53 protein-coding genes and 1 pseudogene (1 of these 54 running past the window's edge) are annotated in these 57,671 nt (G+C 55.4%); 35 read left to right on the top strand and 19 right to left on the bottom strand.

Annotated elements, in window-relative coordinates; translation table 11 throughout:
- Positions 1–62: the 3' portion of a gamma-glutamyltransferase gene (ggt, locus tag AB8B76_RS06515; protein WP_405271207.1), read on the top strand. The gene continues 1,636 nt to the left of window position 1, outside the view; 62 of the gene's 1,698 nt are visible here — the last part of the coding sequence; its start codon lies off the left edge, out of view; it ends in the stop codon at positions 60–62.
- Positions 63–570: 508 nt separating this feature from the next.
- Here ggt and rpmE read toward each other — a convergent pair.
- Positions 571–786, bottom strand: coding sequence for a 50S ribosomal protein L31 (gene rpmE, locus AB8B76_RS06510; RefSeq protein ID WP_405271206.1), 216 nt, complete (start codon positions 784–786; stop codon positions 571–573).
- Positions 787–1,051: 265 nt separating this feature from the next.
- On the opposite strand from rpmE, the gene AB8B76_RS06505 reads away from it, so the two are divergent.
- The 16 genes from AB8B76_RS06505 to AB8B76_RS06430 all read left to right on the top strand — a co-directional run bounded on the left by AB8B76_RS06505 (position 1,052) and on the right by AB8B76_RS06430 (position 17,118).
- A complete protein-coding gene (locus tag AB8B76_RS06505; protein ID WP_405271205.1) occupies positions 1,052–3,223 on the top strand; it encodes a primosomal protein N' in 2,172 nt (723 codons plus the stop codon).
- Positions 3,224–3,332: 109 nt separating this feature from the next.
- Entirely contained in the window at positions 3,333–5,015 is a 1,683-nt protein-coding gene (gene argS, locus AB8B76_RS06500; RefSeq protein ID WP_405271204.1) for an arginine--tRNA ligase, read from the top strand.
- Between the two features lie 6 nt (positions 5,016–5,021).
- The gene (locus AB8B76_RS06495; protein ID WP_405271203.1) at positions 5,022–5,558 is read left to right on the top strand and encodes an SPOR domain-containing protein; all 537 of its coding nucleotides are present in this window, start codon (positions 5,022–5,024) and stop codon (positions 5,556–5,558) included.
- Between the two features lie 105 nt (positions 5,559–5,663).
- Positions 5,664–6,203 (top strand): ATP-dependent protease subunit HslV, encoded by a 540-nt coding sequence (gene hslV / locus AB8B76_RS06490; RefSeq protein ID WP_405271202.1) that lies wholly within the window; start codon positions 5,664–5,666, stop codon positions 6,201–6,203.
- A gap of 25 nt (positions 6,204–6,228) precedes the next feature.
- The gene (gene hslU / locus AB8B76_RS06485; RefSeq protein WP_405271201.1) at positions 6,229–7,557 is read left to right on the top strand and encodes an ATP-dependent protease ATPase subunit HslU; all 1,329 of its coding nucleotides are present in this window, start codon (positions 6,229–6,231) and stop codon (positions 7,555–7,557) included.
- Between the two features lie 16 nt (positions 7,558–7,573).
- Positions 7,574–7,966 carry a gamma-butyrobetaine hydroxylase-like domain-containing protein gene (locus AB8B76_RS06480; RefSeq protein WP_405271200.1) on the top strand — a complete coding sequence of 131 codons (393 nt, stop codon included), beginning with the start codon at positions 7,574–7,576 and terminating at the stop codon, positions 7,964–7,966.
- 130 nt (positions 7,967–8,096) lie between these two features.
- The gene (ubiE, locus tag AB8B76_RS06475) at positions 8,097–8,846 is read left to right on the top strand and encodes a bifunctional demethylmenaquinone methyltransferase/2-methoxy-6-polyprenyl-1,4-benzoquinol methylase UbiE (RefSeq protein ID WP_405271199.1); all 750 of its coding nucleotides are present in this window, start codon (positions 8,097–8,099) and stop codon (positions 8,844–8,846) included.
- Between the two features lie 2 nt (positions 8,847–8,848).
- On the top strand, positions 8,849–9,496 hold the full coding sequence (locus tag AB8B76_RS06470) for an SCP2 domain-containing protein (protein ID WP_405271198.1): 648 nt from the start codon (positions 8,849–8,851) through the stop codon (positions 9,494–9,496).
- Entirely contained in the window at positions 9,496–11,130 is a 1,635-nt protein-coding gene (ubiB, locus tag AB8B76_RS06465; protein ID WP_405271197.1) for a ubiquinone biosynthesis regulatory protein kinase UbiB, read from the top strand. The genes AB8B76_RS06470 and ubiB overlap by 1 nt, the downstream gene beginning before the upstream one ends.
- A gap of 61 nt (positions 11,131–11,191) precedes the next feature.
- On the top strand, positions 11,192–11,617 hold the full coding sequence (gene hisI / locus AB8B76_RS06460) for a phosphoribosyl-AMP cyclohydrolase (RefSeq protein ID WP_405271196.1): 426 nt from the start codon (positions 11,192–11,194) through the stop codon (positions 11,615–11,617).
- Positions 11,601–11,942 carry a phosphoribosyl-ATP diphosphatase gene (locus AB8B76_RS06455; protein ID WP_405271195.1) on the top strand — a complete coding sequence of 114 codons (342 nt, stop codon included), beginning with the start codon at positions 11,601–11,603 and terminating at the stop codon, positions 11,940–11,942. Before hisI ends, AB8B76_RS06455 begins: the two co-directional genes overlap by 17 nt.
- A gap of 95 nt (positions 11,943–12,037) precedes the next feature.
- Complete coding sequence (gene tatA / locus AB8B76_RS06450; protein WP_405271194.1) at positions 12,038–12,262, top strand: twin-arginine translocase TatA/TatE family subunit; 225 nt, start codon at positions 12,038–12,040, stop codon at positions 12,260–12,262.
- 45 nt (positions 12,263–12,307) lie between these two features.
- Positions 12,308–12,685 (top strand): Sec-independent protein translocase protein TatB, encoded by a 378-nt coding sequence (tatB, locus tag AB8B76_RS06445; protein ID WP_405271193.1) that lies wholly within the window; start codon positions 12,308–12,310, stop codon positions 12,683–12,685.
- Entirely contained in the window at positions 12,678–13,418 is a 741-nt protein-coding gene (gene tatC / locus AB8B76_RS06440) for a twin-arginine translocase subunit TatC (protein ID WP_405271192.1), read from the top strand. Before tatB ends, tatC begins: the two co-directional genes overlap by 8 nt.
- 74 nt (positions 13,419–13,492) lie before the next feature.
- Entirely contained in the window at positions 13,493–15,355 is a 1,863-nt protein-coding gene (locus tag AB8B76_RS06435) for a mechanosensitive ion channel family protein (protein WP_405271191.1), read from the top strand.
- A 29-nt stretch (positions 15,356–15,384) separates the two neighbouring features.
- The gene (locus AB8B76_RS06430; RefSeq protein WP_405271190.1) at positions 15,385–17,118 is read left to right on the top strand and encodes an ABC transporter transmembrane domain-containing protein; all 1,734 of its coding nucleotides are present in this window, start codon (positions 15,385–15,387) and stop codon (positions 17,116–17,118) included.
- A 14-nt stretch (positions 17,119–17,132) separates the two neighbouring features.
- Here AB8B76_RS06430 and AB8B76_RS06425 read toward each other — a convergent pair whose 3' ends face one another.
- Complete coding sequence (locus AB8B76_RS06425; RefSeq protein ID WP_405271189.1) at positions 17,133–19,130, bottom strand: BCCT family transporter; 1,998 nt, start codon at positions 19,128–19,130, stop codon at positions 17,133–17,135.
- A 224-nt stretch (positions 19,131–19,354) separates the two neighbouring features.
- Between AB8B76_RS06425 and AB8B76_RS06420 the strand changes: the two genes are divergently transcribed.
- The 3 genes from AB8B76_RS06420 to AB8B76_RS06410 are packed head-to-tail and all read left to right on the top strand — an operon-like array spanning position 19,355 to position 24,474.
- Entirely contained in the window at positions 19,355–21,961 is a 2,607-nt protein-coding gene (locus AB8B76_RS06420) for a TonB-dependent receptor (protein ID WP_405271188.1), read from the top strand.
- A gap of 46 nt (positions 21,962–22,007) precedes the next feature.
- Positions 22,008–23,963, top strand: coding sequence for a sulfotransferase (locus tag AB8B76_RS06415; protein WP_405271187.1), 1,956 nt, complete (start codon positions 22,008–22,010; stop codon positions 23,961–23,963).
- A gap of 37 nt (positions 23,964–24,000) precedes the next feature.
- A complete protein-coding gene (locus AB8B76_RS06410; RefSeq protein WP_405271186.1) occupies positions 24,001–24,474 on the top strand; it encodes a MarR family winged helix-turn-helix transcriptional regulator in 474 nt (157 codons plus the stop codon).
- 23 nt (positions 24,475–24,497) lie between these two features.
- On the opposite strand, the gene AB8B76_RS06405 is transcribed toward AB8B76_RS06410, so the two are convergent.
- The 6 genes from AB8B76_RS06405 to AB8B76_RS06380 all read right to left on the bottom strand — a co-directional run bounded on the left by AB8B76_RS06405 (position 24,498) and on the right by AB8B76_RS06380 (position 29,919).
- Entirely contained in the window at positions 24,498–25,418 is a 921-nt protein-coding gene (locus AB8B76_RS06405) for a hemerythrin domain-containing protein (RefSeq protein ID WP_405271185.1), read from the bottom strand.
- Between the two features lie 197 nt (positions 25,419–25,615).
- A complete protein-coding gene (locus AB8B76_RS06400) occupies positions 25,616–26,989 on the bottom strand; it encodes an NAD(P)(+) transhydrogenase (Re/Si-specific) subunit beta (RefSeq protein WP_405271221.1) in 1,374 nt (457 codons plus the stop codon).
- Positions 26,986–27,267 (bottom strand): NAD(P) transhydrogenase subunit alpha, encoded by a 282-nt coding sequence (locus AB8B76_RS06395; RefSeq protein ID WP_008293208.1) that lies wholly within the window; start codon positions 27,265–27,267, stop codon positions 26,986–26,988. The genes AB8B76_RS06400 and AB8B76_RS06395 overlap by 4 nt, the downstream gene beginning before the upstream one ends.
- A gap of 2 nt (positions 27,268–27,269) precedes the next feature.
- Positions 27,270–28,412, bottom strand: a complete 1,143-nt coding sequence (locus AB8B76_RS06390; protein WP_405271184.1) for a Re/Si-specific NAD(P)(+) transhydrogenase subunit alpha — start codon at positions 28,410–28,412, stop codon at positions 27,270–27,272.
- A 190-nt stretch (positions 28,413–28,602) separates the two neighbouring features.
- Entirely contained in the window at positions 28,603–29,292 is a 690-nt protein-coding gene (locus AB8B76_RS06385) for a ChrR family anti-sigma-E factor (RefSeq protein ID WP_405271183.1), read from the bottom strand.
- Positions 29,293–29,919 (bottom strand): sigma-70 family RNA polymerase sigma factor, encoded by a 627-nt coding sequence (locus AB8B76_RS06380; protein ID WP_405271182.1) that lies wholly within the window; start codon positions 29,917–29,919, stop codon positions 29,293–29,295.
- Between the two features lie 224 nt (positions 29,920–30,143).
- Between AB8B76_RS06380 and AB8B76_RS06375 the strand changes: the two genes are divergently transcribed.
- The 3 genes from AB8B76_RS06375 to AB8B76_RS06365 are packed head-to-tail and all read left to right on the top strand — an operon-like array spanning position 30,144 to position 33,420.
- Positions 30,144–31,403, top strand: coding sequence for an NAD(P)/FAD-dependent oxidoreductase (locus AB8B76_RS06375; RefSeq protein WP_405271181.1), 1,260 nt, complete (start codon positions 30,144–30,146; stop codon positions 31,401–31,403).
- Complete coding sequence (locus AB8B76_RS06370; RefSeq protein WP_405271180.1) at positions 31,400–32,161, top strand: DUF1365 domain-containing protein; 762 nt, start codon at positions 31,400–31,402, stop codon at positions 32,159–32,161. Before AB8B76_RS06375 ends, AB8B76_RS06370 begins: the two co-directional genes overlap by 4 nt.
- Positions 32,161–33,420, top strand: coding sequence for a class I SAM-dependent methyltransferase (locus AB8B76_RS06365; RefSeq protein ID WP_405271179.1), 1,260 nt, complete (start codon positions 32,161–32,163; stop codon positions 33,418–33,420). The genes AB8B76_RS06370 and AB8B76_RS06365 overlap by 1 nt, the downstream gene beginning before the upstream one ends.
- Positions 33,421–33,441: 21 nt before the next feature.
- Here AB8B76_RS06365 and AB8B76_RS06360 read toward each other — a convergent pair whose 3' ends face one another.
- Positions 33,442–34,329: a DMT family transporter gene (locus tag AB8B76_RS06360; protein ID WP_405271178.1), complete on the bottom strand. Its 888-nt coding sequence runs from the start codon at positions 34,327–34,329 to the stop codon at positions 33,442–33,444.
- Positions 34,330–34,471: 142 nt separating this feature from the next.
- Between AB8B76_RS06360 and nhaC the strand changes: the two genes are divergently transcribed.
- Positions 34,472–35,947 (top strand): Na+/H+ antiporter NhaC, encoded by a 1,476-nt coding sequence (gene nhaC, locus AB8B76_RS06355; protein WP_405271177.1) that lies wholly within the window; start codon positions 34,472–34,474, stop codon positions 35,945–35,947.
- A gap of 10 nt (positions 35,948–35,957) precedes the next feature.
- Positions 35,958–36,407 (top strand): acyl-CoA thioesterase, encoded by a 450-nt coding sequence (locus AB8B76_RS06350; RefSeq protein WP_405271176.1) that lies wholly within the window; start codon positions 35,958–35,960, stop codon positions 36,405–36,407.
- A 24-nt stretch (positions 36,408–36,431) separates the two neighbouring features.
- On the opposite strand, the gene epmA is transcribed toward AB8B76_RS06350, so the two are convergent.
- Together epmA and efp are read right to left on the bottom strand one after the other, a co-directional pair.
- The gene (gene epmA / locus AB8B76_RS06345; RefSeq protein ID WP_405271175.1) at positions 36,432–37,388 is read right to left on the bottom strand and encodes an EF-P lysine aminoacylase EpmA; all 957 of its coding nucleotides are present in this window, start codon (positions 37,386–37,388) and stop codon (positions 36,432–36,434) included.
- A 1-nt stretch (position 37,389) separates the two neighbouring features.
- On the bottom strand, positions 37,390–37,962 hold the full coding sequence (efp, locus tag AB8B76_RS06340) for an elongation factor P (RefSeq protein WP_405271174.1): 573 nt from the start codon (positions 37,960–37,962) through the stop codon (positions 37,390–37,392).
- A 137-nt stretch (positions 37,963–38,099) separates the two neighbouring features.
- Here efp and AB8B76_RS06335 point away from each other — a divergent pair, with 137 nt between their 5' ends.
- A complete protein-coding gene (locus AB8B76_RS06335) occupies positions 38,100–39,935 on the top strand; it encodes a GTPase (protein WP_405271173.1) in 1,836 nt (611 codons plus the stop codon).
- 31 nt (positions 39,936–39,966) lie between these two features.
- Here the strand turns inward: AB8B76_RS06335 and serB are convergent, their stop codons facing one another.
- Positions 39,967–41,193 (bottom strand): phosphoserine phosphatase SerB, encoded by a 1,227-nt coding sequence (serB, locus tag AB8B76_RS06330; protein ID WP_405271172.1) that lies wholly within the window; start codon positions 41,191–41,193, stop codon positions 39,967–39,969.
- Between the two features lie 73 nt (positions 41,194–41,266).
- On the opposite strand from serB, the gene AB8B76_RS06325 reads away from it, so the two are divergent.
- Positions 41,267–42,508: a hypothetical protein gene (locus AB8B76_RS06325; RefSeq protein ID WP_405271171.1), complete on the top strand. Its 1,242-nt coding sequence runs from the start codon at positions 41,267–41,269 to the stop codon at positions 42,506–42,508.
- A 29-nt stretch (positions 42,509–42,537) separates the two neighbouring features.
- Here AB8B76_RS06325 and parC read toward each other — a convergent pair whose 3' ends face one another.
- Positions 42,538–44,787 (bottom strand): DNA topoisomerase IV subunit A, encoded by a 2,250-nt coding sequence (parC, locus tag AB8B76_RS06320; RefSeq protein WP_405271170.1) that lies wholly within the window; start codon positions 44,785–44,787, stop codon positions 42,538–42,540.
- Positions 44,788–44,946: 159 nt separating this feature from the next.
- Positions 44,947–45,786, bottom strand: coding sequence for a Crp/Fnr family transcriptional regulator (locus AB8B76_RS06315; protein ID WP_405271169.1), 840 nt, complete (start codon positions 45,784–45,786; stop codon positions 44,947–44,949).
- A gap of 150 nt (positions 45,787–45,936) precedes the next feature.
- Here AB8B76_RS06315 and AB8B76_RS06310 point away from each other — a divergent pair, with 150 nt between their 5' ends.
- Positions 45,937–46,416 (top strand): GNAT family N-acetyltransferase, encoded by a 480-nt coding sequence (locus AB8B76_RS06310; RefSeq protein ID WP_405271168.1) that lies wholly within the window; start codon positions 45,937–45,939, stop codon positions 46,414–46,416.
- Positions 46,417–46,444: 28 nt separating this feature from the next.
- Here the strand turns inward: AB8B76_RS06310 and dtd are convergent, their stop codons facing one another.
- On the bottom strand, positions 46,445–46,885 hold the full coding sequence (gene dtd, locus AB8B76_RS06305; protein WP_405271167.1) for a D-aminoacyl-tRNA deacylase: 441 nt from the start codon (positions 46,883–46,885) through the stop codon (positions 46,445–46,447).
- Between the two features lie 6 nt (positions 46,886–46,891).
- A complete protein-coding gene (gene typA / locus AB8B76_RS06300; RefSeq protein WP_405271166.1) occupies positions 46,892–48,703 on the bottom strand; it encodes a translational GTPase TypA in 1,812 nt (603 codons plus the stop codon).
- Positions 48,704–49,079: 376 nt separating this feature from the next.
- Between typA and glnA the strand changes: the two genes are divergently transcribed.
- The 5 genes from glnA (at position 49,080) to trmL (ending at position 54,310) form a co-directional block, all read left to right on the top strand.
- Positions 49,080–50,486 carry a glutamate--ammonia ligase gene (gene glnA / locus AB8B76_RS06295; RefSeq protein WP_405271165.1) on the top strand — a complete coding sequence of 469 codons (1,407 nt, stop codon included), beginning with the start codon at positions 49,080–49,082 and terminating at the stop codon, positions 50,484–50,486.
- Between the two features lie 99 nt (positions 50,487–50,585).
- Positions 50,586–51,146, top strand: a complete 561-nt coding sequence (locus AB8B76_RS06290) for a hypothetical protein (RefSeq protein WP_405271164.1) — start codon at positions 50,586–50,588, stop codon at positions 51,144–51,146.
- 232 nt (positions 51,147–51,378) lie between these two features.
- Entirely contained in the window at positions 51,379–52,425 is a 1,047-nt protein-coding gene (gene glnL, locus AB8B76_RS06285; RefSeq protein ID WP_405271163.1) for a nitrogen regulation protein NR(II), read from the top strand.
- Position 52,426: 1 nt separating this feature from the next.
- Complete coding sequence (gene ntrC / locus AB8B76_RS06280) at positions 52,427–53,845, top strand: nitrogen regulation protein NR(I) (protein ID WP_405271162.1); 1,419 nt, start codon at positions 52,427–52,429, stop codon at positions 53,843–53,845.
- Entirely contained in the window at positions 53,846–54,310 is a 465-nt protein-coding gene (gene trmL / locus AB8B76_RS06275; RefSeq protein ID WP_405271161.1) for a tRNA (uridine(34)/cytosine(34)/5-carboxymethylaminomethyluridine(34)-2'-O)-methyltransferase TrmL, read from the top strand.
- Between the two features lie 35 nt (positions 54,311–54,345).
- Here trmL and secB read toward each other — a convergent pair whose 3' ends face one another.
- Genes secB through AB8B76_RS06260 form a run of 3 tightly spaced genes read right to left on the bottom strand, consistent with a single transcriptional unit; the run spans position 54,346 to position 55,578 of the window.
- Positions 54,346–54,825: a protein-export chaperone SecB gene (secB, locus tag AB8B76_RS06270; RefSeq protein ID WP_405271160.1), complete on the bottom strand. Its 480-nt coding sequence runs from the start codon at positions 54,823–54,825 to the stop codon at positions 54,346–54,348.
- Between the two features lie 56 nt (positions 54,826–54,881).
- Entirely contained in the window at positions 54,882–55,151 is a 270-nt protein-coding gene (gene grxC, locus AB8B76_RS06265; protein WP_405271159.1) for a glutaredoxin 3, read from the bottom strand.
- Between the two features lie 10 nt (positions 55,152–55,161).
- Complete coding sequence (locus AB8B76_RS06260; RefSeq protein ID WP_405271158.1) at positions 55,162–55,578, bottom strand: rhodanese-like domain-containing protein; 417 nt, start codon at positions 55,576–55,578, stop codon at positions 55,162–55,164.
- Positions 55,579–55,770: 192 nt separating this feature from the next.
- Here AB8B76_RS06260 and gpmI point away from each other — a divergent pair, with 192 nt between their 5' ends.
- On the top strand, positions 55,771–57,324 hold the full coding sequence (gpmI, locus tag AB8B76_RS06255; RefSeq protein ID WP_405271157.1) for a 2,3-bisphosphoglycerate-independent phosphoglycerate mutase: 1,554 nt from the start codon (positions 55,771–55,773) through the stop codon (positions 57,322–57,324).
- 48 nt (positions 57,325–57,372) lie between these two features.
- Positions 57,373–57,671: pseudogene (locus AB8B76_RS06250) on the top strand (hypothetical protein); the annotation flags it as partial.

Raw genomic sequence — 57,671 nt, 5'->3', positions numbered from 1 at the left:
TTGAAGGTGGCGTTGATCCTCGTCGTGAAGGAACGATTGCTGTCATCACACCGGAATCGTAGGGCATAACAAAGGTTCATCGCGGCTTAGCAGAGGCAGACTCCCTAGACTGGCTCGGTTACTGCTATGCATGCTTTAGTCTGACCAGCGCAGTGTGGATCGGATAGCCGGCCAGACAGTCGCTAGTCCTTTGAGCTGCTCGCGTATCTCCAGCGACGCTCTCACACTGCTAACTGCACTCGACGGACGCTCAAAGGACGACCGCCTGCCTAGCCTTGTCAGCGCGATATTCAGACGCTTTATCGCGTGAGTAACGTGCGCTGAGGACTGGTAGTGGTTCGGCGCCGCTTTGCTCGAGCGTCCGTCGAGTGCGCTGTTTGCTGTGCTGACGCCCATGGAGATACGCGAGCAGCTCGAGTAAAGCGGGGCCGAGCCGCCCAACACAGTGCCTTTGGGTTGCACTCGAAAAGGCAGCACCCCGCTAACCCACGATGAAGCAAAAAAAAACCCGCAGGCATAAGCCGGCGGGTTTTTCTTGGAAGTGGCTCTGACGCCGCTCCCGAAGTAGTTCTATCGAGCAGTACCGCGAGCGCCAAAACGCTTCTTGAACCGGTCTACGCGACCACCGCTATCGACAATCTTCTGCTTCCCGGTAAAGAACGGGTGACAGCTTGAACAAACGTCGATGTTGAAGTCCTGACCCAAGGTCGAGCGGGTCTGGATCTTGTTGCCACAGCTACAAGACGCAGTTACGTCCTCGTAACGGGGATGAATTTCAGCTTTCATGGTGTATCTCCAGTATGTTGATGCCGCCACCCGAACCCACACGCCTGCTTCCATGAAGCCGGTCGCGCTATGCCAGGCACCGCATCCGGGAGTCACCTGCTCTGGGCACTAGGCACCGTGGGCAGGTAAACGGGGCGCGGAGTTTAGCAGAAACTGCGACTGGTGCAATACAGGGCTAATGTAAGTAATAAACGATACAGATTGCTCCGTCGAGCCGTCGACGCTTTGCTATGCTCGCCCCATCGTGACCCATACCGAAAAACCAGTGGTCCTTCGCGTAGCGGCCCCCGTTCCTCTGCGAAGACCCTTCGACTACCTCGCTCCCGAGGGCCAACGCCAGGGCTCCCTCAGCCCGGGAATGCGCCTGCGCGTGCCTTTTGGCAAACGGGAGATAACGGCGATTCTGCTGGAGGTCGTCGAAGAGGCTAGCGTTGATGCAGAGCAACTTCGCGCAGCAGTGGATGTGCTGGACAGCGAGTCGCTCCTTAGTTCGAGCATGATGGCACTGTGCAACTGGTCATCGGACTACTACCAGCATCCTGTCGGCGAAGTGTTCAGCGCAGCAATTCCAAAGGCGCTTCGAGAGGGTCGGGGCTTATCCGAAACCCATTGGCGCCTGACAACGCGAGGTGAGGGTTTGCCTGAGGGCGCACTAAGTCGCGCTCGGTCGCAGGCCAAAGCATTGTCGCTACTGCAGTGCGGCGAGCAGCTACCCGAGACACTTAAAGCTGAAGGCGTTTCCAGCGCCGTGCTCCGCGAGCTAACCAGTAAAGGCCTTATCGAGCGCTGTCGCGCGTCAGCGAGCATACCCAGCGCAGAACTGGAGCAAGAAGGTCCACCACTTGGCAGCGAGCAAGCTCAAGCTGTCGAGGCCGTTGCCTGGGGGAGTTTTAGCTCTCATTTATTGCAGGGTGTAACCGGTAGCGGCAAGACCGAAGTGTATCTTCGCCTAATCGCTGCCTGTCTTGAACGGGGCGAGCAAGCGCTGGTGCTTATTCCTGAGATTGGCTTAACGCCGCAAACGGTCAAACGATTCGAGGGGCGATTCAAATCACCCGTAGCGGTACTCCATTCCGGCTTGTCGGATGGCCAACGTTTCGCCGCATGGCAGGCCGCGCAGGCGGGGACCGCGGGCATCGTCATAGGAACCCGGTCGGCGATTTTTACGCCTCTGGCACGACCAGGCCTCATCGTCGTCGACGAAGAACATGACGGCTCTTACAAGCAGCAGGATGGCTTTCGTTACTCTGCCCGCGACGTCGCTGTGAAGCGAGCACAGCTGGAGAACTGCCCGGTAATTCTTGGTAGCGCCACTCCTTCCCTGGAATCGCTGGAGAATGCCCGGCGGGGGCGCTATGAACACCACTTCCTCCGGGGACGTCAGGGCGGCGGCGAACTGCCAATGCTCGAAACGGTAGACTTACGCAGCCTGCATCTCAATGCAGGGATCAGCGATTACCTCATGGCGGCCATTCGCGACACTGTTGAGATCCAGAAACGGCAGGCGCTACTCTTTTTGAATCGCCGGGGCTTTGCTCCCACGCTTCAGTGCCACAGCTGTGGCTGGGTTGCCGGCTGCGATCATTGCGACGCTCGACTGACCGTGCATTTGCGCAAACGCTGCCTGCGCTGCCATCACTGCGCAGCTCAGCGTGCCTTGCCTTCGCACTGCCCGGACTGCGGGGGCACCTCACTACTGACTCATGGACTGGGCACTGAACAAACCGAAGAGTTTTTACGCAGCGTACTTCGTTGCCCGGTGCACCGCGTGGACAGCGACGCCATGCGTGGCGTCGATGCCATGCAATCACTCCTTGAGGTTGCCCACAGCGAGGAGCCCTGCGTCATTCTAGGCACACAAATGCTGACAAAAGGTCATCATTTTCCCGCCGTCCAGCTAGTGGGTGTCATCGACGCCGACGCCCTGCTTTACTCCGCGGATTTTCGTGGCGAGGAGCGCATGGCCCAACTGGTGGTGCAAGTAGCGGGACGAGCAGGTCGTGAGTCTGCAGGTGGCAAGGTATTAATCCAGACACACTACCCCGATGACCCCTTGTTCGGCGCACTACGGGATGGCCACTTTGAATCCATAACCAGCTCTTTGCTTGAAAAACGACGAAGCTCGGGACAGCCCCCCTATGGTCAGCTCATGCTCCTGCGCAGTGACGCGCGCAACGAGCGTGATGGCGAAGCATTTTTACGGGCCGTCCAAAAAGAAGCCAAGCCCTACCTTCCCAGCGACTGTCAGCTCATTGGCCCCCTGCCCTCCGCAATGCCCCGACGGGCAGGACGCTTCCGTTGGCAATTGTGGTGCTTAAGCTCATCTCGACGAGGTGCTATGACTGCAGCTCGACTATTGGTAGATCGGGCTGAGACCCTTAAGAAGCCCAGAGAGCTCAGCTGGTTCATCGACGTTGACCCCAGTGACGTTTTGTAAATTAGCCCACGGATAAGACAAAGGGGGCTGCAAATCTGGCAAAGCCGTGATTGAAGCGGGATAATGCCTCCGCGCGTCGTATGCGACGCACCATCGACGGAAAAACATCATGAAAGATACCGTTGCCGCACTGTTAAGTGAGGCACTTCAAAGCATTATCACCGCTCGGGACGCAGACATTAGCGCCCCTAAAATTCAGGTGGAAACCACTCGTGACGCCGCCCATGGAGACCTGGCGAGCAATATCGCGCTGGCTAGCGCCAAGCTGCTAAAAATGCCTCCCCGAGAGCTTGCCCAGGCGATCTGTGAGGCCCTGCCAGAAAATACCATCATCGATCGCACGGACATTGCCGGTCCCGGATTTATTAACTTTTTCCTGTCCAAAGACAGCCAAGGGGCAGCCCTTCTACAAGTGCTGCGTGAAGGAGAAAAGTTCGGGCATAGCGATACAGGCGCGGGACGCAAAGTGCAGGTGGAGTTCGTCTCCGCCAATCCAACGGGCCCACTGCACGTAGGACACGGACGAGGCGCGGCGGTCGGGGACAGCCTCGCGAGAATATTAGATGCCTGTGGCTGGGAAGTCGTACGAGAGTTCTATTACAACGACGCAGGCGCGCAAATCAACAATCTGGCCCTGTCGGTTCAGGCGCGCTGCAAAGGTTTGAGCCCGCAGGACGAAGGCTGGCCCGAAGACGGGTATCGTGGAGAGTACATCGCGGAACTTGCTCAAGCGTACCTTGCAGGGGAAAGCGTAGAAGCCAGCGACAAATCTGTAACCGCCGCAGGAAATGGTGACGATCTCGATGCCATTCGTGAATTTGCCGTGGCCTGGCTACGCCGGGAGCAGGATCTCGACCTCCAAAGCTTTGGCGTGTCCTTTGATGTGTTCTTTCTGGAATCATCCCTCTACGAGTCAGGCGAAGTAGCCACCACCGTCGAGCGCTTGGTTGACAGTGGAAACACCTACACCAACGATGATGCTCTCTGGCTTCGCACCACCGATTTTGGCGATGACAAAGACCGCGTCATGCGGAAAAAAGATGGGGGTTATACCTATTTCTTACCCGATGTCGCCTACCACTTAAACAAGTGGCGCAGGGGCTTCGAGCGCGTAATCAACGAGCAGGGCGCCGACCATCACAGCACCGTGACCCGGGTTCGCGCCGGACTTCAAGCGCTTGGCGAAGGTATTCCCAAAGGGTGGCCCGAATACGTGCTTCACCAAATGGTGACGGTCATGCGCGACGGTGAGGAAGTGAAGCTGTCCAAACGTGCGGGCAGCTACCTCACCCTGCGGGACCTTATTGGCGAAGTAGGTCGCGATGCCACACGCTACTTCCTGGTGGCTCGCTCACCAAACTCGCAGCTGACTTTTGATATTGATCTGGCGTTGTCCCAGTCCAATGACAATCCCGTTTTTTATATCCAGTATGCGCATGCGCGCGTGTGCAGTGTCCGTCGTAAATTTATCGAGGAAGGCCTGTCCGTCGAGCTGGATTTAGAGACTCTTGCCTTGGAGCGCCTGGTAGAGCCACAGGAGATAGAGGTGCTCAAGCAGCTCGCGCGTTTCCCGGAGATCGTCGCGCGAGCGGGAACCAGCGCTGAGCCCCAGCAAATCGCCAATTATCTTCGCGAGCTTGCCGGAGAGTTTCACGCCTATTACAACGCTCACAAGGTACTCATCGAGGACGCGGAGCTGCGCAGCGCGCGTCTTGCGCTCACGACGGCCGTCGGGCAGGTAATCTCCAATGGCCTGACTCTATTGGGCGTATCAGCCCCGGAGAGCATGTAGAGCCTCATGGCAAAGACTTCCCAACGGAAAAACAGCCGCGGCGCGAGCCGTCAAAACACGACCAGTCAGAGCCACGGCGGACTTCGGTGGTATGCGGCCGGCGTGGCGAGCGGTCTGTTCCTCGCATTTATGCTTTATCTGGTGACCTTGCCCCCGGAGGGCGGACCCGCCCCGAAGCTCGCGGCCACCCCAAAGGTCAATGCGCCAGAGCCTGAGTACGAGTTTTTTGAAGTGCTCCCGAATCAGGAAATCACCGTCGACGTGGATCCGGCGGATCTTCCCAAGCCTCGCAGTGCCTCCACGGGTAAGCAGTTCCTGTTACAAGCCGGATCTTTTCGACAAGCCGCAGATGCTGATCGCCGTCGTGGCGAGCTTTTATTACTGGGCCTTAATCCCAGCGTAGAGGACACGCGAGGGGACACAGGTCGTTGGTACCGTGTGGTGCTTGGGCCTTTTGAAAGCCGTTCGGCAATGGCTAAAGCTCGTAGCCTCACGGCTCAGCAAGACATCGATACGCTCCTCATCCAACGTAACAGCGGCTAACTCACGTCCCCCGCTACCGCTGCACGCCCGCTATTACCCGCGAACAGCGCTTGAACTTACAAACCACGCCCCCATAACGATAGTTCGTAGGCGAAGGAAAACACCGTGGAACAATTCAGAGGCACCACCATATTGTGTGTGCGCCGGGGCAACAGCGTTGTTGTCGGGGGAGACGGCCAGGTCTCCATGGGCAACACCATCATGAAAGGCAATGCGCGAAAAGTACGCCGTCTCTACAAAGACCAGGTTCTTGCGGGTTTTGCAGGGGGCACCGCCGATGCGTTCACGCTGTTTGAATTATTCGAAGCACAGCTGGAAAAACACGGTGGTCAGCTCGTTAGAGCTGCCGTAGAACTGGCAAAAGCCTGGCGCACCGAGCGCTCCCTCCGTCAGCTAGAGGCACTCCTTGCCGTTGCGGACAAAGAAACCTCTCTGGTGATTTCCGGTAATGGCGACGTCATCGAACCGGAGAATAACCTCATCGCCATTGGGTCTGGCGGCTCCTTTGCTCAGGCTGCAGCGATGGCCTTACTGGACAACACAGAACTCAGCGCCCGGGATGTCGTTGAGAAAGGCCTGGGCATTGCCGCCGACATCTGCATTTATACCAACCAGCAGCGCACCATCGAGCAGCTGGACTTCTGACCAAACAAAGAGCTGGATCCAATACATGTCAAACATGACACCTAGAGAGATTGTCCACGAACTGGACAAGCACATTATTGGGCAGCAGGACGCCAAGCGAGCCGTAGCCAACGCCCTTCGAAGCCGATGGCGTCGCTTACAAGTCGAAGACGCCCTGCGTGCCGAAATCACGCCAAAGAATATTCTGATGATCGGGCCTACCGGCGTGGGTAAAACCGAAATTGCACGACGCCTGGCAAAGCTTGCGAACGCTCCCTTTGTGAAAGTAGAAGCAACAAAATTCACCGAAGTTGGCTATGTTGGTCGCGATGTAGAGTCCATCGTCCGCGATCTAGTAGAAATGTCCGTAAAAATGCTGCGCGAGCAAGCCATTGAGAAAATGCGCTTTCGGGCGGAAGAAGCCGCCGAGGAACGCATTCTGGACATTCTGTTGCCTGGGGCTCGCGATGCAAAGGGAGACGCCTCTGCTCAAGGCGACGGCACCCGCCAACTGCTGCGCAAAAAGCTCCGCGAAGGTGATCTGGACGAGAAGGAAATCGATCTCGAGCTCACTACCCCCAGCAGCGTCGAAATCAGCGCGCCGCCAGGTATGGAAGAAATGACCAACCAGCTGCAGAGCATGTTTTCAAACATGGCCCGCTCGCAGCCCAAGAGTCGCCGACTCCCGATCAAGGCCGCATTTTCCGCCTTATGCGATGAAGAGGCCGCCAAACTGGTCAACGAGGACGAAATTAAACAGCAGGCACTACAGGCTGCTGAGCAAAACGGCATTGTCTTTATCGACGAGCTGGACAAGGTAGCCAAGCGTGGTGAGACCGCAGGTGCCGATGTTTCTCGTGAAGGCGTGCAGCGAGATTTACTGCCGCTTATCGAGGGCTGCACCGTAAGCACCAAGTACGGCATGCTAAAGACAGACCATATTTTGTTCATCGCTTCCGGGGCCTTTCATTTGTCCAAGCCTTCGGATCTGATTCCTGAATTACAGGGCCGTCTTCCCATCCGCGTTGAGCTTGCAGCCCTCTCCCCCGAGGACTTCAGGCGCATACTCGTAGAGCCCGATGCGGCACTCACTCGCCAGTACAGCGCATTGTTAGGCACCGAAGGCATGACGCTGGAGTTTACCGAGGACGGTATTGCACGCATCGCCGAGCTTGCCTGGCAACTCAACGAGAGCACGGAGAACATTGGCGCCCGACGCCTGCATACCGTCATGGAGCGTTTGCTGGAGGACGCTTCGTTTAATGCAGCAGATGCGGGTCTTAGCAGTACCGCGCTGGCAGTAGATGCAGCCTATGTCGACTCTCAGTTATCAGATCTCGCGATGGATGAAGATCTTTCCAGATTCATTCTCTAAGCCCAAGATCAAGCCCATGACCGCGAGCGACATACCCCAGCCGACTCACATACGCCTGCGTAAACGATCGCGGGTTTTAGAGCTTGAGTACGCCGACAAATCCTACAGTCTGAGTTGGGAGTACCTCCGTGTTTACTCTCCTTCAGCGGAGGTTAGGGGTCATCACGAGTCTCAGGCGGTACTGCAAACCGGCAAACGGGATATTGCGATCAATGATCTCAAGCCCGTGGGCCACTATGCTTTGCAGCTGGTGTTCGACGACGGACACGACAGCGGGCTGTATACCTGGGAATACCTCTATCGCTTATGCACTCAAAAGGCAGAGCTGTGGCAGGCCTATCTGGATGACCTCACCGAGGCGGGTGCTTCTCGAGACCCCAACACGCAGGTTCTGCATTTCGAACCCTGACTTTCTCTTGATTTGTTGGACACACCAGATTTGGGGTGCCTCCTTACAACTCCAAGAGTGATGCAAGAACAAGCACTGCTTATAAGGACACTACAAGCTACAATGCGTCCTCGCAATTGGGATGCAGAGCATGAGCGAAGAAGACACAACACACTTTGGTTACCGAGACGTAAAGACCGACGAGAAAGCGGGCATGGTCCGCGGCGTCTTTGATTCGGTGGCGAGTCGTTACGATGTGATGAATGACCTGATGTCTGCAGGCGTTCATCGAATATGGAAGCGCTTCACGATAGAGCTCTCCGGCGTTCGCCGCGGCAACCGTGTACTGGACATAGCCGGAGGTACCGGCGACTTGGCTGCCAAGTTTGCACCAATGGTAGGTGATGAGGGTGAGGTTGTGCTGGCGGATATCAATGCCAGCATGTTGCGAGTGGGACGCGACCGACTGCTCGACGACGGTGTTCGTGGAAACCTTCACTACGTGCAAGCGGACGCGCAGTACCTGCCCTTTCCTGACGATCACTTCGACTGCATCACCATTGCCTTTGGTCTGCGGAACGTAACCGACAAAGACTTAGCTCTGCGCTCTATGCTGCGCATACTCAAGCCGGGCGGTCGCTTGTTGGTACTGGAGTTTTCCAAGCCCCGTAACCCACTGCTCAGCCGCGCTTACGACGCCTATTCTTTTGGTGTTCTACCTTTTATGGGAAAACTGGTTGCGGGAGATTCCGAGAGTTATCAGTACCTCGCCGAGTCTATTCGCATGCATCCGGATCAAGAGACACTGCGACAAATGATGGAAGACGCGGGCTTTGCTCGCTGTGACTACCACGACATGACCGGTGGAGTGGTTGCGGTGCATCGGGGCGTCAAAAACTAGTCATGAACGACATCCGCATGCCCACGGTGCACACTGCGGGACTGGCCGCTGCCGAAGCCGCCGCCAATGCGGCGCTGCGCCTATCACCGCACAGTCTGGAAGCACTCAAACCTCTAGCCGGGAGAGTCCTCGCGCTGGAATGCACACGCCCGGCAGTTACCGTCTACCTGCACAGCGAAGCGAACGGTGAACTGCGATTGCAGGGCGTTCACGATGGCCCCGTGACCACACGCGTCACAGGCACTGCTCAGGACTTTGCCAGCCTGGCTCAAGCGGCGGACCCTGCCGCGGCACTGATCAATGGCGGCATACAGCTGGAGGGCAATAGCAGTACGCTCACTGACATGCAGCGCGTGTTTAATGATCTGGATATCGACTGGGAAGCCCCGCTGGTGTCGGGTCTCGGCGATGTCGCAGGCCATCAGCTAGCCGGTATGCTCAGCGCAGCATTTCACTGGACGAAGCAATCGGGGGATAACGTCAGGCGCCAGCTCGAAGAGTTCGCAACCGAAGAAGCCCGTCTTGCACCACCCAAACTCGCTCTCGAGCATTTTTATGAAGATGTTCAGAAGCTTAGCGAGCGCAGCGAACGCTTGGAACAACGCGTAGAGCGCCTGCGGTTGCGTCTAGAGAGTTTGCGTCCAGCCTGATGTCCAGCCTCTTGCGCAGTATTGAGATCATGCGGGTAGCAGGACGCTACCGTCTGGACGAATTGCTGCCGGAGCAGGCCAGACACCGCGTGCTGACTCCGTTGCTTCGGCTAAATCCCTGGCGTATGGCCAGCGTCACGGGAACGCGGGGCGAACGCTTGCGTCGCGCGCTGGAAGAGCTCGGTCCGGTGTTCATAAAATTTGGGCAGATGCTCTCAACGCGTAGGGACTTACTACCTGCAGATATCGCCGACGAGCTGGCTCTGCTGCAGGATCAGGTACCGCCCTTTGATGCAGCTCTCGCCACACAGATCATAGAGACCGCCTTGGGCGGCAAAGTCGACGTTCTTTTTGAGCGTTTTGATCGAGAGCCTCTCGCCTCAGCATCAGTAGCTCAGGTACACAGCGCGCGGACGCAGGAAGGGCGAGAAGTCGTCGTCAAAGTCATTCGTCCGGACATTGAACCGGTGATCCACAAGGACATGGCTCTGCTGGCACGAATAGCGAGCTTTGTGGAGCGCTGGCTCCGTGATGGCCGGCGCCTGCGCCCCGTCGACGTGGTACGCGACTACAAACATACGATCCTTGATGAACTGGATCTGGGGCGGGAAGCGGCCAACGCAAGTCAACTGCGGAGAAACTTTGCCGACGGAAGCCTCGTCTATGTCCCGGAAGTTTTTTGGGACTACACCCGGCGCAACGTGATGGTTATGGAGCGGATATATGGCATCCCCGTAACCGATATGGACACGCTTCGAGCTAAGAATGTTGACCTGAAGGTACTCGGAGAGCGCGGAGTAGAAATCTTTTTTACCCAGGTGTTTCGGGACAGCTTCTTTCATGCAGACATGCACCCAGGGAACATCTTCGTCGATGCGTCGGATCCCAAAGACCCGCGATACATTGCCATCGACTGCGCCATCATTGGTTCCCTGAGCGAAGACGATCAGTACTATCTGGCGCGAAACCTTCTGGCGATTTTCCGCCGGGACTACCATGAGGTCGCCCAACTCCATGTTGAATGTGGCTGGGTACCGCCAGACACGCGAGTACAGGACTTTGAATCTGCCATGCGCGCTGTCTGCGAACCGGTATTTGAAAGGCCCATCGCAGAAATCTCTTTCGGACAGCTACTGGTTTATTTGTTTCAAACAGCCGCTCGTTTCGATATGGAAGTCCAGCCTTCTCTGGTGCTACTACAAAAAACACTCTTGAATATAGAAGGCTTGGGCAGGCAGCTTTATCCCCAGCTGAATCTTTGGGACACCGCCATGCCATTCCTGGAGAAGTGGGTAGCAGAGCGCTACTCCCCCCAAAGCATGATCAAACGCCTGCAACAGCACGCGCCCAACTGGCTTGAACAACTTCCACAGTTACCGGAAGCACTCATCGAGGGTCTTCAGGGACAGCGAGAGAGCCAAAAACGCAGTGAACAGATTATCGCCGCGGAGCGTAAAGTAAGACGTAAGCAGGATACGCGAGCCAGACGACGCTATCTGGCGGCGATGGTCTGCATTGTCGCTGCGGGCGCTGCGTTACCCTCGGTTCGGAGCCTACTGGAGCAGGCACCTCCGGTGAGCTGGCTATTGCTTGCGGTAGCAGCAGGACTCGCCTGGCCAAGTCAGAGCGTTTAGACCAAGGCGCCAGAGCCCGGGTGTGCGATAATCTTTACCTAATCGTAGAAACACACACAGCATGCAAGACGCAGACACGAGCAACTATCCCAAAGAGCTGAGCTGGCTCAACGAGCTTCGCTGGAACGAAGACGGCTTAGTGCCCGCCATCGCCCGAGACACCAGTAGCGGCACAGTCCTGATGATGGCATGGATGAACGAGGAGTCCTTGCGCCGTACGGTCGATGAAGGCTGTGCTGTGTATTGGTCTAGATCTCGGAAGGCGCTATGGCGTAAGGGCGAAAGCTCAGGCAATACGCAGTTGATCAGAAGTCTTCGTTTAGATTGCGACGGAGATACTTTGCTATTGGAGGTTGAACAACAGGGCGGAATCGCCTGCCACACCGGTCGAGAGCACTGTTTCTACCGTGAATTTATCGATGGTGAATGGCAGACTGTGGAACCGGTAGTGAAAGATCCAAAAGAAATTTATGCACAAGGCAACTAACAACGACGTATTAAGTGCCTTAGATGAGGTGCTTCAGGAGCGAAAGAACGCGTCCGCCGACAGTTCCTATGTGGCGAGCCTTTACGAAAAAGGGCTCAACAAAATCCTCGAAAAAGTTGGCGAGGAGGCTTCGGAGGTCATCATCGCCGCGAAGGACTGTGAAGGAGAGGAGGGGCAAGACGCCTTGTTAGGCGAAGTAGCAGACCTCTGGTTTCACAGCATGGTGCTACTGGCTCAGCAGGGGCTCTCGTCGGCACAGGTGCTGGCAATTCTGGAAGAACGCTTCGGTCTTTCAGGACATATCGAGAAGGCCTCACGAAGCTAAATTTTTACAAACCTTTCAATACTGTTGTTAGGGATAAGCTAATTGGCAGTTACAATCGCGGTCGGTATTTTCCACTGCAGTAAAAGGAGAGAGTCATGGGATTGGGTGGAATCAGCATTTGGCAGTTGCTCATCATTCTGGCCATTGTGGTCATGCTGTTTGGCACAAAGCGCCTGCGCGGCCTGGGATCAGATCTGGGAAGTGCGGTGAAGGGTTTTCGCAGCAGCATGCAAGATGGCGACGACGAGAAGCCCGAGGGCGCTGACGCTAGTGACGAGCCCGAGGTTAACGAAGCTGCGAAGACCAAGAGCGATGTCTAGTATTTGCGATACATCTTCGCGCACCCTCTGAAATCGTAGGTTCCTATGTTCGATATCGGCTTTGCCGAGTTACTTATCATCGGTGTGGTTGCTCTGCTTGTCATTGGTCCGGAGCGACTCCCCGATGCCGTGCGCACGGCCAGCGCCTGGCTGAATCGCATACGCCGTGGTTTCAACGATATCAAACAGGAAGTTCAGCAGGAATTGCATAACGACGCCGTTATGAAAGACCTGAGAGCGATTAAGGATACGGGTGAGGAACTCCGACGCGAGACCCAAGCTCTAGGCTCGGATCTCAGCAGTGGACTCAACATACCGGATCCGATGGCAGAGATTGGCGCGACGCCTGACGTTCCCGAATCATCTAATTCAGATTCAGACCCAGACTCCAAGACCGCAACAGATAGCAAACCCGTTGACTGATACCGAGAACGACACACCACTACCGTTGATTGCGCATCTTACGGAGCTGCGCGATAGACTGTTGCGTGCAATTCTGGCCGTATTGCTGGTTTTTATTGTGCTCTTCCCCTTTGCTAACGACATCTACGCGTTTGTTTCTGAACCGCTCCGTGAACTACTTCCGGAAAACGCCAGCATGATCGCCACAGACGTGGCCTCACCTTTCCTGACACCCTTCAAGCTCACATTATTTACGGCATTGTTTGTCGCGATTCCCTACGTCCTTTTTCAGATTTGGTCGTTCATTGCACCCGGTATGTACAGCCAGGAAAAACGTTTTGCCCTCCCAGTGCTCGCCAGCTCAGTGCTACTGTTTTACTGCGGGGCAGCGTTTGCCTATTTCGTGGTGTTTCCGCTGATATTCGCGTTTTTCACCAGTGTGGGCCCCGAAGACGTGGCGATCATGACGGACATAAACCGTTATCTGGACTTTGTTCTTAAGCTGTTTTTCGCCTTTGGCTTGGCCTTCGAAATTCCCATAGCGGCGCTCATTGCGATCTGGGCTGGCATTACCACCCCAGAAGATCTAGGACGTAAACGCCCCTACATCATCGTAGGATGTTTCGTGTTTGGAATGCTCCTAACCCCTCCAGACGTCATCTCTCAGGCGCTCCTCGCTATACCCATGTGGCTACTGTTTGAAGCTGGCGTGATTGCTGGCCGCTTACTCATCAAACGAAAAACCGAATCCTGAACATGGGGAGCCTGCTTGAGAAGGCTCCCAAGGGCGATACACTGTCACCGACCTTTATCTTTCGGACGAACACGATGACTCGCAATCTTCTGACGCTCAGCGCGTCACTCCTACTAACGGTGTTTTTATCCGGTCCGGTTTTCGCTCAGGAGGTCGCCAGTGAGGCGTCCGAGGGACTCACTGAGGAACAAATACAAGAGCAGACAGAAGAGCAAGCCGAAGACGAGACCGTAGACGCAGCGCCCGATACGGAGACCATGCGCGATATCCTGGAGACAGAGAAAAAAGCTGAAGAAGTTATTCGCGAGAAAGTCGCCGAACTTGCGGGCAACGAAGAGCTGCCACGAACCCCTCTTCAACTACTTGTTCTTCTAGCAGACGCCGCCGCGAAAAAGGACCGCGAGCGCGCCGCCGGCTATCTGGACATGCGCTACCTTCCCGAAGAAATTGCCGAATGGACTCCAGTTGATTTCATGGATGCCCTGCGAATTCTATGGAATCAACAAAACATCATCGACATCACCAGTATGAGTGATGACCCCGAAGGTAAGCTGAACGATGGGCTTCCCGTCTACCGCGACTTACTGGGCGTAATCCGCAAAGACAACGGCGACGAAGTGCCGATCTTTTTGCAGCGAATCCCGGATGGTAGAGGTGGCAAAATATGGAAGATCTCAAACGCGAGCGTGGCAGAGATCCCGGATTTATGGGAAGACCTGGGCTACGGTGAGTTTGCGGTTTGGCTTGAGCGGCACCTGCCAGACTACCGCTTTGCTGGTCTGGAAAGCTGGCAAATAATCTCAAGCATCGTATTCCTTATAGCGGCCTGGTATCTCGCTATGCTCGCCAGCTATCTGATGATGCGTCTGGCGCTGCTGGTCCCTAATCGCTTTCCCCTCGGGATCGAAAGCTTTTTTAAGGGCTCCTTACGTTACTTCCTGTTCCTTTTAATCTTTCGCATGCTCATGGACCAGCTAGCTTTATCCTTGGCTGCCCGGGTCTATCTGAACTCTTCAGGCGTTGATTATGTCGCCTTTACCATTTTGCTACTCGGCGTTATCTCTCTGATCCGGGACTACAACATTCGACGCTTGGAACGCGCTGGAAATCGTCAGTACGTCGCCTTGCTCAAACCCTTCACCACCATCATCAAGTTTGTCGCGATTTTACTGGTAGCACTGGTGTGGGCTGAACGTGCCGGCTACAACATGTCCACGATTATTGCGGGCCTCGGTGTGGGCTCCCTTGCTGTGGCCCTAGCCGCGCAAAAGACCCTGGAAAATGTGATCGGCGCGATAACACTTTACACGGCCAGACCTGTAAACCCCGGCGATCTTTGTCGCTTCGGTAATATTGTAGGGGTGGTTGAAGAGATCGGACTTCGCTCGACAATGATTCGCACACTCAACCGCACCATGCTGGCGGTACCCAATGCCGTGTTCTCATCGGTAGAAGTCGAGAACTTCAGTCACCGGGATCGCATTCGCTATTACCAGCACATCGAGTTGCAGATGACCACGGCAGACCAGTTGCGCGTGATCCTCGGGCGCCTTCGAGAGCTTTTCTTGTCTCACTCCGATGCCATGCAGGAGACCGCTAGTATCCGTCTCCAGAAAGTCGCTGCGGCGACAGCGGTGATACGGATAGATGTCGGTATCAGAACAACCGACTATCAGCGTTTTCTTGCCGTCGCCGAAGATCTCAATTTGCGCATGATTGAGCTAGTACATGATGCGGGCGCGGTGTTTAGTGGTCCGGGTCAGGTACTGCAGGTTCGGGATTTCTATCGTGCATCTGAAGACACCATTGCGGATGTGCACTCGCAACTCGAAAGCTGGAAAAACGAAGAGAAGCTTCCCTTTCCTGACTACACCACGGCCGAGAAAGCCGCGCTTAAAGGCGCCATCGAACTTAATGTTCGTGAGGACAAATTCTGAACACCGCAGAAGAAAATTCCAGTGGCAGCATGGCGCCGCTGCGCGCGCTAGCCCGCCAACTCGCGCCCTATCGCTGGCGATTGGTGGCGGCGGCTGTTGCACTCATATTTACGGCGGGCGCGACTCTAACCCTCGGTAAAGGTCTGCAAGTGCTCATTGATCGTGGCTTTGGTGGCGACGATCCCGGAGCCCTTGGAGACGCCGTGCGTATCGTGATGCTCATCACCACGGCCATCGCTATCGGTACCTTCTTTCGTTTTTACCTGGTGTCCTGGTTAGGGGAACGCATCAGTGCTGATCTTCGTAGTGCCGTGTTTCAGAACATCGTCCGCCTCCACCCCGGGTTCTTTGAGGAGAACCGCTCCGGCGAGATCATGTCGCGCTTAACGGCAGATACCACGGTACTCCAGACGATCATTGGTTCTTCGATGAGCATGGCGCTGCGTAGCTCCCTAACGCTCACAGGCGCCGTGGTCATGATGCTCATCACCAACTTCAAGCTAACGCTTTTTATCGTCGCCACGGTACCGATGGTACTGCTGCCTGTCATGATCTTTGGTCGTCGCGTACGTACTCTTTCCAGCAGTAGTCAGGACAGCGTTGCCAGCGTAGGCTCCTATGCCGGCGAAATCATTCAGAACATCCGCACGGTACAGGGCTTTAATCGCGAGTCAGCGGAATCCCTGGCCTTTAATGCTGAAGTCGAGAAGGCCTTTGTCATTGCCCGATCCCGCGTCCGGCAACGGGCCCTGTTGATTGCCTTTGCCATCATCATTCTCTCTGGCGGAATGATTGCCATGATGTACTCCGGCGGCCGGGATGTCATAAGCGGCGCTATGACCGGCGGTGAACTCGCCGCATTCATGTTCTATGCAACTATGGTTGGCACTGGATTTGCCACGCTCTCGGAAGTCTGGGGCGACGTGCAGCGCGCGGCAGGTGCAACTGAACGTCTGCTCGAACTGGTAGAGACCGACAGCGCCCTCTCCGACACCGGCGATCGCGAGTCCATCTCAAAGAACCCTGCCATGCGGCTAAAAGATGTCTCATTCAGCTACCCTTCCCGGCCCGACACCCTCGCCTTGGACAACATAAACCTGAACATTGAGGCGGGTAAAAGCCTGGCTTTGGTGGGCCCATCGGGCGCGGGAAAAACCACACTGTTTGAACTACTTCAGCGATTTTATGATCCCCAATCAGGCGCACTATTGCTGGATGGCATTGATCTTAGAGAGATGTCTCTGGCGCAGCTACGTTCGCATCTCGCCATCGTGCCTCAGCAACCCACGCTGTTTAGCGCCGACGTTCGTTACAACATTGCCTACGGAAAGCCCGAAGCGACCGATGAAGAAATACAGGCGGCAGCGCGAAGAGCCCATGCTCATGAGTTCATTGAGGCATTACCTGAAGGGTATGGCAGCTACCTTGGGGAACAGGGAGTAAGGCTTTCCGGTGGCCAACGGCAGCGCATAGCCCTGGCTCGCGCGATGCTTACAGATCCGAAAGTACTGTTACTCGACGAGGCGACCAGCGCCTTGGACGCAGAGAGTGAATACCAGGTGCAACAAGCCATTAGCGAGCTTATGCACGAACGCACCACGGTGATCATTGCGCATCGTCTCGCTACGATCCGGGACGCCGACTGCATAGCGGTACTAGAGGATGGCAAGGTCGTCGCTACAGGCACACACGATGAGTTGCTGGCAAGCTCAGAACTTTACGCCCGTCTAGCCAAACTACAGTTTCGCAACGAGGCGGCCTAAGCGACCCCGCGGCGTCAGCGCATGCTGGTCAAAAAGTGCAGATGGTTTTCGTACTGACTCAGTACGTCATGAGCGATTTGCTCTTGAGTCCAACCCATAATGCAGTAATCCTGGCCGCCCTGCGCAAGATGCACCTCGGCGCGGTAATAACGATCACCCTCGGCCATGGATGATATTGCCTCTCCCGCCAGGCGCTCGTCGGGCATGGCGTGAACGCGACTTCTCACTTCGTAGACAAAATCTATTTCGCCACCATTGAGGACTTCCATACGCACGGAGGGTTGGTCTTTTGTTTGCTGCGTAACTCGAGCATCAACGTCGTGATTTTTTAATTCTTGAGAAAACTCCTGCAGTGCCGGCCCTACCTGCTCCCGGAGGAACTTATGAACACTGCGATCCGCGGGAAAATCCAGGAGGTTTGACAGACGGCTGCGCCAATCACCGTCCGCACCCGACGCCGGCGACACGCTCTGCGCGCTGCGCTGGGAGGCATCCAGAGAAAGGGCTTTAGCAAAGCCCCATATAGCCCCCAAAAGGGCGACAGAAAAAGGCAGCGCACTGGCGATCGCCGCGGTCTGAAGCGACGACAAACCGCCAGCAAGCAACAACACTGCGGCGATTGCGGCAATCACAGCTGCCCAAAACACCCGCTGCAAGACCGGTGTGTCATCACGACCGTTGGCAGACAACATGTTAAGCACCAGGGCTCCACTGTCTGCGGAGGTGACAAAGAAGACCACGATCATCGCCAGGCTCACAGCCGACAAAAAGGTAGAAAACGGCAAGAACTCGAGGAACCGAAACAGGGCCACAGCCTGATTGGCCGAAACAGCCTCTCCTAGCTGAAGGGCTCCCTCATTCAAAATGAGATTAATCGCGCTATTCCCAAAAACCCCCATCCACAACAGAGTGAAACCGCAGGGCACGAGCATCGCTCCAAGGGTGAACTCACGAATTGTACGCCCCCTCGAGATGCGTGCGATAAACAGCCCGACAAAGGGTGACCAGCTCAACCACCAACCCCAATAGAAGATCGTCCAGCCGCCCAGCCAATCGGTAGGATCATAGGCATAAAGCGTAAAGGTCATACTGACCAGTTCGCTCAGATAGATCCCGAGACTTTCCAGGGTGGCACCCAAGATGAGAATAGTAGGGCCGGCAATGAGCACGCCGATCAATAGCAACACAGAAAGCCCGATATTCAGCTCAGATAGCCGCTTAATTCCAGCATTTAAGCCCATAGCGACAGAGATACTCGCGAGCGCCATGGTTCCAATCACCAAGAGCACCTGTACCCCCCCGGATACGGGAATACCAAAGAGATACTCGAGGCCCGAGTTGATCTGCAAAACACCAAAACCCAGACTGGTGGCAATACCACAGGCGGTGCAAACAATCGCAAAGACATCGATGGCTGCACCGGCCGGGCCATAGATTCGCTCACCGATGAGCGGATAGAAGGCGGAGCGCATGGTCAGCGGCAGGCCGTGGCGGTAAGAAAAGTAACCCAGTAGCAGAGCGACAATGGCGTAGATGGCCCAGGCGTGGAGCCCCCAGTGAAAGTAAGTAAGGGTCATGGCATGGCCTGCAGCTTCAACACTGCTTCCCTCTCCATGGGGTGGCTGGAGAAAATGCATTACCGGCTCAGCGACGCCGAAAAACATCAAACCAATGCCCATCCCTGCAGCAAACAGCATGGCGAACCAGCTCAGCGCACTGTAGTCAGGCACCGAATGGTCCGGGCCAAGTTTAATGTCACCAAACCGAGAGAAGCTGAACACCAAAACGCTCAGAAGAACAATCGCCACGACTAGTACGTAGTACCAGCTGGCATAGGTAACGATCGCCGCCTGAATATCTTGAAGAAGAGCATTACTCGCATCTGGCGCGACGGCGGCGCCAAGCACCATAAGAAGAAGAATTGTAGTGGACGGCAGGAACACGCCTCGATCAACGCTAAAACCCATAAAGCCTTCGCTCACAGGCGATTTGTCGTCGGCCGAACCACTCATCTAAACCTCTGCTTCCTTTATCAGAGCCGGAAGAGTACGCAGATTATCCGATGTCAGCAAAACATTAATGCATAGTGTACAAATCTTTCTTTTAGCTTCTAATTGTAAAAACTTCCTAGAAATCAATATTTAACAGGCGATGCCGGTATAATCACGCCCAGAATTGCTTTTGCTATAAACTATTAGCACTTTTTTTGTGCACTATTTTTTGTCAGGGAGACATCATGCGGTCCAGAAACAAGCTGAACCTTGCTACTCGCGCGGCGGTACTTGCCAGCGTTGCCGGCGGTAGCCTAGCCAGCGCCAACGCCTTTGCGCAGTTGGAAGAAGTTATCGTCACAGCGACCAAGCGCTCGGCCAGCACTCAGGATATTCCTGTAGCGGTACAGGCTCTGGGGGAAGACACCCTAAACGATATGGGTGTAACCAACTTCGAGGACTACCTCGTGCAGTTGCCCGGCGTGACTGCCGGCGGCAGCGGTCCTGGACAGAACACTATTTACATCCGTGGTGTTGCCTCAACCACACCAAACCTGACCACGGCGGGTGTTGCCGGACTATCGCCGAACGTGGCGCTCTACCTCGACGAGCAGCCCCTCGCACAACCGGGTCGTAACCTCGACGTCTACACAGCGGATATGAACCGTATTGAGGTTCTCGCCGGACCACAGGGCACGCTGTTTGGCGCCAGCTCTCAGGCAGGTACGGTACGCCTGATCACCAACAAGCCTGATCTCAGTGGCACCTACGGCAGGATGAAAGTTGGGACTGCGTTTACCAAAGGCGGAGAAATGAGCAACAACGTCGAAGGCATGATCAACGTGCCTGTCACCGACAAACTCGCGCTTCGCGGTGTTGTGTATGTTGATCGCATGGGCGGTTACATCGATAACGTTGCAGGCACGCTGAACGCTAGTGAGAGCGCTCGCTTCCGTCCCGCCGGTACTATGAGGTCTAACGGTGTGCCCGTCAGCGAGCAGCGCGGCGGATTCCAGGCCGGTGCCGATCTTTCCGGCGTGAATTTTATTAACGCCGACAACAGCACGAAGACTGAAGACGACTTTAACGACACCACCTATGCGGGCTTTCGACTCTCCGCCCTGTACACCATCAATGCTGACTGGGATCTGCAGGTCTCACACATGCAGCAGCAGCTGGACTCTGACGGCGTGTTCTTCTCCGATCCAGAGCTGGGCGACTACGAAGTAACACGCTTCCAGCCCGACAGTATCGATGATGAATTCAGCAACACTGCCTGGACTCTCTCGGGACGTATCGGTGAACTGGAAGTACTTTACTCCGGCGCCTTTACCGATCGCCAAACCGACCAATTAGTAGACTACTCGGACTATCTCTTTGTCGGGCAGTACCTTCCTTATTACATCTGTGACAGTTCGGTTTCTTACCCTGGCGATGCCGCTCCCAGCGGCACCTGCCAGGCTCCAGATCTGTTTGTAGGCAGCGTCACCAAAACGGAAGTCAGCACTCACGAGATTCGTCTAAACACCGCGGAAGATCGTCGCATTCGCGCCACGGTAGGCGCCTTCTACAGTGACCTCACGCTTACCGAGCGCAACGACTTTACCTACCCTGGCTCTACCCAGATCGACGGCTACGGCGTGCAAACCGGGTTTTCGCCTAACTTCCCATTCACCACTGGCTACAGATCCGATGAGGGTCCTTTCCCCGACGGCGTGATCTTCCGTAATGACGTACGACGCACGGATGAGCAGATGGGCGTGTTTGGTGAGGTCACCATGGACATTACCGACGAGCTAGCCCTGACACTGGGAGCCCGCTGGTACGATATCGAAGTCGGACTGGAGGGCAGCGCTAACGCGTCTTTCTGTAACCTCTTCCAACCAGATTCCAATTCCTTCGGTACCGACATTTCGGACCTGTACAACGGCGACGGTCAGATTACTTTTCGTGGCACCTGTAATCCCGATGCGCAGTTAACCTATACCCTGGACAACATCGACGATGCGCCGGATCAGGTCGCAGCGGCATTACTCAACGCGCCGACTTCGGCTCAGACCGACGGTGTGATCGGCAAATTGAGCCTGTCCTACACGCCTACAGAAAACCAGCTGTGGTTCGTCACCTTGTCCGAAGGCTTCCGTCCCGGGCTACTTAATCGTCCTGGCGGCGCGTCAGGCCCCAACGGCTATCAGGTGCCTTTTGCTCTCGATACAGATGATGTAACCAACTACGAACTTGGCTGGAAACTTGATCTCATGGATCAGTCTCTGCGTTTTAACGGCAGCTTGTTCTTTGTGGACATCGAGCGCCTGCAGACCACTATTTTTGATCCTAGCATCGTAAACCTGTTCTTCTCGGACAATGCTGCAAATGCTGAAGTGTTGGGTCTTGAGGGCTCGGTAGATTGGGCTCCCCTGTCACTACCAGGGCTTGTGGTCACCGGCTCGTTCTCTATGCTCGATACCGAGATCACGGAAGTTCTCACGCCGACAAATGATGTAAGAAAGGGTGACTCCCTGGCCTTCGCTCCAGAGTTTCAGGCGACCATCCGCGCGCGCTACAACTGGGACCTCAATAACGGTCTGCGAGCCCACGTGATGCCGCACCTCGCCTATTCCGACGAATCCTTTAGTGACATCATCGCAATCAACCGTCAAACGGTAGACTCCTGGATGATGCTCGGTGTCACTGCCGGCGTATCGAACACCCAGTGGACTGCCGAGGTCTATGTCGACAACCTCACTAATGAGGCAGCAGAGTTGTCCAACAACTTTGTAAACGATCGCGATCGCGTAACTCTCGCACGCCCGCTGACCGGCGGCGTACGATTCACCTGGAACTTTGAGTGAGGCTGAGCGCCCGGCCTCGTCGGGCGCCTCTTCTAAGGCAGGCTCTTTGGGAACAGAAGCTCAGGAGCTGATGCGCAAAGGCCAGATGGCCGATGCGCTGAATCTTCTGCAACGGCAGCTTGATACCGCTCCCTCGGACGGAGAAGCGCTGTATCTCGCTGCTGTCTGTGCCCGCATGAGTAAGCTTTATCAGGCGGCGCAGGCTTACCTCGATACCCTTCTTGCAAGCGAACCTGGCAATGGTCGCGGCCTCCAGGAACAGGCACACCTGTACCGCGATACTCAGAATACCGACGCGGCCATTGATGCCTACGAAGAGGCGCTGCGGGCCAATCCCGCGCTACTGGCCAGCTATCGTCAGCGTCTAGGGCTTTTACGTGCCGCTGGGAGAGAGCAAGAAGCAAACGTCACGGCAACACAGCTTCATAGGGTGGAAGCGCTGCCCAAAGCGCTCCTTGCCGTTACCGATCTGATTGCTCAAGGCCGAATCCTAAAGGCCGAGCAACTCTGCCGGCAGTTTTTGATGCAAGCCCCCAGTCATACTGAAGGAATGCGACTTCTCGCTGATATCGGTTCCCGCCTGGGAGCTCTTGACGAAGCAAACTTCCTTCTTGAAGCAGCCTGCGAACTCGAACCCACAAACGTCGCGCTACGCATTGACCTTGTTCGGGTGCTCAGCAAACGCCAGCGCTTTGAAGAGTCTTTAGAACAGGCAGACCAGCTCCTGCGTACGGCTCCGCAGAACCTTCAGTTCCAATCACTCAAAGCCATCGAGCTTTTACAGCTGGGACGCTACGACGAAGCTGTCGCAGGCTTCGACTCGATTCTCGAAAAGCTGCCAGGCGACGCTATTACACTCACATCCAAGGGCCATGCGCTGAAAACCCTCGGATCGGGCAGCGATGCTATTGCCGCCTATGAATCGGCAAGCAAAGCGACGCAAGGTGGTGGTGAGGCCTGGTACGCCTTGGCCAACCTCAAGACTTATCACTTCGACGACAGCCAGATCGACAAAATGCAGGCTCAACTCGCCGGCAGACCACCTCTTTTGGATCGTGTCTATCTGGCCTTTGCACTGGGTAAAGCTTTTGAAGACCGCAGTGACTATAAAGAGTCTTTCGAGAGTTACGCTTTGGGAAATAGCCTGAAGCGGGCAAGCCTCAACTACCAGAGCGACAGCTTTGAACGCGAAGTTGACGCTCAATGTTCAGGCTTTACTCAAGAGTTAGCGCAGGCGCAGGGCAAGACCGGCTTCGACGCGGCTGATCCTATATTCATCGTTGGGATGCCCCGCGCTGGAAGCACGCTGCTGGAACAAATCCTGGCGTCGCACAGTCAGGTCGACGGTACCCGGGAGCTGCCAAACATTCTGTCTCTCGCACAACGACTGCGGCGACAGCGCAATGACGCGGGGGATACCCCCGGTTACCCCGGAATTCTTCAGGACCTCAGCGGCGACTCCCTCAGGCAGCTAGGGGAGAGCTTTATTGAGGAAACTCGAGTCCATCGCGGTGATGCGCCGTTCTTTATCGACAAAATGCCCAACAACTTCAGGCATATTGGGCTGATAAAGCTCATGCTGCCGCGAGCCAAGATAATCGACGCCCGAAGGGAGCCCATGGCTTGCTGCTTCAGCAACTTTAAACAGCTATTTGCCGAGGGCCAGGAGTTCAGCTACGACCTTGCGGACCTTGGGCACTACTACCGTCAGTATGAACGCCTCATGCGCCACTGGGACTCGGTGCTGCCCGGGAGCGTCCATCGTCTGCAGCACGAGGCCTTGCTTGATGACTTTGAAGGTGAGCTTCGGCGTCTTCTGGAATTTCTTGAGCTACCTTTTGAAGAGCGCTGTCTTCGATTCTATGAAAATGATCGACCCGTGCGGACACCATCCTCGGAACAAGTTCGCCAACCCCTCTTTCGCGATGCCGTGGAGCAGTGGCAGAATTACGCGACCTGGTTAGCGCCTCTCCGACATACTCTGGACGTCGGGTCGCAATGAAAACAACCCTTTTGCAAAACCACCTGGATGTCCACTGATGGCTGATCTACTCGATGATGTTCTCGTCTCCCTTCGTCGTATTTTGCGCGCGACCAGCATCCACTCGCGTAAGTTAGGACGATCGGTAGGAATCACGGCGCCCCAGCTAATGGTGCTTCGCGCCGTAAGCGCCAAGGACGGACTTACCGCTACAGAGGTAGCCAACGCTGTGAGTTTGAGCCAGGCAACCATCACCTCCATTGTCTCCAAGCTCGAAGAGCGGGAACTTCTGCACCGAGAGCGGAGTAATGTGGACAAGCGACGAGTACACGTCTCACTAACAGAGGCCGGTCGTGAGGTCCTTGTAGAGGCGCCAAAGCCTCTTCAAGAGAGCTTCTCCCGTCGCTTTGAGGCACTGCCTCGCTGGGAGCAATATCAGCTGGTGTCGTCTCTGGAACGTATCGCGCTAATGATGGACGCGGAAGATCTGGATGCCGCGCCGCTGCTGACAGATCACGCAGAGCTGCACTAGAGCAGGCTCCAAACGAGAGCCGTTCATCCCGGGCGACCCGCTCGTCGCAACAGGCGCATGCGGTCTTGACGTTCGCGGTTAACGCGCATGAGATCCGTTAGAGCGTCTCGATAAACCCCTTGAACCTCGTCCCACCACTCAAGGCCTAAGCGTGCATTATTCGCCGCACAAAGAAACGGCGACTTCAAAGGTTCGTCCAGGACAATATAGCTCGCTTCGCGAAGACCCGTCATCAGCTGATCTTTGGTAATGGCGCGCCCACTCTGGTTCGCCATGCTCACAACTTCGTAGGCTTCAAAGAGCGATTCAACATTCACCCACTCAGCCACCGCTTGACGCTCTACGCCCCGTCGCAGGCTCCTGCGAAGCTTGCGCGCCATGTTCCGAAATTCTCTCTGTACACGCCGTCCGAAAACAGGATCACCGACCGCTTTGAGCTGATCATCGGCCGATAGTTCGCGCCAGTCAGCATGGGTCAAAACAGCATCGATAACGGGAAAAACTTCCTGCTCCTCAAAGCTCATATGGCCATAGGAAGCCTGCACATATTCTCGACCTAAGCGCACAACCTCGGCTCCACCCAGCTCCCCACGGCGCCAATCTTCCACTGCCTGAAGCAGGTCGCGACCATTCCGTGCCATGTGATCATGATCTTTCTCGAGGCGACGGCGATCCTCCGCAAGCTTTTGATCAATATCGGCGGCATAGCCATAAATAAGGTCTTCGCGAGGATGATGAAAGCGATCTGGCCAGGTCACCATGTAATCCATAATTTCATAGATCACGTGGGTATCTACAAGCTCGCTGCGCTCTATGGCGTTGAGGTGATCTGAAAGTAAGGCCAGGACGCTGGCTATGTGGCGGTGTTCGGCGCGTAATCCCACCAACATGGGAGCTTCGGACACATCACTATCGTGCTGCTCTGCAAACGCCTGCAGGTCCATAGGCTCTGAACCTATATTCCTGGCGCGTGATTTTCCTGATGTCGATCGCGACCGACTGACCGCCATAAGATTCACCATTAGCCTGAAAATTGATCGGGCAAGCCTAACGGTGGACGGCGGAGCTAGCAAGCCAGCCCCCGAGAACGCCTACAAAGAGTCTAGGGAGCCGGTTAGCAGGGGCTGATTTGGATTCGAGCTTAGTTGCTGCCGAGTTCTCGAACCAGGCTGCCAATGGATTCCTTAGCGTCGCCAAACAACATCCGCGTGTTGTCTTTGTAAAACAGCGGATTTTCGATGCCGGCAAAGCCTGAGGCCATGGAACGCTTAAGAACAAACACAGTGCGCGCCTGATCCACATTAATTACTGGCATACCGTAGATCGGCGAGGACTCTACGTCCCGCGCAGCAGGGTTCACTACATCGTTGGCGCCAATAACGATGGCCACGTCGACAGTCTCCATGCGCGGATTGATGTCGTCCATCTCCAGAAGCTGGTCGTAAGGAACATCGGCCTCCGCAAGCAAGACGTTCATGTGACCAGGCATCCGTCCCGCAACCGGGTGAATACCGAAGTTCACTTCTGCGCCATTCTTCTCCAGCAATTCGGTGAGCTCTTTCACGACATGCTGCGCCTGAGCAACGGCCATTCCATAACCGGGGATGATCGCAACGTTCGAGGCCGCTTCAAGAATGTAGTAAGCGTCTTCTGCAGAAATCGGCTTGATCTCTCCCTCGACCACAGTCTCTTCATCGCTAACCGCAGCAAAGCCACTGAACAGCACATTGGAGAGCGAGCGATTCATCGCCTTACACATAATCTGCGTCAGGATGATGCCCGAGGCACCGACCAGAGAACCCGCCACAATCAGGATGTTGTTGTTGATCGCGAAACCCGCGGCACAGGCCGCAAGACCTGAGTAGGAGTTCAGCAACGAGATCACCACCGGCATGTCTGCACCGCCAATGGGGATCACGGCCATGATGCCAAAGGCGAGGGACAGGGCGATCATCAAGATCAGCCAAAACGGTGTCTGGGGGTAGAGGCAGAACAACCAGCCACTGACGAAAATCGCGAAGATGATTACGCTGTTAACCAGCTGCTGACCGCTAAACTGCACCGCCGCGCTGGAAATTTTCTCGCTGAGCTTACCGTAAGCAACCAAAGACCCTGTGAAGGTCACACCGCCGATAAGAATCGACAGGACAATGGTTACGAGAGTGAACACTCCTGCATCTGAGGTGATCGCCGCCGCTCCTACCAGCAAGCTCGCCAAACCACCAAAGCCATTGAACAGAGCCACCATCTCGGGCATTGAGGTCATTTGGACGAGACGTGAGGCCGCAGCACCAATGGCGCCGCCCACCAGGAACCCAGCGAAGATCCACTGGTACTCGACGATGCCTTGATCAAGGAGAGCCGCCACTATGGCCAGCAACATACCTACGGCAGAAATAGTGTTACCACGACGTGCCGTAGCGGCAGATCCCAGCAGTTTCAGGCCATAAATGAACAACGCCGCAGATACGACATAAGCCAATTCAATTCCAAACGGAGAAACACCCACGATCAGCCTCCTCGCTTCTTGAACATAGCCAGCATCCGATCGGTCACCATGTAACCGCCCACGACATTAATGGAAGCCAGTGCTACTGCACCGGCGCCCAACCAATTAGCAAGGTCCTGCTGGCCGTTACCCGCCAATGCGATAGCACCCACAACGGTAATACCCGAAATAGCATTCGCACCGGACATCAAAGGCGTGTGAAGTGTCGCAGGCACTTTTGTAATAAGCTCGAAGCCGAGAAAAATCGACAACATCAAAATAAAGGTTAGAAAAATAGCATCCATGATCAGGCATCCCCCGCCAGAATGTTCTTGATAGTCTCGTTAACAACAGCACCATCATGCGTAATAACGCAGCCCGGCAGAATGTCATTCTCCATGTCCAGCACAAACGCACCGGTTTCCTTATCCCAGGTGTCTTCCACCAGATTGAACAAGTTATTGGCGTACATTACCGATGCATCCCGGCAAACGTAGTTGGGCAAGTTTCCAAGACCTACGAGTGTTACGCCGTTAACATCTACCACTTCGTTGGGAACAGAGCCCTCAACGTTACCGCCGGTTTCCGCCGCCATATCAACCACCACAGCACCGGGCTGCATGCCCTCGACCATGGAGCGAGGCACAATGACGGGTGGCTTACGACCAAACACCTGCGCCGTTGTAATCACTACATCGGAGTCAGCGATAACCGCCGCTTGTGCATCCTGCTGTTTTTGAATTTGCTCTGGGGTCAGCTCTTTTGCGTAGCCGTCAGAGGTCTGACCAGTGTCACCAAGATCAATGTCAAGGAAGGTCGCTCCAAGAGATTGAACCTGCTCAGCCACAACGGGCCGCGTATCAAAGGCCGTCACCTTCGCGCCTAGTCGCTTTGCTGTAGCGATTGCCTGGAGACCTGCTACACCTGCACCGATGATGAATACCTTGGCCGGCTTTAGGGTGCCCGCGGGAGTCATCATCATAGGAAAAATACGCGGTAACCGTGTGGCTGCGAGCATCACCATGACGTAACCGGCCAGGTTTGCCTGGGAGCTGAGAGCGTCCATTTTCTGACTGCGGGTAGAGCGAGGAATCATTTCCATGCTAATGGCGGTCACGCCCGCCGAAGCAAAAGCTTGCACCAGATCATGTTCGTTGAAGGGGTCGAGATAGCTGATGTGGATACAACCGCGCTTCATTTGCGAAATTTCTTCCAGCTCTGGCTTTCGCAAACGCAGCAACATATCTGCTGAGCTAATCAGTGCAGCGCGATCGGTAACGATCTCAGCGCCCACCTCGGTGTACTCACTATCCTGAAAGCCGCTTCCTATACCCATGCCTGCTTCGATGTGCACGGTGGCGCCCAGGCGCACTAGTTTTTTCGCGGTATCTGGCGTCATCGCCACCCGGTTTTCGCCCGGATAGAGCTCCTTGGGAACAGCTAACTGCATATTTGTTTCACCCTGTATCAGTCAGTTTTTTATGTGCTGGCGAGGCTAAGCTCCGGCACCATCAAAACCCCCATATTTTGAGGGGGCAAGACTTTAGCACAGAGACTGTGGTCTTCGAAGAGCGCAATGGCGGCCAAAATACCGCCACTGCAGGGGCTATAAATCGCCGCGCGGATGCAACCTGAGACGCCTAGCCTGCTTGGAGGCGCAAAAAGGGATTCATCCAGCGGTACTTCCAACCGGTGAATCGTAGCGGTGCATCAATGACGGCCAGACAAATGCAATCTTCGTTTGCGAAAGCTCTTGGCGCATGGACATCGCTAGCGCTTCTGTAGATAAAGTCCCCGGGGTGGTAGCTGCCTTGATCATCACTAAAGCCACCTTGAAGCACCAAAGTCATTTCCGATCCGCGATGATCGTGATGGGGAATCTCGCCCCCTGCCTTTATGTGTAGCAAGGAGAATTCAAATTGAGGATCGCCCGTACGAATGGGGGTGATGCGAAGGGCCTCGGTGACTTTCTTCCACACCAAATCAGAGAAATCCCCCGCCATCAGGCGACTCAGAAGCGCAGGAGTTGCATCCTGCGCTTTGCGCGCGGCCGGCTGGTAACTGAGAGGGGCTTCCTCGTCTAGCCGTGCCAAAACGCGATCCAGCAGTGCATCGCCTACTGGTTCCGGGTCCAGGGATTCGAACATTGCCGCTCCCATGGTCTGCAGACGACTCACAGTTTGAGAGCAGCACTCGCAGTAATTAAGGTGCGCGGATACGCAGGCAGCTTGAGCGAGAGAGAGTGTACCCGCTGCGTGCTCCGTAAGAAGATCCAACTCTGGATGATGTTTAGCCATGGTTTTATCTACAACTCTACTTTCGTGTTCCATTTAATTACCCTCTTGGGAGACTTCAAACTGCACCTGCATCTTTTGCACTGCCAGTCTGACCCGCGATTTCACGGTACCCAGGGGTAAATCCAATTCGGAGGCCGCTTCTGCGTGCGACTTACCCTCCATGTAGACCTTGGCGATGATCTGCGTCTGGTCTGCGGGGAGATTCTTCATAGTCTCCCTGATGCGATCTGCACTGCGGCGGTTCTGCAATTGCATAAACGGCTCTTCGTGCTCTTGATCGGGGCTGAAGTCCTCTGCCGCCAATGGCGTGTCGAACTTTTGCAGCCGGCGAAACATGTCGGTTCGACAATTTCGCGCAATCGTATATACCCATGTACTCGCCGCAGCCTTTTCTGGATTAAAGGCACCGGCTTTTTGCCAAATTTTTAACATAACCTCCTGCACTAACTCGTCAGCATGGGTCGCTGACAGCGCAGACCCAGCCAGAGCGAAGGCTTTTATCAACGGAGCAAAATGTCGGAAAAGGCGCGTGTAAGCTGCCCGATCCTGCTTCTCAGCGATCAAGACGAGGCACTCGCTCCACTCGTCTGTGCGGCGTCCCGTCGGTATGGTTCGCACCATATCGTTTTGACTCCGCGCAGTGCTCGGATTTTCGTCCACGTATAACCCCTTTGATTTATTGGTGTTGATACGTTCACTATAGTCCGACTGGATGACCCGTGCGCCGGCAAATTTGCACGCTGATCCAGAGCCCCGTGCTACGCGTAATTTTCATAACAATATCGTGGTTGCGGCAAACACAATCCATGCGCTGACCACAAGCCAAAGCGGCAACTCTGACGCCGCCCAAAACGTTCCCAAGAAATGACAGGAGACACCCCAAGGTGCACATTGCGGTAATCGGTTCAGGCATCTCAGGGTTAGCGTGTGCTCACTATCTTAGCGCCAAGCACACTGTCAGCGTATTCGAAGCTAACAAGCGTCTTGGCGGGCACACCGCGACTATGGACGTGCAGTTGGGAACCCGGCGCTTTGCGATAGACACGGGTTTCATCGTTTTTAACGACTGGACCTATCCCAACTTTATTGCCCTGATGGATGAATTGGGCGTCAGCAGTCGTGCCACTTCCATGGGTTTTAGTGTGCGCGATGAAGAAACAGGCCTGGAGTATTCCGGCACCAATCTGGACTCACTGTTTGCCCAGCGCCGCAACCTCGTCTCACCCCGTTTTCTAAAGATGGTCCGCGACATTCTGCGTTTTAACAAGGAAAGCCTTGCTGACCTGGAGCGCGGAGACCTGCCTGACGACGAAAGCCTCGGCAGTTATCTGGCGCGCAAAAACTACAGCGAAGCATTTAAGCGCGACTACTTGATCGCTATGGGCTCCGCCATCTGGTCCTCTGATTGCGCAAGTATGCTCGAGTTTCCCGTGCAGTTCTTCGTACGGTTTTTCAAGAATCATGGTTTGCTGTCGGTCAAGAACCGTCCCCAATGGCGAGTCATCGAAGGGGGATCTCGCGAATACATTGCTCCCTTGTGCCGCCGCTTTGAGCAGCGCATCCACACCGGAACACCCGTGAGCCGCGTTCAAAGGGATGCCGCCGGGGTTACATTGGTGCTGGAGAATGGTACTGAGCAGCGCTTCGATCAGGTCGTGATCGCCACGCACTCCAACCATGCGCTGGAAATGCTTGACGCACCCTCCGAGCAGGAGCGCGAGGTGCTCGGGGCGCTTCCTTATCAAGCCAACGATGTAGTCCTGCATACAGACACACGCCTGCTGCCGGAGAATCGCAAGACCTGGTCGAGCTGGAATTACCGGCTGGGAGTGGATGATTCACGAGCCGTGCTCACCTACAATATGAACATCCTCCAAGGTATTCAGGCACCAGAAACTTTTTGCGTCACGCTGAACGACACAGCCTCCGTCAATCCCCACAGAATACTCGGGCGCTTCACCTATGATCATCCAGTGTTCAGTCTTGCAGGAATGGCTGCCCAGCAACGGTGGGGCGACATCAATGGGCAGCAGAACACCTGGTTCTGCGGCGCCTATTGGCATAACGGTTTCCACGAGGACGGCGTTGTCAGTGCGCTGCGAGTCTCTGAAGCCATGAATAAGCAGGCTCGCGCCGCGGCATGAACTCTCGGCTGTACACCGGAACGCTGAGGCATCGGCGTCATAGCCCGCGAGAGCACGCGTTTAAATACCGCGTTTTTATGCCCTATCTACGTTTGGATGAGCTGGACTCGGTACTGAAACTCACTTGCCTTTGGTCTAAATCACGCTTTGCCCCCGCCAGTTTTTGTCGCGAAGACTTTCTGGGTGACCCTGATAAGCCTCTCGAAGTGGAGCTGCGACGCCGAATCCGGGAAGAAACAGGCGAGGATCACTCGGGCCCTATCTATGTTCTTGCCAATCTGCGTTACTTTGGGATGCGCATGAATCCGATTATTTGCTACTACTGCTTTAATAGCGACGAATCTGAACTCGAGTATCTCATCGCCGAGGTCACTAATACGCCTTGGGACGAGCGCCACAGCTACGTGTTAGCCGCGCAGCCCGGGCAGCGCGTCTTACGTCAGGACTTTGATAAGACATTTCACGTATCACCCTTTAACCCGATGGAAATGCGCTACTCCTGGCGAAGTAACGCTCCGGGAGCCCGCCTCGCAATTCATCTGGAAAATCACAATGAGGAAGGTCGTGTGTTTGATGCCACCCTCGCTTTGGAAGCGGAGCCCATAACGGCTTCCAGCCTTCGCGGGATCCTGTGGCGATTCCCCCTGATGACCGCTAAAGTAGCCGGCGCTATTTACTGGCAGGCGCTTAAGTTGTTTATCAAGCGCATTCCTTATCACCCACACCCCGGTACCAGCCTTCAATCTGGAGCACAATAATGAACGATGTCAGTGTCAGCAGGATTCCCCTACTGCCCCAGGCGAAATCTTTTCGTAACCGCGCCGAGCTTGCCCGGCACTTTCTCCTGCAAGCTCTATCTCACATCAAAGTGGGCTATGTCACCATTCATGATGGCGAAGACACTCACCATTTTGGAGATAGTGGGAATACAGGGGAGCCAAATGCAGAAATCGTAGTGCACAACCGCGACGCTTTCGGCAAAGTTTTGATTGGCGGCACGGTCGCCGCAGGCGAAGCCTATATTGATGGCGACTGGTCTACTCCGGACCTTACGGAAGTCACCCGACTCTTCAGCGCCAACATGCAGACTATGGAGTCCATGGAGTCAAAGCAGCACTGGTATACGAAGCTTGCGCTCAAACTTGCACATGCGATGAACCGCAATACCCACGAAGGTTCCAAGCGCAACATCGCCGCGCACTACGACCTCGGAAACGACTTCTTTCGTCTGTTTCTCGACCCAACAATGATGTACTCCTCGGCAGTGTTTGAGCGTCGCGAGAACACCCTCGAGAAAGCTGCCGTAGACAAGCTGGACGAGCTGTGCAGACAGCTGGAACTCACACCCGACGATCATCTTCTGGAGATTGGTACCGGCTGGGGTGGTATGGCTATTCACGCCGCGACCCATTACGGCTGCAAAGTTACTACGACGACCATCTCTCAGGAGCAGTTTGATTACGCCCAAGCGCGGGTGGCCGAATTAGGTCTGGAAGACCGCATTACCCTGCTCTGTGAAGACTACCGAGCCCTAACCGGTCAGTACGACAAACTGGTCGCTGTGGAGATGATCGAAGCGGTGGGCCATGATTTTTACAGCAGCTACTTCCAGTGCTGCAGTAAGCTTTTGAAAAATAACGGAAAAATGGTTATCCAGGCGATCACCATTAGCGATGACCGTTACGAGCAGGCACGGCGCTCAGTGGACTACATCAAGCGCTACATCTTTCCGGGCGGCTGCCTTCCTTCGTTGGAAATCATCGCCAAGCACATCGCCAAAGACAGCAACCTTCAAATGGTGCACCTGAAGGATATCACCGCTGACTACGCGCTGACGCTGGCACACTGGCGACAGCGGTTTATGGAACGCCTTGATGAGGTTCGCGCCATGGGCTTTGACGATCGCTTTATTCGCATGTGGGAGTTTTATCTCTGCTACTGCGAAGGCGGCTTCCGTGAGCGCATCATAGGTACGGCACAACTCGCCTTTGCCAAACCCGGCTATAGAAGCGCTTAAACAGTCTGGATCGCCCGCACCTTAGCTGGCGGCCGAAGAACTGCGTTGCTGCAAAATGATTCCCGGCACGATGAGGGCCAGTCCGATCAAGGTCGCCGGGTGAATCGCTTCACCTAGAATCAGCGCGATAAACACCAGGGAAAGCATTGGCGACAGAAAGATGAGGTTTCCCACACGGGACACGTTGCTGGCGGTTTGCAGCGCCGTAGACCACAGTAGCCAGGTAAACCCCATTTCAAATAGCCCGACATAAACAGCACTCAGCAAACCTGTCCCCAACTCCGGTAGTCCGCCACCCCAAACCAGGCACAGCGCCAGGGAGAGTGGGGCTGCGCAGACAAAGTATGCGGCAAGGGAAATCGTTGGATCGCCCTTACTTCGTGCACTTAGTAACCAAAACACCGCCCAGATCACCGTGCTGCTCAGCGCAAGCGCCACACCGACAGCACTGGTGAACTGCAAGGAGAACGGGTTTCCCTCCGTAGCAATAACCACCACGCCAAGGTAGCCCAGGATCACCGCTAACCAGTCCCGTGACCCGAGTCGTTGACCCAGTACGGGAATGGAAAGAAGCGCCAGCATGATCGCCCAGGTGTAGTTAATCGTTTGCGCCTGCTGCGCTGGCAAGCGATCGTAGGCCGCCAGAAGAATGCAGTAGTAAAGCAGAGGGTTGAGGCAGGCCATGCCAAGAAAGCGCAGCGGTGTTGCGCGTAGTTGCCGCCAGAGTAGCTCCAATCGACCCTGCCAGGCGAGAGTGATCAGAAGTGCCAGCATTGAGATCCATATCGCTACACTAAGGAGTTGCAATACGGAAAGCTCCCGCAGTGCAAGCTTGAATGCTGTGGCAGCGGTAGACCACAACAGCACAGCGCAAAGACCGAGGAGTAAAGCGCGTTGATCGTTTTTCACGGTTGCTGTGACTCTAACCTGGGTTGTCGTGCAGCGCAGTGTACTCAACACCGTAAGGTCTAGGGGGTCAAAAGAGTACTTACTGTACCCGCGCTATCTTTTGCGGCATTCTCATAGACTTTGATTGTCAGGTGAACCCCTCTTGAGCGCTACACGACACAGCAACAAAGAACTCACGCCCGCGCTGGCCGCTGCCCCCATCGTGATGCTCATCGCCATGCTGGCGCTCTCAGTGTTCCTGTTTGGCTCCGATGCCTCTTACGGAGCCAATCAGATCGCACTGGTCCTGGCCACCGGGATCGCGGCACTGGTGGGGCAGCGCACAGGCATTAGCTGGAGGGAAGCGCAGGAAGGCATCATCGATGGTATTGGCGTCGGACTTGGCCCCACGCTCATCCTTTTGGCGGTAGGCATGCTTATCGGTACCTGGATTCTGTCAGGGACCGTACCCACAATGATTTACTACGGCGTCCAGATACTGAATCCGCAGATCTTCTATGCCGCAAGCGCACTTATTTGTGCCATCGTTGCTATCAGTGTCGGTAGCTCATGGACGGTGGCCGGAACCCTGGGTATCGGACTCATGGGCATTGCTGGAAGTTTTGATCTATCACCGGCAATCGCGGCAGGGGCGATTATTTCCGGCGCGTACTTTGGCGACAAGCTATCACCCATGTCCGACACAACCAACCTTGCTTCCGCCGCAGCGGGTGTCGACCTCTTTGATCACATACGACACATGTTGTGGACTACCGTCCCCAGCTTCGCTCTCGCGCTTCTGGTGTTCTCTCTCATAGGCGGTGGCGATGCAAGTACACCTCAGGAAATTGAAGCCCTGCAGCAAAGTCTCCAGATCGAATTCAGTATTGGCCTGCATCTATTGCTGCCTCTAGTACTCATGCTCTTCCTGGTCTACAAGCGTTTTCCGGCATATCCCGCCATTCTGATAAGCGCTTTGGCAGGGGGTGTGTTCGCGCTCATTTTTCAGCCTGAGGTTGTACAGCGAATGGCCGGAGATGACGAGCTGGCCAAGGGCCTGGCGCTGGTAAAGGGCGTATGGGTAGCACTGTTTGCAGGCTACGAAGCGAACAGTGGCAATGAATTTCTCGACGCACTACTAAGCAAAGGTGGCATGAGCAGCATGCTCAATACTGTGTGGCTGATCGTCGTGGCTCTGGGTTTCGGCGGCATTCTGGAGCGCACGGGTATTCTCAATTATTGGCTACGCCACGCTCTGCGCATGGTGAAAGGCACGGGCTCTTTGGTCGCGACTACGGTCGCCACCTGTGTGTCTACCAATATCCTTGCGGCCGATCAGTTTATGGCCGTGGCTCTTCCCGGGCGCATGTATCGGGATGCTTATAAGGAATACAAGCTATCACCGCTGAACCTATCGCGAACGCTCGAAGATTCCGCCACCATCACCTCGGCATTGATTCCCTGGAATACCTGCGGCGCCTATATGTCAGCGACCCTTGGGGTTGCGACGCTCACCTACGCACCCTTTGCCGTGTTCAACATCGTTTGCCCGCTCATCGCAATCGTGTACGGCGTCACTGGCTTCGCACAGAAACCGCTGGAACCCCTTGACGAAGTTTCAAACGCGGCCCCCGCGTAAGGCCCCCTCCGTGAACGACGACTGGGATTATCCTGAACCGTTTCTCCGCCGTACCCGAGTGCAGCCGGCAGACGTTGACGCCTTAAAGCACACGAACAACACCATCTACGTGCGCTGGTGTGAGGAGTGCGCGTGGGAGCACTCCGCAACTCTGGGTATGGATATCGACGCCTACCACCAGCTGGATCGCGCTATGGCTGTTGTCGAAGGCCGTTACCAGTATCTAAAAGCGTCTTACATGAATGAAGAAATCGACACGGCCACCTGGATTACCCACTGGGACAAACGGTTGACCATGACCCGACATTTTCAGCTGCGCCGCGTGTCCGACGGAGTGACCCTACTCCGTTCACAAGTGCGCTTTGCCTGCATTGAAATCAGCTCTGGAAAGCCCCGGAGGCTTCCACCAGAATTTCTTGCCGCCTATGGGCCGGCGATATTGGGTATTGACCCTTCTTAGACATTGCCAGCGAAACACCGCTCGCTAACTTCGTGTCCAGTCAAAGGGCATGACCGCCGATAGATTGTCTGCACCCAGCTGAGCCATCAGAAGGCGGTCCAGGCCCAAAGCAACACCACTACAATCGGGCAGGCCTTCCTCCATCGCAGCGACCAAACGGGAGTCCAGTTCCCGGGGCTCCTGACCCGCAGCGCGTCGTCGCGCATTGTCCGCCGACGCTCTTTCTTGCAGCTCTTTAGCGTCTAACAATTCACGGTAGCCATTGGCCAACTCGATACCATCTACGTAGAGCTCGAAACGTTCTGCGACCCGACGGCCATCGCGATCAGCGCAACGCGCCAGTGCCGCTTGCGACGGCGGGTAATCGCAAAGAACCACGACACCTCTATCGCCAAGCGTAGGCTCGACCACGTGGCTCATAAGAAGATCGAGCCAGCCATCGTAATCAAGATTGAGAGACCCGGTGTCAATATGCTCGGCAGCAACTCGTGAAAGCTCTCGGGCGTTTAGCTCCCATGGATCGAAGCCCAAGGTGTCCTGGAAGAGGTTATTGTAACGAATGACATCCCAAGCATCCCTATCCAAACACTCACAGACCAACTCTGCGACTTCCGAAATCAGCTGCTCAAGGCTAAAACCCGGCCGATACCACTCCAGCAGCGTGAACTCAGGATTGTGCCGCCCTCCAATCTCGCCATCACGAAAAGCCTTGCCTAATTGATAAATCGACCCGCTGCCCGCTGCTAGCAGGCGCTTCATGGCAAACTCAGGAGAGCTTTGGAGGAACAGGGCCGACGAGTCGGCCTTGGAAGGCATTAAGCGCAGGGGCTCTATCGCTGGATCGGTAACACCAAAACGCGCCAATACTGGTGTATCGACTTCCAGAACATCCCGCTTGGCAAAGAAATCCCGAATTTTGGCGAACAATGCGCCTCGAGCTTCCAGAGCGGCACGGGTGGTCCCGGGCCGCCAGTCGTCCATATCAGCTCTTGCTTGCGCGAGCGACATACTCCCCGGAACGAGTATCTACACGGATAATCTCGCCCTGAGAGATAAACAGCGGGACTCGCACAACGGCCCCCGTGGCGAGCGTTGCGGGTTTGCTACCACCCTGAGCGGTGTCGCCCTTAAGCCCGGGGTCGGTTTCGGTAATTTCCAGCTCAACAAAGTTAGGCGGTGTAACAGAGAGCGGCGTACCGTTGTACAAAGTAACCTCGCAGGGCTCCTGCTCTTTCAGCCACTTATGCGTATCCCCCACGGCAGCAGCATCAGCCTGATACTGCTCAAAGGTGTTGGGTTCCATAAAGAACCAAAACTCACCATCGGTGTAGAGGTACTCCATGTTGATATCCATGACATCGGCACCTTCGAGACTTTCACCCGATTTGAAAGTGCGATCCCAGACGCGACCGCTCTTCAAGTTGCGCATACGAACCCGATTAAAGGCCTGCCCCTTTCCGGGCTTGACGAATTCGTTGTCAAGAATGCTGCAAGGATCCCCATCCAGCATTACCTTGAGGCCGGAGCGGAATTCATTGGTTGAGTAATTGGCCATACCTGTGCACCCCTAAGACTAAACGGGCGCGATGATACCGTACCAGCTGAGCAAAATCAGTGTTTGAAGTTAGCGTGAAACCCCGAATTTAGGCTATGCTCGACACAATCCGCACCCGGCAAAAAGGACTGGGCGCCATGACGCCGACAAAACTTTCAGGCCTGCGCCTTCCCCAGCAGGATCTCGATCAGTGCAGCATGTTTGACTGCACGACTGAGGCCGTTGAGAAATGGGTAGATGACGTGCCTCTGGGCAATCCTTTGCGTGCGGGGTCAAGCCTTCGCAGCGCCATTTCTGAGCTTAATCGCGTGAGCCTGCAGCCTCAGGAGCGCTTCCAGCTTCTAGAGCAGTTGCGCGCGCCTATCCATTCCGTTCTCACCGCATTGATCCGCGGGTCGCTGAAGCAATCGGTAATTCTGGACAACGACAAACAGATTCAGACAGACCTTATTACCGACCTATGCTCCTTGACCGCGGCGGGCTACACGCTGTCAGCCGTGCACACCATTCAGGACAACAGCAGTGTCACGAAAGTAAATCCGGCGAAACTGGCCTGTGAGTCCCTGCATCGAGCCATGGTCCTATCCGGGCAACATATCCTCGTGTCCTACATTCTCTACCAGCCTATCGAAGCGAATGGCTGGGCTGGACTCCATCAGCTGTATTCTCTGAGTGAGCGACAACAGCTAGCCAAGCTACCCGTAGAAGACAGCCTACGAGAAACGCGTAGCAATATCGCTCAGGAGTATTTACCCCCGTTGTTGTTGGCATGCTCTAAACCAAACCAGCTGAGGCAGCACGACATTTCGGGAGCCTATCGCGCATTTCAGGAATGGCGAGACCTCGCCGAACTTCAGGATCCTGAACTTGGCGAGGGTTTGTTCGCCGTCGATATGCTGAGCGACCAGGCCCCTGCCTTCGCTGAGCTTCTTGTACGCCGAGGCAGCACACAGTTTCGCTACATCAACACCAAGGCCTTAATTCGGCATCTCGAAGAACTCAAGAAATCTCGCGGCACCCAAGGGCTTCGGGTCATTGAGTTCGATCGGGAAACCCGCCTGGACACCAATCTCCTCGAACATCTAATCAAATCCCTGGGCGAGATCAGTCAGCGAAACTTTGCGCGACAACAATCCCGCGTGTCGCTGGACATAGCAACGGGGTTTAGCAACGTGCATTATTTCGTTGCTGGCGAGCGGAGCCTGGAAGAGATTTTTCACGGTCTGGACTATGATGATTCAGAGCTGTCTTTGACCAATCAGAACCCGTTTCTCACCCCTGCCAGTCACGGTGATCAGTGGCAGCAAGCAAACGCTGAAGACGAAATTGAAGAGCACGCTTCTGAGGAAGAACTCGACCATGGCGTGGACGTAGACAAGTTTTCGAAACTTGCACAGGAGCAAGACGCACAGGCCAAGGCCATAAAACCCATGCGTCACACTGTTTATTCGGTAAAAACGACGAACACCAGTCCCGGGGGTTATTGCGTAGAGTGGGCTGATCCTCCAGATAACCTTCATATCGGAGACATCGTCTGCGTACGGGAATCCGGAATGGAGCAGGCCGACTGGACTATCGCGGTGATCCGCTGGGTAAGCCAGGTAAAGCATGCACCGACACTCCTGGGTCTGGAGCTTATAAGCCCTCGCGGCGGCGCCTACGCAGCGCAAATCAAAATGCCAGACGGGACGTTCTCAAAACCCATCCGTGTGCTTTTGCTCCCGGAGATACCTTTAGTAGGGCAAGCCCATACCTTGGTTGTTCCACGGATGGTCTTCAAAGAGGGCCAGAGGATAACCGTTACCCGGGAAGAGGACTCTGCGCTAGTGAAGCTTCGCCGTCAGGTTTCTTCAACGGGGTATTTTGGCCAGATGGACTTCGAATACCTCCGCCAGCTCGACGATGACATTGAAAGTTCTAAACGCGAGGATTTACCGACCGCGGCTTTTGATTCGATCTGGACAGATCTTTAACTCGCCCCGCTGATAACTACAGATCGCGCGATCAATCGTTTCCTCTGGGCACGCCGAGAACGTACAGCAAAGCCTCCAAAGTACCGTAGTTGATTGCACAGGGGGCGGATTCTCTCACCCGCGGCTTTGCATGGAAGGCAACCCCCAAACCGGCGGCGGCCAACATCGGCAGGTCATTGGCGCCATCACCCACCGCAACGGTATCCGCTAGATCAATACCTTCTCGCTCGGCTATCTCCTTGAGTAACAGAACCTTGCGCTCGGCATCGACAATCTCGCCGTTCACATCACCCGTCAACGCGTTATCGATAATCTGCAGGTGATTGGCATGAACCTCGTCGAGGCCGATTTGCGATTGCACTTTTTTTGCAAAGTAATCGAAACCGCCAGACAAAATCGCCGTGTGATGTCCCTGCGAACGGAGGGTGCGGAGTAAAGTTCGGGCACCCGGCATGATAGGCAGGCTAGCGCCAACCTCCTGAATCTGTGCGGCATCCAAACCCTGTAACTTGGACATGCGCTCACGGAAACTGCTCCGGAAATCGAGTTCTCCACGCATCGCCCGAGCGGTGACAGCAGCCACTTCTTCGCCCACTCCGGCGCGATGAGCGAGCTCATCAATAACCTCGCATTGAATCAGGGTTGAGTCCATGTCAAAGGCTATGAGTCGTCGCCGGGGACGCTTACTGTCGCTCGGAGCGAGCGCCAGATCCACCTCCCAGCGAGCAGCCAGATCCTGCAGTCGTGCTCGCTGACCGGCACAACGGGCCCAATCGTCCAGGTAAAACTCCAGTGCGAACTCTTGACCCGATGACGCTGACGAGAGCGGTGATAAACGACGCAATGCCCGCAATTCGACGTTCCAATGAGCAAGGGTCGCCAAAAACTCCGAAGGCAAACCCGAGCCGGCAGGTACAATCATCGTCAATACCGCATCTGCGCAGCGATAGAGCTGAGAGTCAGTATGATCTGTCGCTGCCGGTACAGCATGGGCCTGCCAGGAAATCCCCAATTTGCCGAGCTCTGTCGCAACGCGGTCGCCGAGAACGCCCTCATCTACCTCGCTGTGCACCACAAGAACCGGGGCGTCTTCCATAAATCGCACCGAATCGGCCAATGCCAATACAGGCAAGAGCCGCTGCAAGGCGGTGTAGTTCAACTCTGTCGGCAATGAAAAGCCCGTTGTTGTCACAATCAAACCCTGTTCACAAAAATTACCTGCCAATTCTAACTCAGCACGATTACAACAAGACGCCATACAACGCCCCCGCTTATAATTCTCGCACCGCATCGTAGCGAACCGTTTCATGCAGCGCTTTAAGACCCTCAGCTTGAGCCTACAACTGCCCATCATGGCGGCCGGTTGCGCCCTGCTTGTGGGCTTGTGTTTGCTCTGGCTGGCAGCCACGTCCAGCGAGTACCTGCAGAACGAAAGAGAGCGGCTTTACGGAGAGGCTCTCGCTCAGCAGGTATCCGCCACAGTGCGGGAGGCTTTGCAACGCGGCGACCTTCTCAGCGCTCGAGCATCGCTCCAACGATTTGTCGACAGCTCCCTCGCAGGCGGTATCACCATCCGCGATGTAGAAGGCATGGCCATGGGAACGGCGGGGACAGTGAGCGGGCCAAATCTGACGCAGTACAGTGCACCCATACGTATCGGAGAAGATACCGCTGGCGAAGTGCTGGTCGCGGTGGATAGCAGCGCGGGACAAGAGAGTCGCTGGCGCTTTCTTTTCTCGCTTTTAGCACTGGCGGCGGCATTGAGTCTTTTGGTGTTCATGGGGACACGGTTTTTGGCGCAGCGCCTGGCCACCTCACTCCTTGCCCTGGACAGCCAACTCGCATTACCGGACACCGAAGACCAAGCTCTGGACAACGAAATAGCGAGACTGCAGCGTAGTGTCGGGGCTTTACCGCTGGACATGCTTCGCAGCCATGCCCCGGTCCCGGCGGCAGCGACGGAGTTTCAACAGGCAACTATTCTGTTTATTCATCTGGCAAGTCTGGCACGTTACGTCGACACCCTCGGCGAATCCAACCTGCACCGTTACACGCGACGCTTACAGCAGATCGTGCAGGCAGCCGCTCAGTGTTACCGCGGAGAGCTCATTGTCACGCGGCCCTTTGGCGTCGTTATTAGCTTCAGCCCTCAACCTAACGCAGGCAGCGAAGCGCTCCGTGCAGCTAGCTGTGCTCGGCTCATAGCGCTTATTTCTCTGGGACTACAAAAGCGGACCAAGCTTTCTCTGGAGCTGGCCATGGCTCTCGGGCAGTGCGAACAGGGGATAGATCAAGCGACGGATATCTACCCGCAGCTGCATTTGCAGGGTGCCATTGATGACTTACGTGACGCCTGCCTCCAGCATAAACGCTACCCGGCGATTCTTCTCTCAAAGAGTGCTCTTGCTGACGAGCAGCTCGCAGCAGCAGCGCAAGTAGAGGAAGCCGGCGATCAGAGCGCCGGCGTGAGTGAGCTCATCTCGCTGGCGAAAGAGCAGGAGGACCTCGTCGCTCATCAGGCCGAGATGATTGTAGAGCGGATAAAACCTTTAGCAGCGCCTGCAGGCAGCTAAGCGACATTGCGAGAAAAGCTCACCGAAGCTTATTCTGCGACGTCCATTCTCTCCACCCGCTGAAAGCCCCGCGGTAGTTTGTTACCTCGACGCCCGCGCTCCCCATGGTAGTGATCAAGCTCCGAACGCTTCAGGGTGAGGTGACGTTTACCTGCCCAAACTGTGAGACCGTCGCTGTCCTTCAGCACCGTCGTCGCTATCACGTACTCTTCGCGTTCCTTAAGCCTCGCACCCGGGATAGAGATGATTTTATTGCCTTTGCCACGGGACAAACTCGGTAAGTCCGCTAAAGGGAACACCAGCAAACGACCTTCATTGCTCACCGCCGCCACCCACTCTGCACCTTCGGCGATGGGAACAGGACTAACCACTTTAGCCCCCGCTGGCAGAGTCAAAGCAGCTTTTCCCGCCCGGTTCTTTGTCTGCAGCTCACCAAGAGTCGTGACAAAGCCATAGCCGGCATCCGAGGCCAGAAGGCAGCGTTGCCCACTATCACCCATCATCAATCCATCAAAGCCCGCTCCGGAGGGGGGGTTGATGCGACCCGTAAGAGGCTCGCCCTGCCCCCGAGCAGAAGGCAGATTGTGCGTAGCCAGCGTGTAGGCGCGACCTGTGGAATCAATGATTACCGCCGGCTGATTACTCCGACCCCGCGCTGCTAATTTAAAACTGTCGCCAGACTTGTAACTCAGAGTCGTGGGGTCCATCTCATGACCCTTCGCTGCGCGAATCCAGCCTTTCTCCGAGAGCACCACGGTAATTGGGTCCGCCGTCATTAGCTCCAACTCGCTAAACGCCTGAGCTTCGTCTCGAAGCGCCAGAGGCGAGCGGCGATCATCCCCATACTTTTCGGCGATAGCTGTGAGCTCTTTCTTGATCAAAGTCTTAAGTCGCGCTTCAGAACCGAGAGTTTTCTCAAGCCAGTCCCGTTCTTTCTCGAGCTCGTCCTGCTCTCCTCGAATCTTCATTTCTTCGAGCTTGGCGAGATTACGCAGCTTCAGTTCAAGGATCGCTTCAGCTTGAATATCCGATATGCTGAAGCGCTGCATAAGCGCCTGTTTTGGATGCTCCTCGGTACGAATGATGTGAATCACTTCATCAATATTCAGGTAAGCAGCGAGGTAGCCTTCCAGTATGTGCAAACGCCGCTGCACACGCTCGAGTCGATAATCCAATCGCCGCCGCACCGTCTCCCGACGAAACTTCAGCCACTGCTTGAGAATCCCATCGAGACTCCGGACACCCGGACGACCATCGATGCCAATCATGTTTAGATTGACGCGATAGGTTCGTTCGAGATCCGTCGTCGCAAAGAGGTGACTCATAAGCCCTTCACGATCTATGCGATTAGAGCGAGGCACGATAACCAGTCGGGTGGGATTCTCATGGTCAGACTCGTCTCGAAGGTCAGCAACCATGGGTAGCTTTTTGGCCTGCATCTGCTGAGCGATTTGCTCTAGAACACGAGAACCGGATGCCTGGTGAGGTAAAGCAGTAACAACAATATCGCCATGCTCAAGGCCCCACACCGCACGCATTCGCAAGCCGCCGCGCCCGGTAGCGTAGATCTGCGCAATATCCTCGGGTGGCGTTATGATTTCTGCCTCCGTCGGATAGTCTGGTCCCTTGATGATCTCGCAGAGCTCCCCAAGGCTGGTTTTGGGGGCGTCAAGAAGTGTGATTGCGGCCGTCACTACCTCTCGCAGGTTATGCGGGGGAATGTCCGTCGCCATGCCCACGGCGATGCCCGTCGTTCCATTGAGAAGAATGTTCGGCACCTGAGCCGGAAGCAGTGAGGGCTCATCCATGGTGCCGTCAAAATTGGGCACCCAATCCACTGTGCCCTGACCCAGCTCCCCCAGCAATACGTCGGCGTAAGCTGTAAGACGGGACTCTGTATAGCGCATCGCAGCAAAAGACTTTGGATCATCGGGGGAACCCCAGTTGCCCTGGCCATCGACCAAGGGGTAGCGATAACTAAAGCTCTGCGCCATGAGCACCATGGCCTCGTACGCTGCGCTGTCACCATGGGGATGAAACTTGCCGATGACATCGCCGACGGTACGCGCCGACTTCTTGAACTTTGCGGTGGCCTTCAGGCCGAGTTCACTCATGGCGTACACAATTCGCCGCTGCACAGGCTTCAGGCCATCACCGATGTGTGGAAGCGCTCGATCAAGAATCACGTACATCGAGTAGTCGAGATAGGCTTTCTCGGCATACTGCTTTAGGGAAATACCCTCGATGCCATCTTCATCGATGGTGTTGGTTTCAGTCATTTAGGGATCTCTTACTAGGTCTGGGCTGCTCTGGGGAGTCGGACGAAGCGCCTCGCACTCCGCAGCCATCATTACGGTTGTATTTACTGTTGTAATTGCTGTTGTAATTGCTGTTTTAATTGCTTTAGTCGTTGCTCGTGTCGTTAGCAAAAATGCGGATCAGCCTTCACCGCCTCCCTGCGTATCAGCCTCCGTCGCATTTGCCCCGCGCTGCTGTACGAGTTGCTCGTTGAGACTAACAATGGAGTTCGCCATATCCGTTAACAGCGCGTGGATCGTAGCTGGATTACTTTTGATGAGCTCTGTGAACTGACTGGTCGGGACCTTCACCACACTACAGCGGCTGCGTGCACGCACGGTGGCACTGCGATCTGCATGTGTCAGTGCCGCCATGGCGCCGAAAATCTCACCTGGGCTGATAATACCCACAGGGACATCGTCTACCAGCACATCAGCCAGGCCGGACGTGAGGTTGAATACGTACTGAGCACGCTCTCCCTGATTAATGATGATCTCATCGGGCTCATACAACGCAAAGCCCGGCGTTGTAATCACGTCAATCTGGGTTTGCATTGCCGTCAAACGCAGCATCATTCCGCTGTAGGTAACCAGTAAGCGGGTCCAGAGCTTGGTTGTGCTTGGGCGTGAAAAAACCTGCTGCATGAATTCCAGAGCGCTGAAGCTACTAAGGCTCGCGCCAGCTTCACTGCCGTAGAACACCGCTGCATCTACATCTCGGCTACCGGCTATGTCAGGCAGGAGCACATCGCCTTCTTCTAATAGGTACACGGCGCGATCTGCATAGCGCACGGAGATCGTTCCACTGGCAACCAAGTAGAATTTTGCGGGATCAAAACCGCGGAAGTTGCCCGACTGGGTAGGAGCGACCTCAACACGGATCGGCAAGATCTCTATTTCGTCCAGCAGAGCTTGCACTAAACCCCGGTATTGCTGGTTCAGAAGCTTAAAGTCAGCGGGTAGTTCAACGCTCGCTAGCATGCTCGATTTGGGTACCGTCTCACCGATGCGCTTCTCGTAGCGCGGATAACGCGATCATAACAACTTCTCTTGCCAGCGAGAACAACTCAACTAGCGACAAAGGGCCCAAATCGCTAGCATGACCAACCCCGTATTTTGCAGGTAAACAGCATGCTCGATGAGTCCGGCTGGTCATTTCAGCCCTTTTCCGTCCTCAGTGGTGCTGATGTTTACGATCTATTGCAGCTTCGTTCCGCTGTTTTTGTGGTCGAGCAAGACTGTGTGTATCTGGATCCTGATGGACTGGATCAGGCGGGGTGGCACTGTTGCTACCGCAAAGACGGACACTTACTGGCCTATCAACGCTGTTTACCACCGGGAACGCCCTATGACGAGCACAGCTCCATGGGCAGAATCATTGTTGATCCCTCAGCGCGCGGCAGCCAGCTTGGAAGAGAACTAGTGCGTCGCGGTATAGAGTTCAATCTGGCGACCTGGCCCGAGAGTTCCATCCTGATTGGAGCCCAGGCCCAGCTGCAGCGATTCTATGAGTCTATGGGTTTTGTGGTGTGCTCCGAACCCTATTTAGAGGACGGCATTCCTCACCTGCATATGCAACACCCGAACGCAGAAGGCGTCGTAAACGACTGAAATTTGGAGCAAACGCGCGACTGAACGCTTAGCGTGCGTCCATCAAGAAGGTCACAGGACCGTCATTAACAAGGCTGACCTGCATGTCTGCACCAAAGCGACCACCCGCTGAGGGGGCGTGAACTTTGCAAAGGTAATCATAGAGTTGCTGAAAAAGAGGCTCGGCCATCTCGGGAGCCATGGCTGTTGAGAACCCGGGGCGAAGCCCACGCGAAGTGTCTGCCGCAAGGGTGAATTGGGAAACCAGTAAAAGGCCTCCGGACACATCTCGGAGGCTGCGATTCATGCGGCCCTGCTCATCTCCAAAAACGCGGTAATTGAGGACCCTTTCAAGGAGCTTCTCGCCTACCGCGGGGCTGTCATCGGGCTCAAGGCCCAAAAACACCAACAGTCCGGCATCGATACTGCCAACGACCTCGGCGTCGATGGCAACCGACGCCTCGCGCACACGCTGTATCAGTGCGCGCATGGAAGTTTAAGCGCGCGAGGCGCGCTTGCGCTCGTGCTCCAGCAAAAGCTTCTTACGCAGGCGGATGCTCTCGGGAGTTACCTCAACAAGTTCATCGTCCTCAATGAACTCCAGCGCCTGCTCGAGGGTATGCCGTGTTGGAGGCGTCATTACCAAAGCTTCGTCGGTGCCCGAAGCACGCACGTTGGTCAGCTGTTTGGCTTTTGTGGGATTGACCGTCAGATCATTGCCACGACTGTGCAATCCGATGATCTGCCCTTCGTATACCTCGATGTTCGGATCGACAAACAAACGTCCACGATCCTGAAGGTTAAAGAGGCCGTAAGCGAGGGTCTTTCCCTTGACCATGGATACGAGCACACCGTTGTTTCGATGACTGATAGGTGCATCCTTCACGGGACCGTAATGATCAAAAATGTGCGTGAGCGTGCCACTGCCAGATGTCAGCGTCAGGAACAGAGATCTGAATCCAATCAGGCCACGGGCCGGCACAATAAACTCCAGACGGGTCCAACCTTTTCCGTCAGGACTCATGTTCTTGAGCTCAGCTCGGCGAGCACCCAGCTCTTCCATAAGCGCGCCCTGATGCTGGTCCTCGCAATCAATGACCAGCTCTTCGAAAGGCTCCTGTATCTCGCCGTCAACTTCCTTGCGAATAACCTCCGGACGAGACACACCCAATTCGAAACCTTCACGTCGCATGGTTTCGATAAGCACGGAGAGGTGGAGTTCACCGCGACCCGATACCTTGAACTTGTCAGGGCTGTCGCCTGGCTCAACCCTCAGGGCTACGTTGTGGATCAACTCCCTTTCGAGGCGCTCTGCGATATTCCTGGAAGTAACGTACTTCCCCTCCTTACCAGCGAAGGGTGAATCGTTAACCTGAAAGGTCATGCTCACCGTGGGCTCGTCAACACTCAGGGGAGGCAAGGCATCGGGAGTTGCGGGATCGCAAAGCGTGTCGGAGATGTTTAGCTCTTCGATACCCGTCACGCAGACAATATCTCCCGCAGACGCTTCGTTGGTATCAATGCGCTCGAGACCCATATAACCCATGACCTTCAAGACACGACCATTGCGTCGCCCGCCTTCGCGATCGATCACCGCTACCTGCGTGTTGGGTCGCAGTACGCCGCGGGTAATACGCCCCACCCCGATCACGCCGACATAGCTGTTGTAGTCCAGAGCACTCACTTGCAGCTGAAGCGGCCCATCGACATCAACATCGGGAGCCGGCACTTGCTCAAGAATTGTTTCGAACAGCGGCGTCATGTCCGTCGCCATGTCCTCATGATCAAGGCCCGCAATACCTTCAAGGGCCGACGCATAAATTATGGGAAAGTCTAGCTGCTCTTCGCTCGCGCCCAGGGCATCAAAAAGGTCGAACACCTGATCGACTACCCAGTCAGGTCGTGCACCGGGCCGGTCAACCTTGTTAATTACGACAATGGGCTGCAGCCCCTGCGCAAATGCCTTTGAGGTTACGAAGCGCGTCTGCGGCATGGGACCGTCGACCGCGTCGACCAGCAAGAGAACAGAGTCGACCATGGAAAGCACGCGTTCCACCTCGCCACCAAAATCCGCGTGCCCCGGGGTATCCACGATATTGATGCGATGATCGCCATAGGTAATGGCGGTGTTCTTGGCCAGGATGGTAATGCCGCGCTCCCGCTCCTGATCATTGGAGTCCATGATGCGCTCGGCGTCGGCGTTGCGACGGTCGAGAGTTCCGGACTGCCGAAGGAGGCAGTCGACCAGTGTGGTTTTGCCATGGTCTACGTGGGCAATAATGGCGATGTTGCGAAGTTTTTCGATCACGGCGATAGTCCGGCCCCGGCGCAGTAAGCGTTATCCGGCAGCTCTTTAAAAGGATGGGGGGCTAAAAAAGGCCGCGATTATAGCGGTGGATTGCAAGCCTGCACAGCGGATTGAGGTGGCACAATGCACACCTTGCATGCCCAATACTCGTGTAGAGCACCAATTTGGTGCGGTTGCGCACCAAGACGTCGCAAATTGGCATTGGTCGGGGTCGCGTATGAACAAAAATGTATATATATCAAGCGACTGGAATCAGCACCGTAGTGGCACAGGTCTTGCTGTTTCCTAAGGCACTTTTACTGTTAAGGTGCATACCCCCCGGGAGCCTGATTTCTCGGCGTGTGTAGCACCAACTTTCCCAACTGGAGGACCCATAATGTCAGAGAAGACTCTGAACCTGATCAAAGAAAGCGAAGCCGGTTGGGTAGACCTGCGCTTCACCGATACTCGCGGAAAAGAACAGCACGTCTCGATCCCGTCTAGCGAAGTCGACGAAGACTTTTTTGACGGTGGCAAGATGTTTGACGGCTCATCCATTGCGGGCTGGAAAGGCATTAACGAGTCCGACATGATCCTCATGCCCGACGACAACAGCAGCGTTCTGGACCCGTTTACCGACGACACAACCGTGATCCTGCGTTGCGACATTGTCGAGCCCATGACTATGCAAGGCTATGAGCGTGATCCTCGCTCGGTTGCGCATCGTGCTGAGGAATACCTCAAGTCCACAGGCATTGGCGATACGGCTTATTTTGGACCCGAGCCTGAATTCTTCGTGTTTGATGATGTGAAGTGGCACGCCGACATGTCTGGCGCCGGTTACTCCATCAACTCAGAAGAGGCTGCCTGGGCATCGAACCACAGCTTCGATGACGGCAATATTGGTCACCGCCCGGGCGTTAAGGGGGGTTACTTCCCCGTCCCACCCGTCGATTCCCTCCACGACATTCGTGCCGCTATGTGTGCGGCGATGGAGCAGATGGGGCTTCCCATCGAGGTTCATCACCACGAAGTAGGGACCGCTGGCCAGTGTGAGATCGGCGTTAAGTTCAACACGCTCATCGAGAAGGCTGATGAAGTACAGATTCTGAAGTATTGCGTGCACAACGTGGCTCACGCTTATGGCAAGACAGCGACATTCATGCCCAAGCCCTTGGTAGGTGACAACGGATCTGGTATGCACGTACACCAGTCCATCAGCAAAGATGGCGAGAACGTCTTTGCCGGTGACGGATACTCCGGATTGTCTGAGACTGCGCTTTACTACATTGGCGGCATTATTAAGCACGCCCGTGCATTGAACGCCTTCACCAACGCCTCTACCAATAGCTACAAGCGACTGGTTCCAGGCTTTGAAGCACCGGTAATGCTCGCTTACTCAGCACGTAACCGCTCAGCGTCTATCCGTATTCCCTACGAGCCAAGCCCCAAGGGCAAGCGCGTAGAGGTACGTTTCCCTGATCCAACGGCAAACCCATACCTGTCGTTCGCAGCAATGTTGATGGCTGGCCTTGACGGCATCCAGAACAAGATTCACCCCGGCGACGCAGCGGATAAGGACTTGTATGACCTGCCCGCGGAAGAAGCAAAAGCAATTCCGACGGTTGCATCCAGCCTGAGCATGGCGCTCGAAGCTCTGGACGCCGATCGCGAATTCCTGACAGCGGGTGGCGTGTTCACCGACGATATGATCGACGGATACATTGCGCTCAAGTCTGAGGAAATCGAGAAACTGGATATGACTACACATCCAGTTGAGTTCGAAATGTACTACTCAGTCTGACTTGCTTCCGAGCAGCAGCACAGGAGCCCGCTCAACTGAGCGGGCTTTTTTTTGTCTATTGATCTGCTACGGTGGTTTCAAATGCCCTGGAGTCCTGCAATGGCCATTCACAAAAAAGCCGTCCTGATTGCCTTAGCCACACTGATTATTACCCCTGCAAGCTATGCATGGGGGCAGATCTACAAAGTGACCGATAGCGAGAACGGGGTAGTGTTCACTGACAGCCCCGCGGTCATCGGCGACAGTAACGGCCAGAGTGTCGAAGAGGTTGAACTCGAAGATATTAATACCGCAACACCCGTAGAGGCTCTACCACCCGCCGCTGAGGAATCACGCTCATCTACTGAATCACAGGAAAGCGCAGAGCCCGTTGTAAGCATTGTGTCTCCGGCCAACGAGAGCACCATCGCCATGGGGCCTGGTAACTTTGCGGTGAGCGCTTCGGCCACCCCCGCATTAAGCCGCGGCGAGCGCCTGGTGCTGCTTATCGACGGTGCCGTTCAAGGACAGGCACAATCTTCCGGCAGCTGGTTCGTCGAGGGCGCCCTTCGAGGCCCCCACGATCTGCAAGTACAACGGACCACATCCAGCGGAAAGCTTATTGCCTCATCAGAAACGGTGCGAATTTACGTATTACGCCCCTCGGTCATCGGGCGATAACTGCCAAAACTCATCACTCGCACCATCTTGGTGCATATGACTCTTCGTGTACCTCGCGCAACGAGGTAATCTCTATCCATGGTATTCAACTTTTGAGCAAGTGAGCGCTTACTTACTTTTATATCTATGTAATACATAGGGTTTTAATCGTTGCCTTAAAAGCGAGGACATGGCGTCATTTTTGCTTCATTATCAAGCACAGTGATCCAACTTGGTCGTAGAACCGCCTCCGATGCTCCAGCAAGACATCATAGACAACATCAATAGCGGCATTATTGGCCTGGATGCGGACTATCGCGTGCGCATGATCAATCCCGCAGCCGAGGCCTTACTTCAGTTATCCGAAGCACGAATTCTCGGCCTGATGATCTGCGAGCTAGAAAGCCCCGACGTGCCCTGGCGGGCCACCTTAGATCAGGCTGCCAAGGAGGGTCGCGCTATCGTGCGCAGAGGGCTCTCCCTCGACACACGCGACGGTAAACCCACCTTCGCTGACATCGTAGTAGCACCCATGCGCGAAGTTTCGCACCTGGCTTACCTGATAGAACTTCAACCCGTAGATCGCCTTTTGCGCATCAGTCGCGAAGAAAATCTCATGAATGCCCAGGAGACGACTCGAACCGTTGTTCGCGGACTCGCCCACGAGATAAAAAATCCACTGGGGGGTATTCGCGGCGCCGCGCAGCTTTTGGAGCGCGAGCTTCCCGAAGGGTCACTGCAGGAATACACGAGCATCATTATTCAGGAGGCGGACAGGCTCAGGGATCTAGTCGACCGGCTTCTGGGACCCAACAAAAAACCGGCGTTAGTAGAACTCAATGTCCACGAGGTTCTGGAGCACGTTTTACAGCTTGCCGTTGTAGAAGCCGGGGAGCGCCTGGCAATCCAGCGCGACTATGACCCCAGTCTCCCGCCGATCAAAGGAGATCGGGGTCTGTTGATTCAAGCGCTCCTCAATATCGTTGGCAATGCACTCCAAGCCACGGAGAGCCAACCTCAGTGCGCCCTCACCTTGCGTAGCCGTTCTCAAAGGCAATTCACCATCGGCGAACAACGTCACCGCCTTGTCTGCCAGATCGACATTATCGACAACGGCCCGGGCATACCAGAAGATCTCAGTGAAACGCTGTTTGTGCCTATGGTGAGTGGTCGCGCCGAGGGTACAGGCCTGGGCTTGTCCATATCTCAGTCCATCGTTCACCGTCATGGCGGCCTGCTCAACTGCGAGAGTCGCCCGGGCGAAACCTGCTTCACCATTTACTTACCTATGGAAAATTAACATGCAAAACTCTGGCTCCGTATGGGTAGTAGATGATGATCAATCCATACGGTGGGTTCTGGAAAAGGCCCTCACACAGGCGGACATTGAACGGGAGTGCTTTGCCGACGCTGAGTCCATGCTTGCGCGCATGGAACAAGAGCTACCGGACGTGGTAATCAGCGACATCCGCATGCCCGGCATGGACGGTATCGAGCTGCTTCAGCGAATCCGGGAAAACCACCCGGAACTTCCCGTAATCATCACAACGGCGCACTCGGATTTGGACAGCGCGGTCGCGTCCTATCAGCAGGGTGCTTTCGAGTATCTACCCAAGCCCTTTGATATTGATGAAGTCGTCGCCGTCACCGAGCGTGCTTTGGCGCAGGCCCGGGAGCGGGGACGGCGCGCGCCCAAAACAACGGGCAACAGCTCACCAACTCCGGAAATAATCGGTGAGGCCCCCGCAATGCAGGAGGTCTTCAGAGCCATCGGGCGTCTCGCGCACAGCAACATCACGGTATTAATCAACGGCGAATCTGGTACGGGTAAAGAGCTGGTCGCTCAAGCGCTTCATCGCCACAGCCCCCGGGCTGGAGCACCGTTTATCGCCCTGAATATGGCCGCCATCCCCAGAGACCTCATGGAATCTGAGCTCTTTGGCCATGAAAAAGGCGCCTTCACCGGTGCTAACGCTCGTCGGGAAGGGCGCTTTGAGCAAGCAAACGGGGGCACACTCTTCCTGGATGAGATTGGAGATATGCCTGCAGAAACCCAAACACGGCTGCTCCGTGTGCTGGCTGATGGAGAGTTCTATCGTGTCGGCGGCCACACTTCTCAACGCACCGATGTGCGAATCATCGCCGCAACCCACCAGGATCTCGAGGGATTGGTGCGCAAAGGAGACTTCCGTGAGGATCTATTCCATCGCCTGAACGTTATTCGTATCCACATACCCAAGCTGTCTGAACGCCGGGAAGATATCCCGAAACTCATGGAGTTCTTTTTTGAGAAGGCGGCGAAGGAGCTGGGCGGCCAGCCTAAAATCTTACTACCGGAGACCCAGCAGTTCTTGAACTCGCTCAACTGGCCAGGGAACGTGCGACAACTGGAGAACACTTGCCGCTGGCTGACGGTAATGGCCTCAGGACGCGAAATTCACCTCTCAGACCTGCCACCCGAGCTCGGCCGCGACAGTGAGGAAACTGCTGGAGAACAAGAGATGCAATGGCAGGAGTTGCTCTGTCAGTGGGCGCGCACAGAGTTGGTCAGCGGTAAGCAGCACATCCTGCGCGAGGCCATACCCGCCTTTGAAAGAGCCCTCATTGAAGTGGCGCTAGCGCATACCCGTGGCCGTAAGCGCGATGCTGCCGAACTGCTGGGTTGGGGTAGAAACACCCTCACACGAAAGATGAAAGAACTAGAGAGTGACAACAACTAGATGCTTCAGGTCGCGCTATACGAACCAGAGATACCCCCGAACACCGGGAACATCATGCGTCTGTGCGCCAACACCGGCTGCCCCCTGCATTTGATAAAGCCTCTGGGGTTCACTCTGGAGGACAAACAGCTACGACGAGCGGGCTTGGATTATCGTGAGTTCTCGGAAGTGCGGGTACATGAGAGTCTCAAAGCGATGACGTCTGCCCTTAACAACCCGCGCATCTGGACACTCAGTACCCGAGGCACGCGCAATTACACCGAAGCAAGCTTCAGCGATGGAGACGTTTTATTGTTTGGTCCGGAAACTCGGGGGCTGCCGGCGACGATACTTGATGAGCTAGGGGTTCACCGCTGTCTGCGCGTACCGATGTTTCCCGACAGTAGAAGCTTGAATCTGAGTAATGCGACGGCGCTAGTGCTGTACGAAGGACTTCGTCAGCAAGGATTCCCGGGCATGGCCTGAGCCGTACCCGGAAGCCTGGTCTAGATAAGCTTGCCTTACTCAGCAGCTGCCTGCTGCTGAGCCTGCTGCGCCAGAGCCTGCTCAAACAGAGCATCGAAGCTTACTGGTGACAACATCAGCGCAGGAAAACCACCTTTGACTACCAGGTTGTCGATAGTCTCTCGGGCATAGGGAAACAAGATGTTCGGTGCCGCAGTACCGAGTACTCGACGAAGCTGCTCTTGCTCAAAGCCCGTGATAAAGAAAATACCGGCCTGCTGAACCTCTACCAAAAAGGCAGTGTCCTCTTCCATTTTTGATGTCACGGTGATGGTCAGTACAACTTCAAAGTTGCCTTCTTCATCAATCGCATTGCTGCGCGTATTCAGATCAACGTTGACCTTTGGCTGCCACTGCTTCTTGAAAATCTCTGGCGTAGCCGGAGACTCAAAAGACAAATCTTTATTGTAGATACGCTGCAATACAAACTGTTGCTGCGCCGGTTCCTGAGTTGCTGCTGCCTGTTCTTCAGCCATTGCTGATACTCCTGTTAAAAAATAAAACTGAAACTAAGTCCAAACAAAAATCTGTTTTAGCCGTTTGATGCACCGCCTAAAAGGCCATCCAGCAGACCACGCTGCTCGAGTGCTGCCAGATCGGTATATCCGCCAACGTGGCTTTCGCCAATCCATATCTGCGGCACCGTTCGCTGTCCGGCACGGGCGGTCATCTGCTGCCGAAGCTCGGGATCACCATCTACCGGAATATCCTGATAAGACACCCCTTTGGCATCAAGCAAGCGTTTCGCCGCCACGCAGTAGGGGCAAAATCGAGTACTGTAAAGGGTGACATCGGCGCTCATAGTCAAATAGCTACTTGCTCACGGTGGGCAGCTGCAGGCTTGACCACTCCATCATGCCACCTGCCATCTTATAAACCTGGCTAAAGCCTTCAGCGCGTAGCTGTTTGCCGGCTGTTGCTGCCTGTTGTCCCATTTTGCATACCAGCACCACAGGCTTGTCCTTGAAAGACTCAAGTTCAGTACTGCGTTCCTGCAGCTTGGACATGGGAATATGCCGCGCTTCCACGATATGTCCCTGCTTAAACGCCGCAGCGTCTCGCAAATCAACGAATACGCCTTCCTCACGATTAACAAGGTTGATTGCTTGCTGAGGACTGAGCGCAGGGCCGGACTTGCGCCCTTCATGAGCGACAAGCATTGCAATCGTGGCCGCTAATGCGCCCATGAGAATCCATTGCTGCGCTGCAAATTCTAAAAAAAGTTCCATGATCCCGTAGGTATACCGACAAGGCCTGAAGGCCGAAAAGGTCGCGAAGTATACAGTTTGACCGTAGGAGGCTCCACCCCGAAAAATGCGCCCGTGGCTGACAATCGGTAGAATCTCGTTTGAAACGCAGAAAGCCACTAAAAACGGCCTGACTGCCCATGTTTTTAGAACAGCAAGCCGGGTACGACAAGTATGCAAGAACAGCAAAAATCCCCTACGGTTCTTATCATCCTGGATGGTTGGGGCTACCGCGAGGACACCCGGGACAACGCCATCGCCAATGCCGACACTCCCACATGGGATCGTCTTTGGAGCACAGCTCCCAGCACCCTGGTGTCGGCATCCGGTTTGGATGTGGGGCTACCTGAGGGGCAGTTTGGCAACTCGGAAGTCGGTCATATGAGCCTGGGCTCCGGCCGGGTGCTCTATCAGAGTATTTCGCGCATCGACAAGGCGATCAGTGATGGCTCCTTTGACACCAATCCCGCCTACTGTGATGCCATCGATGCGGCAATCGCTGCGAATGGTGCCGTGCACGTCATGGGACTGCTATCTCCCGGCGGTGTTCACAGTCACGAACGTCAAATTCTGGCCGCGCTCAAGCTCGCAGCGTCACGAGGAGCCGGCAAGATTTACCTGCACGCATTCCTGGACGGTCGAGATACGCCCCCACGGAGCGCTGAAGATTCGCTTCTCGCCGCTGAAAGCTGCTTCGAGGAGCTTGGAGTCGGTCGTATCGCGACCATCACCGGACGCTACTTTGCCATGGACCGGGATCAACGCTGGGAGAGAGTCGAGCCCGCTTACCGTTTGCTCACCCACGGAAAAGCCGAAAACAGCGCTGCTTCCGCCCTGGAGGGCCTCCACGCTGCGTACAAGCGAGACGAGAACGACGAGTTCGTAGCACCAACCCGGATTGGTGAAGCAGCCCCTATCGGCGATGGCGACGCCGTGTTGTTCATGAATTTTCGCGCTGATCGCGCCCGGGAACTAAGCCAAACCTTTGTGGATGACAGCTTTACGGGATTCGAACGAGGAGAGCGGCCCGAGCTCGCAAGTTTTGTCATGACCACAGAGTACGCCGCTGATTTGCCAGCTGCCTGCGCATTTCCCTCCAGCGTGCTCACTAACGTTTTGGGTGAATGGCTGGCAGACAAAGGCCTGTCTCAGTTACGCATCGCCGAGACAGAAAAGTACGCTCACGTAACCTTTTTCTTCAGTGGAGGGCGAGAAGCGGAGTTTGAGCACGAAACACGGATTTTGGTGCCTTCCCCCGACGTGGCGACCTATGATTTGCAGCCCGCCATGAGCGCTCCGGAGGTCACAGACAAGCTTGTAGAGGCCATTCGTTCGCGAGAGTACGACCTCATAGTTTGTAACTATGCCAATGGCGACATGGTCGGCCACACAGGCAACTACAGTGCCGCCGTTCAAGCTGTAGAAGCCCTGGATGAGTGCCTTGGCCGAGTGGAAAGCGCTCTGTTAGAGGTGAACGGTCAGGCGCTGGTGACGGCCGATCATGGCAACTGTGAACAAATGCAGGACTATGATTCCGGCCAACTTCACACCCAGCACACCACGGAGCATGTGCCGCTGGTATACATCGGCAATACCGCCCTGGCTCTGGATCCCAAGGGCGGTATTCTGGCGGACATTGCACCCACCCTGCTGAGCCTTATGACGCTGGACCAGCCGCCGGAAATGAGCGGTCACAACCTGGCTATTCGGGCTGACGGACAGTCCTGATTATTGACCGTGCGAACCCCAGCGTTAGCTAGGCAGAAGACTTGGAGCTTGTTCAACTGGCCCCGGGGCCTAGTTCTTCTGTTAGCGATCGTGGTGGCCGCCGATTTACCCGCGCAAAGCACAGCAAGTGCAGACGCCGCGGAAACCCGCGAACGTCTGGCGCAGCTTGAGAAAGATATTGCGCGAATCGCAGCGACACAGGCGAGGCGCGAAAAAGAACGCAGCTCCCTGCAGGCGAACCTTCGCCGCAGCGAAACCGCCCTGGGCCGGCTAAAAGAGCAGCAGCGGAAAACGCGCTCCGCAATAACTCGTAACCAAGGCGAAATCTCAAAGCTGGGAATAGAACA

Source organism: Congregibacter sp. (genome assembly GCF_045107095.1).
GTDB lineage: Bacteria > Pseudomonadota > Gammaproteobacteria > Pseudomonadales > Halieaceae > Congregibacter.
The sequence above is the reverse complement of the archived record's forward strand: the minus strand, read 5'-3'. Positions and strand labels throughout refer to the sequence as shown.

What these genes read in the sequence shown, in the direction of transcription:
- AB8B76_RS06470 (WP_405271198.1), top strand. Translation starts at nt 8,849, where the DNA reads ATGAACGACATCCGCATGCCCACGGTGCACACTGCGGGACTGGCCGCT.
- AB8B76_RS06385 (WP_405271183.1), bottom strand. Translation starts at nt 29,292, where the DNA reads ATGGAACACGAAAGTAGAGTTGTAGATAAAACCATGGCTAAACATCAT.
- AB8B76_RS06390 (WP_405271184.1), bottom strand. Translation starts at nt 28,412, where the DNA reads ATGCAGTTAGCTGTTCCCAAGGAGCTCTATCCGGGCGAAAACCGGGTG.
- AB8B76_RS06260 (WP_405271158.1), bottom strand. Translation starts at nt 55,578, where the DNA reads ATGGAACTTTTTTTAGAATTTGCAGCGCAGCAATGGATTCTCATGGGC.
- hisI (WP_405271196.1), top strand. Translation starts at nt 11,192, where the DNA reads ATGCAAGACGCAGACACGAGCAACTATCCCAAAGAGCTGAGCTGGCTC.
- AB8B76_RS06365 (WP_405271179.1), top strand. Translation starts at nt 32,161, where the DNA reads ATGAACGATGTCAGTGTCAGCAGGATTCCCCTACTGCCCCAGGCGAAA.
- AB8B76_RS06395 (WP_008293208.1), bottom strand. Translation starts at nt 27,267, where the DNA reads ATGGATGCTATTTTTCTAACCTTTATTTTGATGTTGTCGATTTTTCTC.
- tatA (WP_405271194.1), top strand. Translation starts at nt 12,038, where the DNA reads ATGGGATTGGGTGGAATCAGCATTTGGCAGTTGCTCATCATTCTGGCC.
- grxC (WP_405271159.1), bottom strand. Translation starts at nt 55,151, where the DNA reads ATGAGCGCCGATGTCACCCTTTACAGTACTCGATTTTGCCCCTACTGC.
- AB8B76_RS06290 (WP_405271164.1), top strand. Translation starts at nt 50,586, where the DNA reads ATGGCCATTCACAAAAAAGCCGTCCTGATTGCCTTAGCCACACTGATT.
- AB8B76_RS06370 (WP_405271180.1), top strand. Translation starts at nt 31,400, where the DNA reads ATGAACTCTCGGCTGTACACCGGAACGCTGAGGCATCGGCGTCATAGC.
- AB8B76_RS06480 (WP_405271200.1), top strand. Translation starts at nt 7,574, where the DNA reads ATGACCGCGAGCGACATACCCCAGCCGACTCACATACGCCTGCGTAAA.
- gpmI (WP_405271157.1), top strand. Translation starts at nt 55,771, where the DNA reads ATGCAAGAACAGCAAAAATCCCCTACGGTTCTTATCATCCTGGATGGT.
- argS (WP_405271204.1), top strand. Translation starts at nt 3,333, where the DNA reads ATGAAAGATACCGTTGCCGCACTGTTAAGTGAGGCACTTCAAAGCATT.
- ntrC (WP_405271162.1), top strand. Translation starts at nt 52,427, where the DNA reads ATGCAAAACTCTGGCTCCGTATGGGTAGTAGATGATGATCAATCCATA.
- epmA (WP_405271175.1), bottom strand. Translation starts at nt 37,388, where the DNA reads ATGGACGACTGGCGGCCCGGGACCACCCGTGCCGCTCTGGAAGCTCGA.
- AB8B76_RS06335 (WP_405271173.1), top strand. Translation starts at nt 38,100, where the DNA reads ATGACGCCGACAAAACTTTCAGGCCTGCGCCTTCCCCAGCAGGATCTC.
- parC (WP_405271170.1), bottom strand. Translation starts at nt 44,787, where the DNA reads ATGACTGAAACCAACACCATCGATGAAGATGGCATCGAGGGTATTTCC.
- AB8B76_RS06420 (WP_405271188.1), top strand. Translation starts at nt 19,355, where the DNA reads ATGCGGTCCAGAAACAAGCTGAACCTTGCTACTCGCGCGGCGGTACTT.
- AB8B76_RS06455 (WP_405271195.1), top strand. Translation starts at nt 11,601, where the DNA reads ATGCACAAGGCAACTAACAACGACGTATTAAGTGCCTTAGATGAGGTG.
- secB (WP_405271160.1), bottom strand. Translation starts at nt 54,825, where the DNA reads ATGGCTGAAGAACAGGCAGCAGCAACTCAGGAACCGGCGCAGCAACAG.
- AB8B76_RS06315 (WP_405271169.1), bottom strand. Translation starts at nt 45,786, where the DNA reads ATGCTAGCGAGCGTTGAACTACCCGCTGACTTTAAGCTTCTGAACCAG.
- AB8B76_RS06435 (WP_405271191.1), top strand. Translation starts at nt 13,493, where the DNA reads ATGACTCGCAATCTTCTGACGCTCAGCGCGTCACTCCTACTAACGGTG.
- rpmE (WP_405271206.1), bottom strand. Translation starts at nt 786, where the DNA reads ATGAAAGCTGAAATTCATCCCCGTTACGAGGACGTAACTGCGTCTTGT.
- efp (WP_405271174.1), bottom strand. Translation starts at nt 37,962, where the DNA reads ATGGCCAATTACTCAACCAATGAATTCCGCTCCGGCCTCAAGGTAATG.
- AB8B76_RS06310 (WP_405271168.1), top strand. Translation starts at nt 45,937, where the DNA reads ATGCTCGATGAGTCCGGCTGGTCATTTCAGCCCTTTTCCGTCCTCAGT.
- AB8B76_RS06405 (WP_405271185.1), bottom strand. Translation starts at nt 25,418, where the DNA reads ATGGACCTGCAGGCGTTTGCAGAGCAGCACGATAGTGATGTGTCCGAA.
- hslU (WP_405271201.1), top strand. Translation starts at nt 6,229, where the DNA reads ATGTCAAACATGACACCTAGAGAGATTGTCCACGAACTGGACAAGCAC.
- ubiE (WP_405271199.1), top strand. Translation starts at nt 8,097, where the DNA reads ATGAGCGAAGAAGACACAACACACTTTGGTTACCGAGACGTAAAGACC.
- glnA (WP_405271165.1), top strand. Translation starts at nt 49,080, where the DNA reads ATGTCAGAGAAGACTCTGAACCTGATCAAAGAAAGCGAAGCCGGTTGG.
- glnL (WP_405271163.1), top strand. Translation starts at nt 51,379, where the DNA reads ATGCTCCAGCAAGACATCATAGACAACATCAATAGCGGCATTATTGGC.
- AB8B76_RS06410 (WP_405271186.1), top strand. Translation starts at nt 24,001, where the DNA reads ATGGCTGATCTACTCGATGATGTTCTCGTCTCCCTTCGTCGTATTTTG.
- serB (WP_405271172.1), bottom strand. Translation starts at nt 41,193, where the DNA reads ATGGCGTCTTGTTGTAATCGTGCTGAGTTAGAATTGGCAGGTAATTTT.
- AB8B76_RS06425 (WP_405271189.1), bottom strand. Translation starts at nt 19,130, where the DNA reads ATGAGTGGTTCGGCCGACGACAAATCGCCTGTGAGCGAAGGCTTTATG.
- AB8B76_RS06430 (WP_405271190.1), top strand. Translation starts at nt 15,385, where the DNA reads ATGGCGCCGCTGCGCGCGCTAGCCCGCCAACTCGCGCCCTATCGCTGG.
- AB8B76_RS06495 (WP_405271203.1), top strand. Translation starts at nt 5,022, where the DNA reads ATGGCAAAGACTTCCCAACGGAAAAACAGCCGCGGCGCGAGCCGTCAA.
- ubiB (WP_405271197.1), top strand. Translation starts at nt 9,496, where the DNA reads ATGTCCAGCCTCTTGCGCAGTATTGAGATCATGCGGGTAGCAGGACGC.
- trmL (WP_405271161.1), top strand. Translation starts at nt 53,846, where the DNA reads ATGCTTCAGGTCGCGCTATACGAACCAGAGATACCCCCGAACACCGGG.
- tatB (WP_405271193.1), top strand. Translation starts at nt 12,308, where the DNA reads ATGTTCGATATCGGCTTTGCCGAGTTACTTATCATCGGTGTGGTTGCT.
- dtd (WP_405271167.1), bottom strand. Translation starts at nt 46,885, where the DNA reads ATGCGCGCACTGATACAGCGTGTGCGCGAGGCGTCGGTTGCCATCGAC.